The sequence below is a fragment of the Lactobacillus sp. UMNPBX6 genome, from assembly GCF_002553975.1.
Lineage (GTDB): Bacteria > Bacillota > Bacilli > Lactobacillales > Lactobacillaceae > Lactobacillus > Lactobacillus gallinarum.
This window is the reverse complement of record NZ_PCZD01000002.1, coordinates 1-57,671: the sequence shown is the minus strand read 5'-3', so window position 1 is coordinate 57,671 and position 57,671 is coordinate 1. Positions and strand designations below refer to the sequence as shown.

Below are 57,671 nucleotides of genomic sequence, written 5' to 3'. Positions count from 1 at the left end.
TGAATCTTATCTGCTCTGGAAAATCGTGCGTTGCGATATTGATGCCGACACCAATTATTAAGCCACTATTCTCATATTCCGTTAAAATACCTGCTACCTTTTTATTTTTTAAATAAATATCATTAACCCATTTCAAACGGAAGTCTTTTTGAGGATAAAATTTTCTGAGCACATCAACTACATTGGTGGCTATACATGGCGTTAATAAATTGATTTTTTCCCGTACAATTTCAAAATTAGGAAAAGCCATACTAAAATAAATTCCTGTTTGAGCGGGCGAATAGAAAAAGCGACCTCGTTTGCCATAAGCATTAGTTTGGCTTTGGGCAACAAAAGCCGCTTTTTTCTTGTTTTTATTTTTCAAATAATCTTTAGCCAAATCTTGTGTAGATTCAACCTGATCATATTGATAAACTTGCATTTTATCTTAAGTGAACACCCTTATCAACAAAAATCACGTCACCAGTTAAACCAGTTGCTAGATCACTCATTAGGAAAGCACAAGTATTTCCAACTTCTTCTTTAGTGACATTCACACCATCAACGGTTTCGCTTTGAGAGATTTTCAATAAATCAGCATGTCCTTTAATACCAGAAACTGCTAAGGTCTTCATTGCCCCTGCTGAAATAGCATTTACGCGAACACCTGCTTCACCTAAATCACGTGCCAAATAGCGGACACTAGATTCAAGAGCCGCCTTAGCAATACCCATAGTATTGTAATTAGGCAAGGCACGATCGCTACCCATATAAGTTAATGTAACAATGCTGGCAGGATTATTTAAAATAGCAGCTCCTTCTTTGGCAACAGCGAGTAATGAATATGCGGAAACATCTAGAGCTTGACTAAAACCTGCGCGAGTTGAATTAAGAATCGAGCCGCCAAGTTCTTCTTTTTTAGCAAAAGCAATGGCATGAACAATTCCATCGATTTTACCAAAACGACTCTTAATAAGATCAAAAGCGTTGGCAATACTTTCATCATTGGCAACATCACATTCAATTAAACGATTTTCATCCGCTACTAACTTGGAAATAAATTTCTTTAAGCGTTCGTTTTGATATGTATAAATCACTTCTGCGCCTTGCTGCTCCATTGCTTGTGCACATCCCCAAGCAATAGAACGATTATTAGCAACGCCCATTACCAAAATTTTCTTTCCTGTTAAGATACCACTCATTTTTTCACCTAAAACTTTCTAAAACGTTCATAGCGTCTTACTAATAGCTCTTCAGCAGATAAATTTTGCAGCTTATCTAATTCAGTTTGTAAAACTTGCTCAATATTTTGACATACTTGCAGATGGTCTGCTGGCTCGTCAATAATACCTTCAATTACCTTTTGCCGTAACAGATCCTTTGGTGTTAACCGCATCACTTCCGCAGCTTCTGCTGCTTTTTTAGCATCTTTCCATAAAATAGAAGCAAAACCTTCAGGAGACAAAACAGAATAAATACTATCTTCTAGCATCCACACTCCGTCACCACAGGCAAGAGCTAAAGCACCGCCTGATCCACCTTCACCATATATTATGGTAATAATTGGCGTTTTAGCTTGGCCAATACGCAAAAGATTTTGCGCAATTGCTTCACCTTGGCCATTTTCTTCTGCACTTTTACCTGGATAAGCACCCGCAGTATCTACAAATAAAAATACTGGTCGATGAAACTTAGCTGCATTTTCTACTAAGCGACAAGCTTTGCGATATCCGCTAGGCTCTGGTTGGCCAAAGTGCTTTTCTATTCGTTCATTTAGACTATGGCCGCGACTAGTAGTAATGACAGTTACCGGTTGACCATGAAACGTTGCTAATCCGCCAACAATTGCTGGATCATCACCACTTAAGCCATCACCATGCAATTCAAAGAAATCTGGAAAAAGGACTTTTCTTAATTCATGACCTGAGATATGTTTTTCATCCCTAGCTGCCTGAACAACTTCCATTGCTTTCTTAGTCATTTGCTTCACCACCAAACTTCAAAAGCCACTCGATTGTGCTTCTTTCATCTTGTCTTTTGACTATATGATCAATAAAGCCGTGTTTAAGCACATTCTCCGCATCCTGCAAATCAGGAGCAATCTCTTGGTGGATTGTTTGCTCAATTACACGTCGACCGGCAAAGCCAACCATTGCATGTGGTTCAGCTAGAGTTATGTCTGCTTCTGTCGCAAAACTGGCAGTTACTCCTCCAGTAGTTGGATCAGTTAAAACAGCAATATACAAAAGACCAGCTTGACTGTGCTTAGCAACGGCATTGGATACTTTAGCCATTTGCATTAATGATAAGATACCTTCTTGCATGCGGGCACCACCAGATGCAGTAAATAAAACAACAGGCAATCCTTTTTTTGTAGCTTTTTCAAATAAACGGGTAATTTTTTCACCAGTCATTTGACCTAATGAACCCATAATAAAGGTGGGATCCATGATGCCTAGTGCAAAGCTTTGACCGTCAATCTTAGCCTGTCCTGTCAAAACAGCTTCATTAAGGCCACTATTTTTCTTTGCTTTAGTTATCTTTTGATCATAATTGGGAAATTTGAGTGGATCTGAAGGCGAAATCTCGCTGTCCCATTCCTCAAAATCATCGACTAACCATTCAATTCGCTTTTTAGCGGGAATTCTAAAACCATAATCACAATTAGGGCAGGTCAAATATGAATCTAACTGATTAGCAAAAATTTCAGTATGACACTTCGGACATTTCTTAAGTATGCCATCAGGAACGCGATCATCGGCAACTTTATTCGCCTTCACATGCTTTTCAGTTAACGTATTTTTATGCGGAAACAGCTTGACCATGTGCACGCTCCTTCCATTTAGGTAAAAATTCCTTCTCTAAATAAGTATTAGTAAATTTGCTGCTCTTAAATCCGGGATCCTTTAAAATTGCTAAATGAAATTCTTGGTTTGTAGTAATTCCGCGAATAACCATTTCTTTTAACAACCGTTCCATTTTAGCAATTGCTTCTGTACGAGTTTGACAGAAAGCTACTACCTTGGCAATCATCGAATCATAGAATGGTGAAATCATGCCGCCTTGATAAAGTGCAGTATCGATTCGCATCCCTGGATTGCCAATTGGTAAATAAAGATAATCAATATTCCCTACTGAAGGCATAAAATTATTGGCCGGATCTTCCGCATTAATGCGGCATTCGATTGCATGTCCCTTTGCCTTTAAATCAGCTTGAGTAAAAGGCAAATCTTGACCTGCAGCAACCATAATCTGAGCTTTTACTAGATCAATACCCGTAACCATTTCAGTAACAGTGTGTTCAACCTGAATACGAGTATTCATTTCCATAAAATAAAAATGATGGTCTTGATCCATTAAAAACTCAATGGTACCAGTATTTACATAATCTACTGCTTCTGCTGCTTTGACTGCAATTTCACCCAAATGCTTTCGTTCAGCAGGAGTAATTAACTCACAAGGACTCTCTTCAAGCACCTTTTGCTTATTTCTCTGCAATGAACAGTCTCGCTCCGGGAAGTACACAGTATGACCAAAACTATCCCTAAAAATTTGGACCTCAATATGCTTTACATTTTGCATAACTTTTTCCAAATACATGCGATCATCACCAAAATCATTTTTAGCTTCGCTTTGAGCAGAGGCTAATGCGGCAGCCATTTCTTCGGGTTTTGTAACCTGGCGAATGCCTTTACCGCCACCGCCAGCTGCTGCCTTTAACAAAACTGGATAGCCTATTTTTTCCGCAATTTGCTTAGCTTCATCAGCTGAAGTAATAAAACCAGTACTACCTGGAGTAACTGGTACACGGTGAGCAACCATAGTTTGACGTGCATGTTCCTTATTTCCCATGCGATCAATTGTTTCAGCTTTTGGTCCAATAAAAATCAAGCCGCAATCAGTGCACATCTGGGCAAACTCAGCACTTTCTGACAAAAAACCATAACCTGGATGAATTGCTTCCGCACCTGTCCCTACAGCTGCTGCTAAAATATTTTTAATATTCAAATATGAATCAGTAGGCTGCGGTCCTCCTACACAGACTGCTTCATCAGCAAGCTGTACATGCAAACTATCACGATCAGCAGTTGAGTAAATTGCGACAGTCTTAATATTCATCTCTTTTAGCGAACGAATAATGCGAACTGCAATTTCGCCTCGATTTGCTACTAAAACTTTTTTAAACATCAATTTCACCTAGCCAATCATAAATGTTAATTCTGCTTCTGCAATTTTGTGTCCATCTATAGTAGCAATGCCTTTACCTACACCAATATTTTTGCGAATCTTGGTTAATTCAGTTTTTAACACTACTTGATCACCTGGACGAGCCTCTCTCATAAAATCAGCTTTTTGAATACCACCAAAATATGCAGTCTTGCCCTGAAAATCTGAAGTACTCAAAAGAGCTACCGCTCCAGTTTGAGCCATTGCTTCAACAATTAGCGGCGAGGGGAAAGCTGGATCACTTTTTGAAGAAGCTTGCACAAACTTTTCACTAAAACTCACATTATGAATCGCTGTAGCACTTTTTCCTTCTTCAAGATCAATTACACGATCTATCAAAAGCATCGGGTATCTGTGCGGAATAATTTTTTCTATAGCAGCAATGTCTAATTCTTTAGCCATTTTAATCTTCCTTTACTGAAATCAAGGGTTGATCGACTTCAACTAAATCTTCGTTCTCAACATTAATTGCTGTTACCGTTCCAGTTAAAGTACTCTTAATTTCTGTCATCATCTTCATGGCTTCAATGATGCAAACAGTTTGACCTTTTTCTACGTGATCACCCACCTTTACAAAGGCTGGTTGACCTGGTTTTGCTTGCAGATAAACAATACCCACAATTGGAGCCTTAACTGCCGCATCCTTAGCATCAGAAGTACTTTCCACTTCAGTATCTTCAGATTTAGCTAATGTTTTAGAAGCTGGTTCTTTATTTTCAACTACTGGAGCAGGTTTACTTTGCATCTTATTAATCTTGTTTTTACTCAAGTAAAGATGAAAATCATCCTCGTCAATTTTCAATTCTCTAATATCAGAATCTTCAAACTGATCCATTAAACTTGAAATTGCTTGCAAATCCATTAATTTTCACTCCATTTTCTAAATGCTAATACAGCATTATGTCCTCCAAAGCCAAAGGAATTAGAAATCGCATATTCAGTAGAAAAGCTTTGATTATCTTGATTAATTAAATTAATTGAACACTCAGGATCTTGATTAAAACATCCCACATTCATTGGAAACTTATCTTTCATCAAACCTGCTACAGTAATTACGGCTTCAATTGCGCCAGCTGCACCTAACAAGTGTCCTGTCATGCCCTTAGTTGAAGAAACGCGCACGCTGCTATCTGATCCAAATACCTGATTAATAGCCTTGCTTTCTCCGCTATCATTAGCATGAGTTGCTGTACCATGTGCATTAATATAACCTATCTCATCCGGCGTAATCCCAGCTTCATCAATTGCCATTTGCATTGCACGAGCTGCGCCTTTGCCATCTGGATCAGGTGACGTAATATGGTAGGCATCACTTGTTGTACCGTAGCCAACAATTTCTCCTAAAATCTTGGCACCACGCTTTTGTGCATGTTCCAAGCTTTCTAAAACCATTGCTCCACTGCCTTCGCCTAAGACAAAACCATTTCGATCTTGATCAAAAGGCAAAGAAGCACGGTCAGGATCTGTATTTTGTGATAAAGCAGTCAAAGCAGCAAAACCGGAGATTGCTGTTTCATTGACAGTCGCCTCACTACCACCAGTAATCATTGCTTGAGCTCGGCCTTCACGAATTTGACGATAAGCTTCACCGATCGAATTAGTACCCGAAGCACAAGCAGTCACAATTGAGGTAGAAATATTTTGTGCATTAAAACGAATTGAAATATTTCCGGCTGCCATATTAGCAATAGCCATAGGGATAAAAAATGGAGAAACTCGACGTGGACCTTTATCATGCATGCGAATAACTTGTTGTTCAATTGTAGTTAATCCACCGATACCTGAACCAAAAATCACACCTAAATCTTCAGGCTTAGTATTTTCTTCATTGATTCCGGCCATCTTCACTGCTTCTGATGCAGTTTGTACTGCATATTGAGAATACAGATCCATTCGGCGAGCCTCTTTTTTACCAACGTATTCCTTAGGATCAAAGTCATCTATTTCACCGGCAACCGTAATCCCAGTTTCACTCGCATCAAATTTACTAATCTTTTTAATGCCGATTTTACCTGCCAAACTATTGTTGACAAAGTTTTCATAGCCATTTCCATTAGGAGCGATGGCTCCCATTCCTGTAATTACGACTCTTTGCATTGAGATTTCTCCTACATTGTCATTCCACCATCAACCACGATAGTTTGACCCGTAATATAGTCATTTTGTGCCAAAAAAATAGCAGTCTCTGCCACTTCGTTAGCCTCACCTAGACGAGTTAATGGTATCTGCTCTAAAATATTCTTTTTTACTCTGTCTGATAATTTAGCGGTCATATCAGTATTAATCATTCCTGGTGCAATGGCATTCACACGAATATTACGCATAGCTGCTTCACGTGCTGCTGCTTTGGTAAAACCGACTAGACCTGCCTTAGCTGCAGCATAATTAGCTTGTCCTGCATTGCCATGTAAGCCGACTATACTGGACATGTTGATAACCACGCCGCTACGCTCTTTATTCATCTTTTTAATAATTGCCTTAGTTAAAAAGAAAGGAACTCGCAGATCAAGATTAATAACTTGATCGAAATCTGCTTCACGCATCCCGATCAACATTTTATCGCGATTAATACCAGCGTTATTGATTAACACGTCAATTTTCCCATATAGATCCCATGCTTTTTTAGCAAACTCTTTTAAATCTGTTTGTGCTAAATCAGCAGATAAATACTGATATTCCGCGTTTTCACTATCTAGAATAGCCTTAAATTCGTCGCTCAGTTGTTCATGTCGTCCATTAATAATGACCTTTGCACCCGCCTTAGCGAACGCTAAAGCCATCGCTTGACCAATGCCACGGGTTGAACCAGTAATCAAAACTACTTTATTTTTTAATTCCATGTTCTTCCTCAATAAATTTTTGATAATCTGTCAAATTACCAATATGATAGTGTTCAAGTTTGCGGTCAACTTGTCGTGCAAAGCTGGATAAAGTTTTTCCTGGACCGATTTCAAGAGTAGCGTCAATTCCTACTTGATCTATCAAATATTGCACACAAGAACCAAAATGAGTTGGCACAGCTAATTGTCTTTCCATAATTTCAGCCCAGTCATCAGTAAATGGTTTAACCGTAGTATTAGAAATTACTGGGATTTCAACTTGAGCAAAAGAAACGTTAGCAAGTCGTTGATGCATTTTTTTGCTTGCCTCGTTAAATAAAGGCGTATGAAAAGCACCATTTACTTTTAATTCGACAGCTCGCTTTGCTGCTTCCTGATCATTAATTTCTTGCACAGCCTTTTTAACTGCTGACTCTTCCCCACCAATTACAATTTGCTTAGGTGAATTAAAATTAGAAAAATATACTTGTTGGTCAGTATTTTGCAATGCCGTCAAAATTGCATTTACTTTATCAACATCTGGCTTGATTAACGCAGCCATGCTACTAGAAACTTGATCAGCATCTTCTTGCATATATTTTGCACGATCACTAACTAAACTAATTCCCTCTTTTAAAGAAATCGCTTTGCTGGCAATCATTGCCCCATATTCGCCTAAAGATAAGCCCACCATTCCAGCAGCATTAAAATCTGGCAAATCACGTTGTAACATCCGATAAATTCCGGCTTCAAAGGCAACTAAAGCTGGCTGAACATGAACTGTCTTTTTCAATTCATCATGCTCGCTCTTAAAATCAGCAACAATATCTTGACCGCTAGCTTCACTAGCAATTTCTACTGTTTCTTTAAAAAGCGGATCAGCTAAGAAATCAATTCCCATACCTGCCCTTTGAGCACCTTGACCGCTAAATAGTAAACCGAACTTCATTATTTTTGCTTGTCCATTTGATCCTTAACAAAATCAACTAATTGACTAATAGTTTGAATACTATCATCAGCGTCAAGTTCAATGTCATATTTATCTTCAAGTTCATTCAAGATTTCAAATAAATCTAAACTATCGGCATCTAAATCTTCTTTAATATTAGTGTCCATAGTGATCTTTTCAGGTTCAACATCTAATTCGTCTTGTGCAATTTCTTGAACATCTTTTAAAATTTCTTCTTTAGTCATTATTTTTACCTCTTATTTTCTAAAATTTAAATATTAGTGTGGCTACGGTTAATCCTCCGCCAAAACCACTCATGGCGACTAAATCGCCTTTCTTAATTACTTTATTAGCTACACATTCTGCTAAGAGAATTGCCTCACTGGCTGCAGCAGTATTGCCGTATTCAGCAATATTCATTGGGAACTTGCTTAGTGGTTGATCCAATTTTTTAGCGACTTGCTTAATTATTCGTTCATTAGCCTGATGCAATAAAAAATGATCTATTTCATCCAAATTAACATTAGCTTGTTGAGCGGCCAGTAAAATAGATTTAGGAACTTGATGCGTTGCGAAACGATATACTTCTCGACCGTCCATCTCAAAAGCAGACATTTTTCGATCATTTTCAAGCAAATCCTTTTTCGGCTTAGTATGACCAGCAGTTAACTTATTACCCATATTTCCAAAAGTTTTTAAATCCTGGCCTAATAAATGCTGATCATTGCTTACACTTAGTAATGCAGCTCCAGCACCATCGCCAAACAAAACGGCTGTCGAACGATCATGCCAATCAATCAACTTAGATAAAACTTCCGCACCGATTACAATCGCTTTGTGCCAGTGATTGCTAAGCAAAATGTTACGAGCTACAGAAATAGCATAAGAAAAGCCTGAACAAGCTGCAGACAAATCAAAGGCAACGGCATTCTTTGCTCCCAACATTCCTTGGACCATCGCCGCGGTACTCGGAGTCATATTATCAGGTGACATTGTCGCCACAATAATTAAGTCAATTTCGTCCGGAGAAAAGTTGCTTTTTTCTTGTAACTTCTCTACCGCACGAAATGCTAACGAAGAAGTATTTTCCTCTGTACTTATATGTCTTCGTCTGATTCCAGTCCGCTTACTAATCCATTCATCAGAAGTATCCATGAATGAAGCCAATTGATCATTTGTAACAACTCGTTCAGGCACTGCAAAACTAGTAGCTATAAACTCAACATCTTTCACGTTTTTCAATCCCATCTAGTGTGAATTGACGAATTTCTCCAAATTTTTAAAAGCGTGATAGATCGTTTGTAATTCATCATCATTTAAATTCTGCAAAAAGCTTTTAACCATCATGTTGTGATAAGCATGATAAGCACGGCATAATACTCGTCCTTTTTTGGTTAAAGCTAATCGAACTACTCTGCGATCTTTTTCATCACGAATTCTTTCTGCATATCCCTTACGGACAAGCCGATCGACTGTCGAAGTAACTGTAGCACGTGACAAATGCAACTTATCGGCCACTTGCGAAACGGTTAGATGATCATACATCGTAATCGCATCGATTGCATGTAACTCTTTAACAGTTAAATCTTTGAACTGACTCTTTTTAAGTTCTTCTTCTTCAATGCGATTAATACCGTAATAAGTGTTGTAAAGCGCATCATTTATCTCTTGATATAAGTGTTTCATAATCTAGTTCCTTTATCGTTTATATTCAACTTAAATTATAAAACAAAATCATTTAAATTATTTAAGAGAAAGAAAGTTCTGCACTACAAGCAAGCTTATCTTGGATATATGCTTCAGTTTTAAAAATAAATTCGTCTTTAAGCTTACGTTTAACTTTAATTGTTAACTGATCTCCTGGCTTAACCATTTCTCTAAAACGAGCTTTTTTAATTTGACTCAGTTTCAAAGCAGATCGATCATTATCAAGCAATACTTCACATCCCTGCGCTAACGCTTCAACGATCAATACTCCTGGCATCACCGGATTACCCGGAAAGTGCCCTTGAAAAAATTCTTCATTCATCGTTACATTCGTCAATGCAGTTAATTCATTCGAATTTTTTTCAAGAACACAATCTACTAAACTAAGCGGCTCACTACGTCCAGTTAGCCGTTCTATTTCTACGGCATTCAAGATCATTTAGTTCACCTCTTTATTTTGTTTATCAAATAGTTTGATATTCAAATTATTTGATAAACAAATCATATTACTTTCATTTAAAATGTCAATAGTTCAATTTCGTATAGAAAATCTTGAAATTGCTTTATTTAAACAATGAAAGCCGTTAAATTTATTTTTATTTTTTCTCAAAAAACAAAAAAGCCTTCCAATCGGAAAGCTTTTAAAGTCAAATATTCAAATTATTTTTATTCTTCAGGATCTGCATCTGAGTGGAACGTCATACTAAAACCGGCTTGAAATTCTTTATTAGGTTCCAAATGATTCATGCCATATTTATGTTCTAATTGACCATCTGCATCATCTCTGTCAGCAATTCCCCACCATGGCTCAATACATACATAATCCGCTGTCTTAGGATATTGTGACCAAATACCAACAAATGGTGCATTTCTGGTCCAAACATTAATATGGAATTTACTCTTGTCAGTTCTAAGTGATACTTTATTATCGTGTCCATGTAATTCATAAATTAAAGCATCATTCTTAAATAATTCATCACTCAAAGAAATAAAACTATCAGTTGAAGCTAATGAGCGGTTATTCCAATCAAGGAATGCGTTCTTTAAAGGAATTTTCACACGAGCTACAGATGGATGCATATCGAAGAAGTAATCTTCCTTCTTTTCATCATCTTTTATTGGCAAGTTAAATCCTGGATGTCCGCCAACACCAAAGATCATAGTGTCATCAGATTTATTTAAAACGCTAAAGTTTTCTTCAAGTAAATTATTCATCAAATTATAATTTACTCTAAATTCAAATTTGAAAGGATAAACCTTATGGGTTTCTTCGTTATCTTTTAACAAGAATGTGATACTTTCTTGAGTATGATTTTCAACCTCAAACTTAGAATCTCTTGCAAAACCATGTTGTCCTAAATGGTAAGTCTTACCCTTATAAGTATATTCGTCATTCTTCAGTCTACCTACAATTGGGAAAAGAACCGGTGCATGTCTTCCCCAAACTTTAGGATCAGCTTGCCACATAAATTCTTCACCAGTATGAACACTTTTAACACTTTGAATCTCAGCACCTTGATCTGAGATTACAACTTTAATCATATTATTTTCAATAGTATAATCCATAACTTAATTTGTCCTTACTTAGCTTATTTAATAATATCAAAAATATAATGTAATCGCTTTGATTACTTATATTTTAACATTAATCATTAAACAAAACAGATGCTTTTAACAAAAAACAGCTGGATAATCAGCTGTTACTTAATTTATAAATTATAAAATGAACTTAGTTAAGTCCTTGTTCATGATAATGTCATGTAATTTTTCTTCAACGTATGCTTCAGTAATGGTAATTTCGCCCATTTCCATATCAGGACCTTCATAGAGAACATCTTCAAGTAATTTTTCAAGAATAGTAGAAAGACGTCTGGCACCAATATTGTCTGTCCCTTGGTTAACATCAAAGGCAATTTGAGCAATCTTATCAACTGCTTCTTGAGTAAAGATTAACTTAATACCATCAGCCTTCATTAAAGCAATATATTGCTTAAGCAATGAATTTTGTGGATCCTTTAAAATCTTGACAAAGTCATCCTTAGTCAATGCATTAAGTTCTACTCTAATTGGAAAACGACCTTGCAATTCCGGAATCAAATCACTTGGCTTGCTTTCTGCAAAGGCACCAGCAGCAATAAATAAAATATGATCAGTTGAAACAGGACCATACTTAGTATTTACGGTTGAACCTTCAACGATTGGCAAAATATCTCTTTGTACACCTTCACGAGAAACTTCACCAGAATTACGCTTGTTACCAGCAATAATTTTGTCAATTTCATCGATAAAGATAATACCATTATTTTGGCTTCTCTCAATAGCGCGTTGATAAATAGTATCATAATCTACCATCTTGCGTGATTCTTCTTGAATCAAGACTTCACGTGCGTCACGAACAGATAAAGTACGCTTAACCTTCTTCTTTGGCATAATGTCATTAAGCATGGAGCCCATGTCCATTCCCATTTGTCCCATCATGTCACTCATTGGATTAGCTTTAGGAGCTTGTTCAACTTCAATGGTTACTTCACGATCTTCAAGCAAACCTTTATTTAGCTTTTCAGCAACATCCATCCGCTGATTTCTAACTTCATCAGTTACTTCTTCTTGATCGCCATTTTGATTATTTGGATTTGCACCGCCCATTAGCATAGACATCATGTCTTGCATTTGTTGCATTTGGTTTCCACGCTTTTCACGCTTAACACCAGGAGCAAGCAAACGAACCAATTGCTTGTTAGCTTCTTTAGTAGCTTGAGGCTTTACACGCGCAAATTGATCCTTTTCTTCCATACGTACGGCTTCGCCTACTAAATCACGGACCATTGATTCAACATCACGACCAACGTAACCTACTTCAGTAAATTTAGTAGCTTCTACCTTAACAAATGGTGCTTCTACAATTGAAGCTAAACGACGAGCAATTTCAGTTTTACCAACACCTGTAGGACCTGCCATTAGCAAGTTTTTAGGTGTAATTTCATGTTGCATTTGCTTAGACAATTGCATTCTACGATAACGGTTATAAAGAGCAATTGCAACTGACTTTTTAGCTTCATCTTGACCGATAATATATTCGTTTAAGATCTTAACTATTTCTTTTGGTGTTTTAATAGCCATACTTTACTCCTTAAATTTCATCGGTAACAATATGATCATCAGTAAAGACATCGATTCCTGAGGCAATTTTTACAGCTTCATGAGCGATTTCATCAGCTTGCATATCATTTGCATGACGTGTCATTGCAATAGCTGCTGCTTGTGCAAAGTTACCTCCTGAACCAATTGCCACAACGTTTTCATCTGGTTCAAGAACTTCACCATTACCTGAAATTAGTAACAAATCTTTATCATTAAATGCGATTAACATTGCGTTTAATTTTTGCAAAGTTGGATCCTTACGCCATGCTTGAGCCATTTCTACGGCTGCACGACGAAGATCACCACTATATGCTTCAAGCTTGCCTTCAAGCATATCTTGCAAGCTAACAGCGTCAGCAACACCACCGGCAAAACCAATAATTACACGATCATGGTAAATACGACGAATCTTACGTGCAGTTGCCTTAGCGATTACCTTTTCACCTAAAGTAACTTGTCCATCACCTGCAATTGCAGTTTTTCCATTAAATCTTACTGAACAAATTGTTGTCATATTAAACCTCAACTTTCTTTATTACGAGGGAAGTATTTTTCATAATCTGATTTTAAATGCGCCATTGTAACATGCGTATAAATCTGGGTAGCAGATAAACTACTGTGTCCTAATAGTTCTTGGACGCTGCGTAAATCCGCCCCATTATTAAGCATAGCGGTTGCAAAAGTATGACGCAACTCATGAGGGTGAACTTTTCCACTTATTCCAGCCTGATTAAAAGTTTTTTGCATCACATATTCAATTCCGCGTTTGCTCAAAGGCTTGCCTAAATTACTTAAAAAAACATGCTGTTCAGCATCATCTTTTAATAAATTAGGTCGTGCATCTTCAAGATACTTAACTAGCGATTTTTTTGTATGATCATCAAAAGCGACATAACGATCTTTATTTCCTTTACCATGGACCAAAATCGTTTGTAAATTAAGATCTATTTGATGCAAGGTTAAATTGCTAACTTCACTTACACGCATCCCCGTAGCGTAAAACAGTTCAAATAATGCCAAATTACGCACTGTCAAAGGCTGATTACCTTTCAGTGAGTCAAATACCTGCTTCAGCTCGTTCTCGTAAAAAAATTCTGGTAATTTTTTCTCCCCACGTCTTAGGACAATTCCCTGTGTGGGATCAATCTGGATAAATTTTCTTCGCGTTAAAAAGCGGAAAAATGAATGTAAACTCGACATTTGTCGCGCTTGACTGCTACGTGCTAATTTACGATCAGCTAAATTTTGTAAATAAATCTGAATATCACGTTCTTGCACATTCTTCCAGCCATCAAAGCCACCATTATTTTGCCAAAATTTTTTAGCTTCTAACAAGTCGGTTTGATAAGAAGAAATAGTTAAATCGCTATAATGTCGCTCATTTTGCAAATAAGAAATAAAATGAGTTAATTCATCTTGTTTTTCTGACATTAATCTAAAACTTCCGCTTTAAATTTATCTATGCTTTCGATACCACGTTCACTAATTTTTTCGTGACGTTCACGCTTTTTACGGATCTTCTTACCTTCCCAGGCAGGTAAAAGCGCAAAACTAGCATTCATTGGTTGAAAATGCTTGGCACTAGTAGTAGTAACATAATTTGCCATTGACCCTAATGCAGTGTCTTTAGGAAAGGCAATTGGCTCCTCACCTAAAGCTTCACGTGCAGCGTTAATTCCGGCTACTAAGCCACTTCCTGCACTTTCAACGTAGCCTTCAACACCTGTCATCTGTCCTGCAAAGAACAATCCAGGACGCTTCTTAGCTTCGTAACTAGCAGTCAACACGTCTGGAGAAGCCATATAAGTATTTCTGTGCATCTTGCCGTAACGAACAAAACGAGCATTTTCAAGTCCAGGAATCATAGAAAAGACCCTCTTTTGTTCACCATACTTCAAGTGAGTTTGGAAACCAACGATGTTATACATTGAAGCAGCAGCATTATCTTGACGAAGTTGGACTACTGCATATGGTGTTTCACCGGTATGAGGATTTTCCAGACCTACTGGTTTAAGCGGTCCGAACAACATCGTCTTAGCACCTCGAGCGGCCATAACTTCAATTGGCATACAACCTTCAAAAACATCATTCTTTTCAAAACCATGTAATTGAGCAGTTTCTGCTTTAATTAATTCACGAGTGAAGTTTTCATATTGTTCCTTGTTCATTGGACAATTTAAGTAAGCAGCTTCTCCGCGGTCGTAGCGTGATTTTTTATAAACAATATTCATATTAATTGAATCCGCAGCTACAATTGGAGCAGCGGCATCAAAGAAATGCAGACTATCTGTACCAGAAAACTTCTGAATTTGCTCAGCCAATGCGTCACTGGTTAAAGGACCAGTGGCAATAATAGTGATGCCTTCTGCCGGAATTTCAGTAATTTCTTCCTCATGAACTGTGACATTATCTAAGCCACGCAAAGTATCAGTTACGTATTTACTAAAACTGTCACGATCCACTGCTAATGCTCCACCAGCAGGAACTTGGGTCTTATCAGCGGCTTTCATAATCAATGAATCAAGATGACGCATTTCTTCTTTTAAAAGTCCTACTGCATTAGACAACTGATTAGAACGCATGGAGTTTGTGCAGACTAATTCCGCAAATTCGCCAGTTTCATGTGCAGGCGTCTCTTTTTGAGGACGCATTTCGTACAGGTCAACGTGAATTCCACGCTTAGCTAATTGCCAGGTTGCTTCACTTCCAGCAAGACCTGCTCCGATTACAGTTACATTTTTGGGCATTAAATCACCTTATTCTTAATCTTATTTATCTTCATTTTCTTGTGGTTCCTCACGGTAATCACCATTTGGACACAAGATAACTGGTCCCTTCTTCGAATGCTTTTCTACTAAGAAATGACCATCGTTAGGGCAGTTCCTGCCAATTGGTTTGTCCCATGATACAAAATCACATTCTGGATAACGTGAACAGCCATAGAATTTGCGATTTCTACGTGATTTCTTTTCTACCACTTCACCTTTACCACACTTAGGACAAACCACACCAATCTTCTTCACAATTGGTTTAGTATTACGACAATCTGGGAAACGTGAACATGCATAGAACTTGCCATAACGTCCCATCTTAATTACCATCGGTGCACCACAGATATCGCAGTTAAATCCAGCTGGTTCGTCTTTAATTTGTACCTTTTGAATTTCGCTATCTGCTTTGTTCAATTCCTTCTTAAATGGTTGGTAATATTCGTCAACTACACTTACCCATTGCTTTTTACCATCTTCGACTTCATCTAATTCATTCTCAAGATGAGCAGTATAGTCTACATTAGCAATGTCTGGGAAAAATTCTTCAACTAATGTATCAACAATTTCACCTAATTCAGTTGGAACAATTGAACGACCATCTAACTTGACGTAATAGCGACGTTGAATAGTATCAATTGTAGGTGCATAAGTTGATGGACGTCCAACACCATTTTCTTCTAGAGCGTGAACCAAGCTAGCTTCAGTATAACGAGCAGGGGGTAAAGTAAAGTGCTGCTTGTTATCTGACTTGGTCATTTTAACTTGATCGCCTTCTTGCAAGTCTGGCAATTCAACATTCTTTTCTTGCTGATTATCATAAACTTTAGTAAAACCAGCAAATTTCATTTTTGAACCAGTAGTTCTAAAAATTACGCCATTTTGCACAATATCTGCTCTAACAGTGTCATAAACAGCAGGAGTCATTTCACTAGCTAAGAAACGTGACCAGATTAGTTTATACAAACGGTATTGCTCTTTAGTTAAAACATCCTTTAATGATTCAGGAGTTCTATATACGCTAGTTGGACGAATTGCTTCGTGGGCATCTTGAGCATCTTCCTGATTCTTAAAATGTCTTTGACTCTTAGCAGCAAATTCTGCTCCATAATTTTCATGCAAGAACTTTGAAGCTTCTTGTTGAGCAACTGGAGAAGTTCGTTTAGAGTCAGTTCTCATATAGGTGATTAAACCAACAGTGCCCTGCTTGCCTAGACTAATTCCTTCATATAATTGCTGTGCAATGCTCATAGTTCTACGAGTTCTATAGCCTAAGCGTTTATTAGCTTCTTGTTGCATAGTTGAAGTAGTAAATGGTGCAGCAGGCTGTCTGCGACGTTGACGAGAAACAACTTTTTCAACAATAAAGTCTTTCTTCTTATCAATCTTTGCTAAAACTTCTTTAACTGCATCAATATTTGGCAATTCTGTCTTCTTGCCATCAACACCATAAAAAGCAGACTTAAACTTTTCTTTGTCTTTTGCAAACTCGGCATCAATTGTCCAGTATTCCTTAGGCTTGAAGTTCTTAATCTCTTTTTCACGATCAATAACTAGCTTCAAAGCAACAGATTGAACACGACCAGCACTCAAACCTTTTTTCACTTTAGCCCATAAAATTGGGGAAAGTGAGTAACCTACGATTCGGTCAAGAACACGACGAGCTTGTTGAGCATCAACAGTATCCATATCGATTGTTCGTGGATGCTTAAAACTTTCTTTAACCGCATCTTTGGTAACTTCGTTAAAAGTTACTCGATTTTTGGCATTCTCATCTAAATTAAGAGCATGCGCAACGTGCCAAGCAATAGCTTCCCCTTCACGATCGGGGTCGGATGCCAAGTAGACTTCTTTAGCTTTTTTAGCTTCGCTTTTAAGTTCTTTAATTGTGTCACCTTTGCCACGAATGGAAATATACTTTGGCTTATAGTTATCTTCAAAGTCAATCCCCATTTGAGACTTAGGTAAATCACGAATATGGCCTTTTGAGGCAATAACGTGATAATTTCTACCCAAATATTTTTCAATAGTTTTAGCCTTTGCAGGAGATTCCACAATGACTAAAGTTTTTTTACGTTTTTTAGTTTTTGATTTACTTTTTGCTTTAGTAGGCATTAAATGCCTCCTTATTTAAATATTATTTTTTACTTTATACAGTCCAAAGATAAATAATACTTTGTTAATTGTCAAATCTTTTCGTTTTTGAATTTAAAATCAACAATTGGTGTAGCGCCCGCTTCAATCAACTGATTAGGACCTGCCGACAACTTACTAGTAATTGGACCAGGGACTGCATAAATATCTCTATTTTCTTGTAATCCTAAGCTCGCAGTAATTAGTGAACCAGACTTTTCTTTGGCCTCTGTAACAATGATACTTTCACTCAAACCAGCAAGAATCCTGTTACGCTCGGGAAATCTATAGGGCCTCGGCGGCGTATCTGGCAGGTATTCACTAATAATTAAACCATTATTTTTTATTTGCTCTTGCAAGGAATAATTTTCTGTAGGATAAGAATGGTTCAAGCCATTGCCAACTACGGCAATAGTACGACCTTCATTTTTTAAAGTGGCTTCATGTGCCAAGGCATCTACTCCCCTAGCTAAACCGCTAGCAATTACTTTATTTTGATCAAGCAAATTTGGAACTAATCGATTAATTACATCCCTGCTGTAGCGTGTCGGATAACGCGAACCAACAATTGTTACGATATCCTTCTTTAATAAAGACAAATTTCCCTGTGCAAATAAAATTAAAGGCGGACGATAAATCTGCCGGAGTTTTTCAGGATACTCTTCATCAAAGAAACTAATTACAATACATTGCCGCTCAATTTGGCTAGTCAGTTTGGCTAATTTATCATCATTAAAAGCCAATTGACATGCATTTATCAATTTTTCTGATAAATCCATCTCGTTTAAATCATCAATTTCAATTTCTAATCCCGGCTTCATTTGATTGGCAATCGTTAATAATTTTACGTAGCCGACACCCTTTTGCAATTTTAGTCTTAATAAAAATTCTTTCTTTTTCATAAAAAGCCTCCACTATTTATTACGCAAAAAAAAAGACTTTTTTCTTTTAAAATCGAATTTTATTTAAAAAAATCACTTACAGGAGCAAAAGTCTTACGGTGAATCGGAGTTGGACCATATTTCTTTAACGCTTCAATATGTTCCTTAGTGCCATAACCCGCATTTCTAGGAAAACCATATTGTGGATAAATTTTATCATAATCATCCATCAATTTATCCCGAAATACCTTAGCAACAATAGACGCAGCTGCAATAGAATTGGATTTAGCATCCCCCTTGATCAACTCAATTTGGGGTATATCTATTGGTACATTCATAGCATCAACCAAGAGTGCATCAGGTTTTACATCAAGAGCTTTTACTGCTTGAGCCATCGCCTGACGGTCTGCTTCATAGATATTAATCTGATCAATTACAGCGGCACTTTTGACGCCAATTCCGACGCTGACAGCTTCTGACAAAATCTTAGGATAAAGTTGCAGTCTTTTTTCAGGGCTTAATTTTTTAGAATCATTCACTTCTAATAAATCAAAATTATGATCAATAATCACAGCAGCTGTGACTACTGGCCCAGCCAAAGGTCCACGACCAACTTCATCAACGCCAGCGACTAATTCTCCTTTTTGCCAAAATTGTTTTTCATATGAAAAGCGTTCTAAAAAAGCTTCTTTCTTTGCTAATAACTTAGCTTGCTTTTTTCGATAACTAACTATTAATTTCTGTACGCCCACCCGAGGATCTTTTTCTAATTCCGCTAATTGAGCCTCAGTTACATCATTTGATGATAATAATTCTTTTACTTCTTTAATCGTCATTGCTTGGCCTATCTAACGTAATTCTTCCAATTGCGCCCTTACGTAATCGCTGCAACATAAATAGTGAAAATCTATCATAATCATCACGCATACCATATTTTTCAGTCATTGCTAAAAGAATATCCGGATCTGACAAATTCTCAATATCTGCACTATTTAACTTAGAAAACTTAGTCAAATCTTTCAAATAGTGCTGGCGTAAATTCTCAAGTACATATAAAGCCACATCATCAGCATGAAATACGCTATCCTTAATTGCACCAAAGGCAGCCAACTTATAACCAACTTCTTGATCTGAAAACTTAGGCCATAAGATACCCGGTGTATCCAAAACTTGAATATTACTACTGGTCTTTAGCCATCTTTGGCCTTTCGTAACGCCCGGCTTATTACCTACTTCAGCCACATTGCGTCCTACTAAGCGATTAATGATGGTCGATTTGCCGCAGTTAGGAATACCTGCAAGAGCTATTCTAATCGTAGGATTTGAGGCACCTCTAGCTTCCAGTTTTTTAGTCTTTTCTGCAGCAGCTTTTTTAACCATTGAGATTAACTTTTGCATATTGGTATTATGCAGTGAATCAATAGCCAAGACATATTTACCTGGTCCACTTAATTTAGTGGCCCACTTTTTAGTTAAAGCAGGATCAGCTAAATCTGCTTTATTCAAAATAATAATATGAGGCTTATTGCCTACTAATTCTTCTATCATTGGATTTCTTGATGATTCGGGAATTCTAGCATCAAGAACTTCAACTAAAACATCGATCAAGCCTAATTTGTCTTCGAGCTGATTTCGAGCCTTATTCATGTGACCTGGATACCATTGAATTGTTGCCATATTATCTCTTCTTTCTTTAATATTATTCTTCTTCATCACCTAAGAAAATTACTTCCGCAATCAAAATTTCTCGATATAATACCAAAAAGCCATGCCGATACTCTTGTTCTTGCTGTGCAATTTTTCCTAAATAATTACGTTCTTGTCTAAAAGCATAGCGATAAACTTCCGCTCTAAATTCTTTTTGATCATCTGTTAATTCTTCTTGTTTAACAGTATATTTAACTTCTCTAATAAAATCCTTAATAGAAGTTTGATTCATTTGTGTTCGCAAATCGAACTCTAGCTGCTTGCGAATCTTTTTAGGCAAATAAACCTGATTCATCTGCTTTAGTGCATAATGAACCATCGCCTTGCGTACACGATTTACTTCTTTCCTTTGATCTAAATCAGGCTTGTCTTTTTCCAAAATAAATCTAAACACAACTGTAGGAACTATTAAACTTAATAAAATCAATACAATTTCACTAACTAAAATCAAATGAAAATCAGCAATATTAACGCTCATTTCACTTAAAGTATAAGCCAAGGCAAAAGTCACTGCACCATGAATTCCACCTAAACTAAAGATTAATGCGTCCTTTGAACTGACTTTTCCTTTAATTGATGGTGAAAATCGACAATAGAAAAAGCGCACTGCCAAATTCGCAACATATAAAATTATACCAATTAAAATTGCCTCAATCGTCTGTTGATTGAAAACATCATCGCGCATTGATCGAATAATAATAATTCCTAAAAGCAAAAAGACAGCACCATTTAAAATATCAATTATTAATTGTGAAAATTGGTGATTACTGTAAAAAATCGATGCATTCGTTAAACGACTACGCTCAGATTCTACGTTGTGAAGTAAACCCGCAGCTACCACAGCTATGATCCCTGAAACATGAATTTCTTCAGCTACAAAATAAATAATAAAAGGTGTCAAAAAGAATAAAACTTCCATGGGCATCTTTACATCAGATACCAAATGGTATTTTGATCTGAAGCTCTTTTGCCTCAAAAAGACTAGAATAGCCGCGATTAAAATTCCTAGCACAATTCCACCACCAGCAGAATAAAGGAGGTCAATAATCGCTTTACCAACATGAAGCTGCTTATGAATATACCAATCTACTGCCATATTGAGCAGTATAATACCGGACGCATCATTAAATAAAGATTCATCTTTAAGATATTTTTTTAGGCAGCTTTAGCCCGTGAATGACTGATTCAGTTGCCGTTGCATCTGTTGGTGTAGAAACAGATGCCAAAATAAATGATAGTGGCAGAGAAAGTCCTATAGCATAAACTCCCAATCCTGCTACAACTGTTGCTAACACGATCATTACTACCGTTAAGCCAAGGATTGCACGCCAGCTACGTAAAATACTATATAGCCGAGTTCTTTGGCCCTCAAAAAATAAGAGCGGTGCGACAATCAAGCCCAAAAAGACTTCTGAATTAAAATTTTCAATTAAAAGATTGGTCTGCGGCACTAACGCAATCGCCATCCCAATAACTAGGGCAATATAATTAACTGATATTTTTTGTAAAAATCGTTGCTGGATCATCGTTGCCATGGCAACAGCAAAGACGAGCACTCCAATAAAATTATTACTTCCATTTTATTTCTCATCCAATGAAAAAGCCCAGGCAACAGAGGCTTGGGCTTAATACATCATTTTGTCTTCATACATTCTATATGCACGATCAAAAATAGACATACTTGGTAAATAACTAGCATTAAGTTCTAAATAATCTGACAATTTTTCATAATCTTGTTCCTGCTTAGGAAAAGTCAGATCATGCTGTGCGTTATTCGCAAATTGTGCTATTTCATCTGAAGAATCCGCATCACGCTGCGTCATCAAATAACGATAAAAACTTTCTCGATAAGCCATTTTTACTCCGTATAAAACATAACTGCGTAGGCACCATGACCTGCATGAGTAATAATAATTGGACTAGTTTCTCGAATCAAAATATCTAAATTAGGATTTACTTCCTTAAAACGAGCAGCTAATTTTTCCATATCATCTAGTGTATCAACATATGAAATACCTACTTGCTTAACCTGATCGCCCAATTCCTTCAATTGGTCAACCAACATATCATTAAACTTTTCGGTGAATTTCTTGCCCCGTCCCTTTTTAGGTACTAAGACTTTCCCATTCTTCATTTGCAAGAAGATTCTAATATTTAACATGCTGACTACACGACTAGCCAATTTTCCAAGTCGGCCGCCTTTTACAATATTGGTTAAATCAGGAATCATCATTTCCAAATACATATTGTCTTCCATTTTCTTCAGATGATCCAAGATTTCATCAATAGACTTGCCTGCTTGAGCATCTTTAGCTGCAGCAAGGACTTCATAGCCTTCGCTTCGATCTGTATAACCAGAATCATGGCATACGACCTTAGCATCAGGAACCATTTGAGCTGCTTGCTTAGCGGCATCGATTGTTCCACTAAGAGACTTAGCCAAAAAGATTCCTAACACTTCACTGCCATCAGCAGTCAACTTTTTAATTGTTTCTACAAAGCGACCAATTGGAGGCTGACTGGTCTTAGGCACATCACTGCCTTCATCCATTCTTTCAATAAAGTCGCGTCTAGTAATATCTACACCGTCAACATATGTCTTACCATCAATAGTTACTGACAAAGGTACAACAGTAATATCATATTTTTTTATTTCTTCTTCAGTTAATTGAACTGAGGAATCTGTCATAATTTTAATTTTTGACAATGTATTCGACCCCTATTCTAAGATGCTCACTTTAATTTTTATGATAAAATATGAGCAAGTAACATATAGTTAGTATATCAAAAATTTTCCAGAAGAAAAAAGGAATGATTGGATTGTTGGATTGTTGCATCACAAAAATGAAAAAACTTTGGCAGGAGCCAAAATTAAGATCGGAAAGATACTATTTACTTGATAACATTTTTAGTGCTATTACACATGGCATCGGCTTTGGTCTAGCTGTTGCAGGCTTAGTAGTTTTAATTGTTAAAGCTGCACATACTGGCAGTCCCATGCGCATAGTAACTTTTACTATTTATGGTTCATGCCTAGTCTTGTTATATTTGTTTTCAACTTTATATCATAGTTTAGTTTTTACGCGAGCTAAAAATGTCTTCCAGATTTTCGACCATTCTTCAATTTTTCTCTTGATTGCAGGTTCATATACCCCATACTCTTTAGTTGCAATTGGCGGTGCATGGGGTTGGACATTATTTGGCTTGATCTGGGGATTAACGATCTTTGGAATCATCTATTATATTTTCAACCGAGGAAAGCATGTAATTCTCGACACCGTACTTTACGTTGCTATGGGCTGGTTAGTAATTTTATCCGGTTCATACTTGTATGTGCGTCTTAGCCCAACAGGCTTTTGGCTATTAGTCAGTGGTGGTATTGCTTATACGGTCGGAGCGATTTTATTCAGTATGCGTAATGTGCCATTTATCCATACGGTTTGGCATTTATTCGTCATGTTAGGTTCAATTTTAATGTATTTTTCCGTTTTACTTTACGTTTAAAAAGGATGTATCAATTCTGATACATCTTTTTTAGTTAATCTAAATTTTCTAAATACTTTTCTATTGCATCTGGACTATTCTCTAATCTGCTTGAAACTACTAATTCTCTAATTTGATTAAGAGTATGTCCTAATTGAGCACCAGGACGCATCCCATGCTTAATTAAAAAGCGTCCATCTATTGCAAGCTCAGCTGGCTTTTTAATCGGCAAAGCCATATAACGATCAACCAACGCTTCCGAAGCAACAGGCTGTCCCAAAATATGAGCCACATCGATAGTATTAATTATTGTCCTTTCACCTGCTTGGAATAATTCATAATCATTCGGAGTATAATCAGAAATAAGGTCAAAGAATTTAATAATACGTCCTACCTGTTCAGTCATAGCATTAGAATTTTTCCAATCTCGCATAAATCGACTGATTTCTTCATTAGGAAGCTTAAGTAGAATAATAATCAATGACCACAAACTTGTTTCAAGAGTTGGACTAAACTGCAAACGTGGATAAATTTGCAGTAATTCTTTTTTTCCTGCAAAGTCAGGAACATCTTCACTTAATTGCGTATCAAGGAAAATCTGAAAAGCTTGTCTTGAATGAGGACCCAATCCCATCTTTACAAATTCATCCCGAATTCGTTCTACCGAAATTTTCTTTAAAAGTTCATGATTATCCTTAATTGCTTGTCCAGTCTTTTCTTCCAAATTGAATTTTAATTGACTGGTAAAACGAACTGCCCGCATCATTCTTAATGCATCTTCATGAAATCTCTTTTCAGGATCACCAACCGCACGAATAATATGATTTTTTAAATCTTCTATACCATTAAACAGGTCAACAATTTGCCCATGAAGATCCATTGCTAGTGCATTAATTGTAAAATCTCTGCGCTTTAAATCTTCATCAAGGTTTTGTACAAATGTAACATGATCTGGTCTTCTAAAATCTTGATAACCAGATTCAGTTCTAAAAGTGGTAATTTCATAGCTTTCACCGCCATACAAAACGGTTACCGTACCATGCTTAATTCCTGTATCAATCGACTTTTCAAAAAGCTCTTTAACTTCTTCAGGATAGGCACTAGTAGTAATATCTACATCATGAACATGTCTATCAAGTAAAAGGTCTCTCACTGAACCACCGACAAAATATGCTTCAAAGCCGGCATCTTCTAAAATCTGTAAAACCGGCATTGCTTTAATAAATACTTCTGGTAATTTATCTACTTTAATCATTAGCAAAATCTCAATTCTTAATTTCTTTATTTATAACTTTTCACTTTTAGTTTGTTAAAATGAAGGGAAAGACATAAAGGAGGTAATCATTATGCTTAAAATCAATAAATCTACCGCGATTGATATCTTTATGATTGCATTAGGATGTGCCATCTATGGACTAAGCTTGGAAATCATTTCAGTTCCCAATGAATTAGCCGACGGTGGAATAAGTGGTATTTCACTTATCTTACGCCATTTTTGGAATATTAATATGGGACTTTCCACCCTAGTACTTAATATCCCATTAATCATATTAGGTTATCGTTTTATGGGCAAACGCTTATTAACCTATACAATCTGGGGAACGCTCTGCCTTTCCTTTTTTCTTTGGTTTTGGCGTTCAGTACCTATTATAAAACAATTAGATTTAGAACACGACCTCTTCCTTTCTGCAATTTCAGCAGGTGTACTCTCAGGTATAGGTTTAGGGCTGGTTTTCAGATATAACGGTACCTCTGGCGGGACTGATATTATTGCTCGAATTTGTCAAATCAAATTTAGCATTTCATCTGGCAAAATGCTGCTATTCTGTGATGCTGTAGTTTTATTTGCATCCCTGTCCTATCTAGATCTCAAGCATATGATGTATACTTTGCTTGCTTCTTTTGTCTTATCACGCGTAATGGATACTGTACAACAAGGTGCTTATAGTGCACGTGGTTTATTAATTATTTCTAATAAGTATGAACAAATTGGTAAAATGATTGATTTAAAACTTGATCGTGGTTTTACTTACTTTAAAGCTCTAGGTGGTTATAAACAAGATGATAAACGAGTAATCTACGTAGTCGTGTCTCCTAGAGAAATAGCGACTATTAAACAACTAATTAGGCAGGAAGATCCTAATGCATTTGTGTCAATTATTGAAGTTCACGAAGCGTTAGGTGAAGGATTTACATATAAGCAAAAACGGCATCACTTATTAATCCGTAAATAAAAAGCGTCCGAGAAAAGCAATTTTCTCAGACGTTTATTTTTTACAAATTATTGTACAAATCTTGCATTTCCATATCTTCGGGTACTAATTCAAGATATTTTTGCAATAACTGTTTAGTAATATCAGGATTGTTTTGAACACTAAAGAACATAATCATTTGATGCAAGAAATCTGGATTCTCTTTAAAATCTGGATAAGCCAATAAAAATTCACTTTGTGCTTTTTCTGTATCATCTAGACGTTCATATGACAAAGCCATATTCCAGTGAGCTTGAGCATCAATGTTCTCATTATCAAAGTCTTTGAATAAGGCAATATTTTGCTTATTCTGGTGTCGATGCAAATATAGGTTAGATAGTTGCATCCGTAATTCACTGTTGTCAGGCGCCTGTTTAAGCCCCTTCTCGAGCAAATCTGCCGCAGTGTCCAACTGATTCAAATTTGCGGCTGCACGCGCCCCCATTGAATAAAGAGTTTCATCTAATTCATTATAGGCTAATCCTGCTTGTACGCTGCGCAATACTTGCTCGTTATCATGCTTATGTTCATAAGCTTGAGCAAGTAAAGGATAAGCATTGACATAATCAGGACTTTGATCTATTACTTCGTCTAATAGCTTAATAGCCTGATCATCATCACCAACAGCTAGCATTACTAGCCCAGCTTCATACTTGCTATCAATATCTAGCAGGCTACTGCTGTGCTCTCTAATAATTTTTGCGGCTGCTTCGTAATTGCCTAATTTTGCGTTAGTAGCAATTAATCTTTGATTTAGGTTAACTTCACCAAAAGTTTTCTGGCGCTGAATTAAATCTTGGTATAAAGATAAGGCTTGTTCATAGTTTCCACTTAAATAGTCAAGTTCAGCTAATCCAAATTTAATTGCATCCTCTTCTGGAGCAAGTTTAAGAGCTTGAAGCAATTTATCTTTAGCTGTCTCAATTAAGCCGCTTGTTTGGTAGTAATCTGCTTGTACAAGTAAACTATCCAGATAGGCTGAAGACTCTTTAGAAACGCCATACAGAAGCGAGAGACCATCATCTTCATCTCCATCATTAAGCATAATTTCTGCCAAATAGACTTTAAATAAGTCTTCCTGAGGAAATTTTGCAATTAAAGCGCGATAAACTTCTTTAGCTAAATCTGTAAATCCTAAATCGGTCAGATTTTCCGCTAAAGAAGATAAAATTTCAGGGTCATCTTTATCTAATGCTTCTTTTAAAAGATGTTTGCTTTGTGAAAAATCATGGTTTTGAATTGAATCAAGTAATTGTTCTGAATAACTCATTATTTTGCCTCCAGTCAGACTTTAATTGTACTAAAAAAAGACGCTGGAACAAAGTCCAACGTCTTTTTAAACTAAGGTTAAGTATCTTACTTAACAGCTTCTTTAAGAGCCTTACCTGGCTTAAATGCAGGTACTTCACTAGCTGGGATTTCGATTTCATCACCAGTTTGTGGGTTACGACCCTTACGTGCTGCACGGTGACGTACTTCAAAAGTACCAAAACCGATTAATTGTACCTTTTCACCCTTAGCAAGGTTGTCTTGAATTGAGCCAAAGATAGCATCAACAGCAGCAGCAACTTCCTTCTTGGTTAACTTAGTCTTTGAAGCAACTTCAGAAACTAATTCAGCTTTATTTGCCATAAATATTTCACCTCCTGAATTTGAACCCGAAGTTCAAAGTTTTTTCTTTGTTTTGAAAAAACAAGGAATAATGATCTAGATCTAGACTAATCATTGTTTCCTAGAAACCAAAATATCACAAAACCCCTGTTACAACAAGGATTTTTACAAAATATTGGTGTTTTTTTCATTATTTTCTCTTACGTGGAAGAATTTTGATCGGAGTTCCAGCAAAATCAAAGTTTTGTCGCAATTGATTAATCAAAAATCGTTCGTAAGAAAAGTGCATTAATTCTGGATCATTGACAAAAACAACAAAAGTTGGTGGATTGGTACTTACCTGTGTCATATAGTAAACGCGCAATCTCTTTCCCTTAACCATTGGTGTTGGAACTAACTTACTTGCTTCAAGCAATAAATCATTCAACACGCTTGATTGAATACGTTGATTTTGATTGTCATAAACTTCTTTAACCATTGATGGAATTTGATCAAGACGTTGACCAGTTTTAGCTGAAACAAACAAAATTGGAGCATAATCCAAATATTGAAATTCAGCTCTAATCTCGCGTTCAAATTCTTTAGCACTAGTACTATTTTTCTTTGGTAAATCCCACTTGTTTACAACAATGATAATTCCGCGCCCTGCTTCATGGGCATATCCGGCCACGTGCTTGTCTTGTTCTCTAATGCCTGTACTTGCATCAAGAACAAGTAAAACCACGTCTGAGCGTTCAATAGCAGCCATAGCTCGCAAGACAGAGTACTTCTCGGTTTTTTCGTAGACTTTTCCACGTCTTCTAATACCAGCAGTATCTACAACTTTAAATTTAATTCCGTCTTTAGTAAATGGCGTATCAACTGCATCACGAGTAGTACCTTCTTCATTTGCAACAATTACTCGATCTTCACCCAATAATTTATTAACAATTGAAGATTTACCTACATTTGGTCGTCCAATTACGCTAAATGAAATGACGTCATCAGCTTCGCTATCTTTTTCTGCTGGAAAATCATTAACTATTTCATCTAGCAAATCACCGATTCCCGTACCATGACTACTAGAGACAGGAATTGGATCACCTAATCCTAAACTATAAAAATCATAAATATCATTTCTTTGCTCAGGATTATCTGCCTTATTAACCGCTAAAATTACCGGTTTTTTAGTGCGATAAAGAAGATGTGCAATTCTATCATCAAGATCAGTCACATGATTTACTACATTAGTTAACATCACGATGACATCTGCTTCTTCAATTGCAATCTCAGCCTGTGCACGGATCTCTTCTTCGATTTTTCCGCCTTCCCAGGTAATACCACCTGTATCGATCAAATCAAATTTATGGCCCATCCATTCAGCTTGAGCATAATTACGATCACGAGTAACACCGGGTTTATCTTCTACGATTGCTAAGCGTTGATTGATTATTCTATTAAAAAGTGTAGATTTACCTACATTTGGTTGTCCAACGATTGCAACAACTGGTAAAGCCATATGCCCCTCCTTTAAAAATATAAAAATAAAAAAGCCGACACAGAGTCGGCTTTTTTAACAGAAATGACTACTTACGGTCCTTTAATTGGTCACCAATGATGTCACCTAATGCAAAGCCGTTATCGTTGTCACCCATGTACTTCTTGTTAACTGAGTTTTCGTTACGTGAACGATGTGGACGAGAACTGTGGTTATCTGATGAAGAAGCGTTTGAGTCAGCAGCCTTGATTGAAAGTGAAATTCTTCTGTCACTTGGGTCAATGTTCAAAACCTTAACCTTAACAGTTTGACCAACCTTCAAAACATCGCTTGGCTTGTCAACGTGCTTGTTTGAAATTTCTGAAACGTGTACTAAACCTTGAATACCGTCAGTAACTTCAACAAATGCACCAAAGTTAGTTAATGACTTAACTTCGCCTTCAAAAATATCGCCTTCGTTTAAGTCAGCTGTAGCTTGTTCAAATGGTGAAGGTTCAGTTTGCTTAATAGACAGGGAAATACGATGTCTGTCATTGTCAATACCAATGACCTTAACCTTAACATCTTGACCAGCCTTCAAAACATCACTTGGCTTATCAACATGCTTGTAAGAAATTTCTGAAATGTGAACTAAACCGTCAACACCCCCGACATCGATAAATGCACCGAAGTTAGTTAAGCGTGAAACCTTACCTTCGATAACGTCACCAACAACTAATTGTGATGCAACCTTATCAAATGCTTCTTCACGTTCTTCTTCAACTAAATCCTTGTGTGAAAGAATCAAACGGTTCTTGTTAGGATCAATTTCAGTAATCTTAAGCTTCATAGTCTTACCAATGTATGGCTTAAGATCTGAAACGTAACGGTTTGAAATTAATGAAGCTGGCAAGAAACCACGTGTACCAACATCTACAAGTAAACCACCACGAACTGATGAAGTTACAGTACCTTCGATAGCATTTCCTTCTTCGAAGTCCTTTTGTAACTTGTCGTAAGCTTCTCTTTCCTTCAAGCGGGTAACTGAGAAGAAGAATTCACCATTTTCCTTATCGCCACCGGCTCTTCTTAATACTAAGGCCTTGAACTTGTCGCCAGGCTTAACTAAATCATGTAAGTCTGCGTTACGATCTGAAGTGTATTCACGACGAGTAATAACTCCTTCAACACCAGCGTTTACAACGCCAACATCGATTTGGCCGTCTTCAACGTCTAATACTTCGACATCGACAATATCTCCGACCTCAACTCCTTGCATTTGCTTTAATGCGTCTAAAAATTGATTACTGTTTTCTGACATATGTACCTCCCAATATCATGTCCCATTTTAAAGGAAAGTTTGATATTTTTCTACTATTTTGTGCTGTTTTTTTAAAAAATTTTTTGACTTTTTTCGATTTCGGCTAAAATTGCGTCTACAACCTGCTCAATTGACATATTTGTAGTATCAATTTCAATTGCATCATCTGCCTTTTTTAATGGTGAAATCTTGCGGTGTGAGTCTTTATAGTCCCTTGCTGCAATATCTTGTTCGATTTCATCCACTGTCTGATTAGATTCAATGCCGCGCTCTTTAAAATCTAAAAGTCGACGCTCAGCACGAGATCTAGCAGAAGCCACTAAGAAGATCTTTACTTCCGCATCTGGTAAAACGGTCGTACCAATATCACGACCATCCATGATTACATTAGTTTTACCTGCCATTTGACGTTGTAAACTAACCATTTTTTCTCGTACTTTAGGCAAAGCAGAAACTTGTGACACATTAGCAGAAATTTCTGGTGTTCTAATTTCTTTAGAAACATCTTTTCCTGCTACATACACCTTTTGCTCACCATGTTCAGATTTCAATTCAATTCCATCTTCATCAATAGCTTGCAAAATTCCTGCTTCATCCCCGTAATCTAGCTTATGATTACGAGCAATAACTGTACATGCACGATACATTGCACCAGTGTCTATATAAACGTAAGACAGCTTTTTAGCAATGATTTTAGCAACCGTGCTTTTACCTGCTGATGCAGGTCCATCTACTGCTACTTGCATTTTAATAAAAAAGAGATCTTACTGCTCGACCTCTTTTACCCTTTCTGAAAGATTATCTAAATTTAAGTGTTTGGCCAACATTGATGTTTGAAGAATCTTCAAGATTATTTAATCTGGCTAATTGATCAACAGTCATGCCATATTTTTCTGCAATATTAGTTAAAGTATCACCATCTTTAACTAAATAAGTCTTAGGTTCAGTCTTTTGAGATGAACTTGAACTAGTCTCAACAGAATTCTTCTTAGCTGAAGATGAAGTCTTTTTAGCTTTACTTGATGATTTAATTGCCTTAGATGACTTTTTAGAAGAAACCTTCTTAACTGTTTGAACTTCTTCAGCTTTTTCAGAATGGCCTGATGACAAACGATGAACAACTGGGATTAATGCAATTAATATAACAACTAAAATCACAATAACTGCAATCCATCTAGCAGATCCACTGGGCTGCTTATCTTGTGAACTTCGCTTTTCAGTTGGCCGTTCATAGTGTTGATATGGCCCTGTTGATTTTTTATCCATCTGTAAATTCCTCCATTCACTTAACGGATTAATTCTAGCATACTTTAATAGTCTTTGAATATGAAAAATCCCATCAACTTAAAAAGTTAATGGGATTTTACTTTAATTCAAATTAAATCTTTTTCGTACAAATGGCTTAATCGTCTTAATAGTTGCCTCAAAAAGCAAATATACAACGACACTGTTAATTACACCTTTTAATAAATTAAATGGCACTATAATCGTAAAAATATAAGCTTGCATAGATGGTAAATGTAATAACTGACCTAGATAAACCTTCTCAGTGAAGTGATACAAAGCACCATAACTATTAATCGCAGGTAAATTAGGAACCGCCGTTACTGCATATACTGGAGTCAAAATAAATGCGTTAGTTAAAGACATCACACAGGTCATTGCCAGAATACCAATAATTAATCCACACATTGGTTTAACTATTCCCATCTTAGTTTTTCTATTCTCAACCGTAACATTCTTACTAAAGAAATAAAATGGCAAAGAGAAAGACATCGAAGCAAGAAAAGCTGCAATTTCACCTACTACACTTGGTAAAGCAAAACCAGCAAAAATCAAGCTTAACACCATTCTAATTAATGCAATAATTACACCTGGAACAGCTCCAAAGATAAACATTCCAACTGTAATAATTACATCTGAAAAATCAAACTTTAAAAAACCTACGCCAGGGATAATTGGAAATTCAAATTTCATTACCACAAAGGCAATACACCCAATTAACGCATACGCAATAATATTAGCTAATCCTGTAGCATTTGCTCTAGATTTACTCATGACTTACTTTCCTTCCTACAAAAAAGGTCTATTGCTCCAGCAACAGACCTTTATAAAGTAAAGTAAGATTTACTTTATTGATCTGTCTTCTTCCATCTAGACTTTAACTATCGGTATCAAAAGATTCAGCCACTTGCGTGGGTCGCGGACTCTAACCGCCGGTCGGGATTTTCACCCTGCCCTGAAGACAATGACCTATATATTTAATTTCTAAGTATAAGTTAATCTAATCTCATTAATTTGTCAACTTCGCGCTTTGACAATTCGCGATATTGTCCAGAAGTAAGAGAATCTAAGGTTAAAAATGCATATTTTTCACGGGATAATTTTTCAACTAAATGTCCTACAGCCTTAAACATACGCTTAACTTGATGATAATGTCCCTCGTGGATAGTCAATTGGACAATTTGAGTATCTTTACGCTTATCTGTTTTAAGAATCTTTACCTTTGCTGGAGCAGCCTTAAAACGATCCAATTTAACCCCTGTAGTTAATGTTTTAATCTCATCAGGAGTTAAAATCCCCTTGATTTTAGCAACATAAACTTTAGATACTTCATTTCTAGGGTGCATTAATAAATTAGCTAACTTACCATCGTTAGTCATTAAAAGCAAACCTGAAGTATCATAATCAAGACGGCCAACTGGATATAAACGATATGGCACATCTTCAAAATAATCAACAACCGTTTTTCTACCCTTATCATCATCTGCAGTAGAAACAACACCACGTGGCTTATAGAAAAGATATGTATGCAAGCTTTCTCTTTCAATTGGTTCATCATCAACCGTAATATTACTGAAAGTTTCAACCTTGGTTCCTAGCTTAGTAACTACCTTACCATCCACTTTCACGCGGCCAGCTACAATCATTTTTTCTGCTTTTCTTCTGGAAGCAATTCCTGCTTCTGCTATTACTTTTTGCAGTCTCTCTACCATTATCTTTCCTCTTTCTGCATTTGCTTATCTGCGGTTCCTTTTGCCTCAAACAAATCTATTCCACCATTACTATCATTATCCGCAAAATCTTCTATTAAAGGCAAATCTGCTAAACTATGATAATTAAAATACTGTAAGAAATAATCCGTAGTTACATACAATTTAGGATGTCCAGGAGCATCTTTTTTGCCATCGGCTTTAATCAAACCGCGCCAAACTAATGTCTGCAATGCTCCAGATGAATTAACCCCACGAATATCGTCAATTTCTACCCTAGTAATAGGCTGACGATATGCAACAATTGCCAAAATTTCTAGAGCTGATTGACTTAAGTTTTTTGTTAAATCTTTTTGAAAATATTTTTCAATAATCTTGGCTGTTTGCGGACTAGTAGTCAACTTGTATGTATGAGCAATATGAATTAATTGCAAGCCAGAATCTGAATTCTTCGTTAGCTTTCGTTGCAAATTCTCGGCAACCTTATCTAAAGTTTCACCATCAATCTCTAGCATTTCAATTAAATTTTGCTCTTCTAATCCATTATCACCAGCCGCATATAAAAGTGCTTCTAAATTTGCCTCTTTACTTGCCATTTACATCAATTCTTTCTAAATTTAAATCACCAAATTCTCTTGCTTGTAAAATTCGAATTTCGTGTTTTTTGCTCAATTCAAGCATTGCTAAAAACAAACCAATCACATCAGAAATACTATGCATTTGATCAGTACAACTAAAAAAGCTGACTTGTCGTTTTTTTGCCAAACGCTGATGCAAATAATCAATCATTTCGTTAATTGGAGTCTCAGCCACTTTAATTGAAGCAGTATCCGGTTGACGCATCTTTAATCTGCGGAGAACCATGGAAAAAGTTGTTGCCAGTTCATTTGAAGTAATTTGTCCTTTAGGCAATGGTTGAACCTTAACAGAAGTTGAAACACTTGCTTCCTTTGACACAACAATTGGTACTTCTTCATTTCTTTCTTTAAAATATGCAGAAATCTTTTTAAAAATTGAATATTGTACTAATTGCTGTACTAATTCATCCCGAGGATCATCTTCAGCTTCCACTTCATCTACAAAATCATTTTGTGGCAATAAATATTGTGACTTTATTCTAAGCAAAGTTGAAGACATCACAAAATATTCCCCAGCAATTTGTAAATTCAGACTTTGCATTTGCCTCAAGTACTCTAAATATTGACTAGTAATTTGAGCAATGGGAATATCATAAATATCTATTTTTTGCGATTGAATTAAATGGAGCAATAAATCTAATGGCCCCTCAAAATTAGGTAACTCTAACGTTAAATTACTTTTATTCATTATCTTCTTCGACAGTTTTTAATAAATTGGTATATTCAGGTACAGCGGTAACTCTTTTATCAGGGTATTCATTTTTTAACTCACTGACAATTTCTTTTTCATAACTAATTTCACGAAAACCGGGAGCTAAAGAAAGATATCTGATCACAACAAACTGCTTAGTTACTTGTGTACCCAACACTCCTACAATATTATTCTGTTTATTACGGTACAAATAAAGCAGAAAATCATTATCTTCTTGATTAAGTCCTACTTCTTCTTTTAGATTTTCAATATTTTTAAAATCAGGCAAATATGAGAGTAATCCCATTGCCGTTTTTTCATAGTCTTTTTTATATTGTATTAGCATTATTAATCACCTAAAGACGAGGATGTGTCTTTTGATATACTTGTAAAATATGTTTTTGAGATAGATTAGTGTAAATTTGGGTAGTACTAATATCTGAGTGTCCCAAAATCTCTTGCACTACCCGTAAATCTGCCCCATTTTCAAGTAAGTGCGTTGCAAACGTATGGCGCAATGTATGGGGAGTAACATCTTTAGTAATTCCAGCAGATTGACAATATTTTTTAATCATTTGCCAAATTGCCTGCCGTGTAAGTTGCTTGCCTCGACTATTCAAGAAAATATGCTCATCATTTTGACCAGCTTTTAAAATTAATGGATCTCGCACATCTTGTTGATATTGCTTTATCCAATGCAAAGCAACTGAACTAATCGGTATCAAGCGCTCCTTAGAGCCTTTACCCAATACTCTAACTAAACCCAAATCTTCATGTAAGTCTTGTAATTCCAAATTAATCAATTCACTTACACGCATACCAGTCGCATATAAAGTTTCCAATATTGCTCGATCTCTTAAACCCAATTTTCGTTTAATATCAGGTTGTGCAAGCAAATCATTAATTTCTTTCTGATTTAGAGCTACAGGAAGACGTCGCTCTTTTTTAGGTAAATCAATTTCAAGCATTGGATTTAACTTCTGAATGTTTTGACGCGCAAGCCATTGATAAAATTTACGCATACTAGAAATGAGCCGACTAATTGAACTAGTAGCTTTATTTAAATCGTATTGTCTTGCTAAAAAGGCATCTACATCGCTAGCCTCTGTTGGCCAAGAATTCATACCCTCTTTTTTTACAAAAGCCAGGTACTCTTCCAAATCTTGACGGTAAGCAGTAATCGTATTATTGCTTAGGCCACGTTCAATTTGACTATAGCGTAAATAATCATCAATCTGGTCTTGTAGTTTATTCTTCTCCATCAGTATTCTCTTCTGGATCTTTAATTAAAGTGATAGCACCGGCAGTTTTATCTTCTTCGATTAAGCCTGCTTTGAGCAAATGACCTAATGCGCGCTTAAATGCGGATTTAGAAATACCGAAGTAACGCTTTATATCTTGCGCATCAGATTTATCGTAAAATGGTAAAGTTTTAGTCTCTCTTCGGCGCAAACTCATCAAAATCATCTGAGCATCATCGTCAATTTCTTCAAAAGCACGTGGCAAAGTACTTAAATTTAATCGACCATATTGACTGATACCAATAACCCTGCCCTTAAACTGTTCACCTAAGCGCATTGGACGAGGCATTTGTGATTCGTGTACAAAACCTAAATAATAATCATTAGTTAAAACAAAGGCACCAATTTCACGACTAGCATAAACAGTTCCGAAAACATTTTCATTATTCATTCCATTCGGAAAGTTTGCTGCTAACTGATCAAAAATATTTTCATCTGCTAACTTAGCCCAAATTCGATCCTTATAGTCGGTTTCTAATCGCACCAAAAGACGATCATCACGACGAGGCCATCTTTCCTTTTCTCGTGGCAAGTCATCCATAGATACTACCACATCTTTATCGGGTAATCCGACATCAACAAATACACCTAAACCCGGTCGAACTTCTGTTACCTTGCCCCAGCCATATTGATCAGGCTGAGCAAAAGGTAAAAACTGGGTCATTTCTCGATCATGAGACTTGTTATCATAAATAAAGCCTTCTATTTCATCACCGATCTTAGGAATTTCGTCTTGGGTAAGCTCTTGCTTTTTTAGTTCATAAGTAGTGCCATCAATTTGTACATAATAGGCATTATCATTTTCATCAATTATTTTTCCTTTTGCAACAGTTCCAAGCATGTTTATAATCTCCTACTTTACATATTCTTTCATATACAAGTATAAAAGATATTTGCGCAAAATAAAATAGCCAGCTCGAAAGCTGACTATTTTTTTGATTAGCTAATCTATTTTTATTTTATCTTTTAATTAAAGGTTTGAGATTTCGCCTTGGTAGATAGCACCACGACGAGCATCAACAGTAATAGTTGAACCATCAGAAATCTTTTCAGTAGCGTTAGTTGCACCAACAACAACTGGGATACCTAATGATAAACCGATAACTGCTGCGTGTGAAGTCAAACCTGAAGCTTCAACAACTAAACCTGAAGCCTTCTTGATAGCTGGGTTGTAGTCTGGGTTAGTAGTCTTAGCAACTAAGATGTCGCCTTCCTTAACCTTGCTGTTAGCTTCTTCAGCTGAGTTTGCTACAACAGTCTTGCCGATAACTGAACCGTTACCAACACCTAAACCTTGAACAAGCTTGTTACCGATGATTTGTAACTTCATCAAGTTAGTTGTACCTGAGTCACCAACTGGAACACCAGCAACGATGATTACAAGGTCGCCATCCTTAACAAAGCCCTTTTCCTTAGCTACCTTAGCAGCTACTTCAAACATATCATCAGTTGACTTAGGCTTTTCAGTCAATAATGGTTGTACACCCCAAACGATACCCAATGAGTGTTGGATCTTTTCATCGAAAGTCAAAGCAATGATGTCTGCGTTTGGACGGTACTTAGAAATCATACGTGCAGTGTAACCTGAGTTAGTTGCAGTAATGATAGTCTTAACACCTAATTCTTGAGCAGTACGTACAACTGATTCACCGATAGCTTCAGTTACATTTGAACCCTTGTAAGCTTCGAATCTTTGAAGTGCTAAAGTGTTACGCTTAAGCATTTGCTTTTCAGTACGTTCGTCAATTTCAGCCATTGCCTTAACAGCCTTAACTGGGTAAAGACCGTTTGCTGATTCACCTGAAAGCATAGTTGCGTCAGTACCATCAAGAACAGCGTTAGCAACGTCAGAAACTTCGGCACGAGTTGGACGTGGGTTTTCTTGCATTGAGTCAAGCATTTGAGTAGCAGTAATAACTGGCTTACCAAGTGCGTTAGCCTTGCGGATTAAGCTCTTTTGTACAAATGGAACTTCCATGAATGGAATTTCAACACCCATGTCACCACGAGCAACCATCAAACCATCTGAAACTTGTAAGATTTCGTCAGCGTTGTCAATACCTTCTTGTGATTCAATCTTAGGGAAGATCTTAACGTAATCTGCACCAGCTTCTTCACAAAGCTTACGGATGTCTAAGATGTCTTGAGCCTTACGTGCAAATGAAGCAGTAATGAAGTTAATACCGTATTGTAAACCGAACTTAATGTCGTCAGTATCTTTTTCAGTGATACCTGGAAGGCGAATTTCAACACCAGGAGCGTTAACACCCTTCTTTGAGCCGATAACACCAGTGTTTTGAGCTTCACAGACTAATTCTCTCTTTGAGTCGTCCTTTTCCTTGATCAAAAGGTCAACCAAACCATCATCGATTAATACGTGACCACCAACGTGAGTATCATCGTACAAACCTTCGTAGGTAACGTGGATCATGTCCTTGTTACCCTTCTTAGTGTCGTCCATTGATACACGGATCATGTCACCGGTATTAATAGTAAACTTACCACCTTCTTGTTCAGTGGTTCTGATTTCAGCACCCTTAGTGTCAAGGTCGATACCAAGAAGCAAACCAGTATCCTTTTCCACTTGACGAACCATCTTCATACGAGCAAGGTGTTCTGGGTGGTCACCGTGTGAGAAGTTGAAACGGAATACGTTTGCACCAGCTTTAGCTAAAGCAGTAATAGTTTCAATATCGTTTGAAGCTGGTCCTAAAGTACTAACAATCTTAGTTTTCTTCATTATTAAAAAAATCCTCTCCAAAAATCAACTAAATTAATATTTAGTCATTTCTTCATTTACATCCAACAACGCATAATCGCCATGGTGCTTTCCGTCAAACAGATCAAGAATGTCGTGGGTACCAAGTTGACCATTCTCCATGCCGACAGCTAAACCGCCCTTCCCATCGAGAAGCAACTTAACAGCATAGTTACCCATCTTAGTAGCATTTACTCTATCTGTGACAGTTGGTGAGCCACCACGTTGCATATGCGCAAGGACATTAGCACGAGCATCAAAATCGCCGTATTTAAGTAATTCATCCTTAAACTTATCAGCGGTCATGACACCTTCTGCTAAAACAATGATACCATGATCTTTGCCATCTGCAAAACCACGAGTGATAGTTTCTGCAATTTCTTTTACGTCGTATGGACGTTCAGGAATAACAATTGCATCTGCACCACTAGCTACACCAACACGCATAGCGATGTCACCACATTCACGTCCCATTACGTTAACAACGAAGACGCGGTGGTGACTACTTGCTGTGTCGCGAATCTTATCGATTGCGTCCATAGCAGTACGACAAGCAGAATCAAAGCCAATCGTGTAGTCAGTATAAGGAATATCATTATCGATAGTTCCTGGTAAACCAACTGAGTTTACGCCGTGGCGAGTCAAGGCTAAAGCACCATGGTATGATCCATCACCGCCAATAACGATAACAGCATCAATACCATGCTTCTTTAATTGCTCAACACCCTTTTGTTGCACTTCTTCTTGTGCAAATTCAGGGAAGCGAGCACTGTACAAGAATGTACCGCCTTCACTTATCTTGTGGTCAACATTTTCCGTAGTAAGCGGAACAAAGTCACCTGCAACCAAACCAGCGAAACCATAACGAATTCCAAAGACTTCAAGTCCATGATGGATAGCAGTCTTGGTGACAGCTCTAATTGCTGCATTCATACCAGGGGCGTCTCCACCACTAGTTAAAATACCAATCCGTTTCATGAATTCACCTCATCATGATTATTTTGTGTAATTTCTCACATCAAATAAATATTAACATTTTTTCACCCAAAAATCTCACAAAAATTGGGCTAAATTACGGTTTATTTTTATTTAAAAAATGTTAGCACTTACATGTATGGCAAGAAATAAATTCCTCTTGTCTAAAATTATTCTTTAAAATTTACTTTTCGCAAATTGGTAAGTAAATATTGCTTTTTATTTTGATCAAAACGGTCTCCTTGTACACGTAATCCCAATAAATAAATATCTCCTACCTTTAACTCTGTGCCAAATTTTTCATAAATGCGGGGGAAAATCACAACCTCTTGCTCTCCAGAAGTATCAGCAAAGCTAGCAAAAGCCATATTCTTACCGTTTTTAGTTCTAATTTGTTTAAATCGGATCAATTTACCAACTCCAACTCCCGATTCATTTAATTGGAATTGATTGAGCGGCCTACTATTGAATTTTTGAGCAAATTTTTGAACAGCAATTAATGGTGACGTAGTTGTGGCAAAACCTAAAACTTTTTCTTCCATTTCAACTTTTTCTGCACTCGTTGGCTCTTCTGCTGGCTTAAGCGGAGCATCCCCCAATATCTCAGATAAAGAAATATTTTGGCCTGTCAATTGCACATTAGCAATTATTTCATCGCAATTAATCAGCAATTCGTTACGATTCTTTTCAAGCTGATCAAAGGCTCCGGCCATGATCAAAGCTTTAATAGCATCAACCTGCAAAAACTTAGGATCTATTCGGCGAAGAAAATCATTTAATGATTTATACGGCGTGGTGTTATCGGCAATCTCTTTAGCAAAATCAACCCGCAAGCCTTTAATAGCCTTTAACCCTACTAAAATCTTTTTGTCTTTCAAGGTATATTCAAGGCTGCTGTAATTAATGTCAGGGGGCAGAATTTTAATATTAGCTTCCTGTGCATGCATAATATAATCCTGAGCTTTAGCTCCAGCTGCTGAATTTAGCATTGCCGTATAAAACGCAACAGGATAATGGACTTTTAAGTAAGCTAGCCAGTAAGCAATCTTAGTATAAGCAACAGCATGTGAACGATTAAAACCATAATTGGCAAATTGCTCTATATATTGATATACCCGTTCAGCTACGGCCTTGGTATGACCTTGTTTAATTGTTCCAGCAATAAACTTACCTTTTTCCTGTTCAATTACATCTTGCTTTTTCTTAGACATGGCCCGCCGCAAAATATCAGCCTCGCCTAAAGAAAAGCCAGCTAAAATTTGCGCTGTTTGCATTACCTGTTCTTGATAAACCAAGATGCCATATGTTGGCTGCAATATTTTTTTTAAACTAGGATCAGGATATCTAACTGCTTCTTGCCCATTTTTTCTTCTGACAAAGGCATCAATATTTTGCATAGGACCCGGACGATATAAAGCATTCACCGCTACTAAGTCTTCAAAATTATCGGGATGCAATTTGCGCAAAACCTGGCGAATTCCTCCAGATTCAAATTGAAAGACTGCATCCGTTTTTCCTTGTTGAAATAGCTGCAAAGTTTGCGCATCATTTAAAGGAATTTGATTAGGATCGATCTTTATTCCTTGCTGGCGAATCAAATTCAAAATATTGCCTAGCACAGTTAGATTACGCAACCCTAAGAAATCGATCTTAAGGAGACCCAAAGATTCAACGTATTTTTTAGTCTGTTGCGTAACCGGTATCCCTAACGGACCCGCTTGCAATCCTGAAATTCCTGCGATTGAATTATCGCTAATCACTAATCCTGCAGCATGAATAGAGTAATGGCGCGGCAATCCTTCTAGACCTAAAGCTGTTTTAAAGAGCAATTTGTTTTCGGGTGTAGCATCGACTAATAAACGCAACTCCCTTGACTGTTGATATGCATCTTTTAACGTAATCTTGCCCTTTGAATATGGAATCGCATCTGCCCATTTCTTAATTTCGACCATTGTTAAGCCAAATGCTCGGCCTACATCACGCAATGCTTGCTTTGCTGCTAGCGTACCAAATGTCAAAATCTGTGCCGCATGATCCATGCCATATTTTTGATACATATACTTAATTACAGTATCTCTTTGAACATCAGGAATATCCAAATCAATATCCGGCATTTCATGACGAGCTGGATTCAAAAAACGTTCAAACAGCAAGTTGTATTCAATTGGATCAACTTCGGTAATTCGTAATGAATAAGAAACTAACGAACCACATGCTGAGCCCCGTCCTGGTCCAGTCGTAATTTGAACACGATGACAATAATTAATCACGTCCCATACAATCAAAAAGTAGTCATCAAACCCCATTTGATTAATGACGCGCAGTTCATAATTCAACCGTTTTTGATATTCTGCTGGAATTTTATTTTGACCAAAGCGTTGCTGTAAGCCAGTTTGAGCCAAGTAATGCAAATATTCTTCTGAAGTTGCAAACCTTTTTTGGTGATATTTAGGCAAAACAGGCTTCTGAAAAACAACTTCTGCATTGCATTTTTCAGAAACTTGCCATGTATTATTCACTGCATCATCCAGATCAAATTCATGGTATCGCTGAAGCAATTGCTCTGCTTCAACTAAGTAATGTGATCCTTCTTGCTTAGCTAAAGGCAGCACATCCTGAATTTTATTTCCTGTAGCAATAGCACGCAAAGTTTTTTGTAAAAATTGATCATGTGGATTTAAGTATTCGCTATCTTCAGTTGCAAGTAAGGGTAAATCAAATTGCTTGCTTAAACTGCGCACATAATCAATATAATTCTGCATACTTTGATTAGCATACACGCCTAAATAAAGATCAGGCGTTAATTCTTTCAAATCTCGAATTAAATCACTACCTAATTGCTTATTTGTCTCAAATAAGTACAATAATTCGCTTTTAGTATTTGCAGGCACAACGAGCAATAAATCAGTCAAATACTTGCTTAAATCTTTTAGAGTTAAGACATTATTATTTTGTCCATTTTCAGTTAGTAGATTAATCGCACTCGATAAACGCAATAAGTTATGGTACCCCGCATTTGTTTTAGCAAACGCAAGCAAGTCATATTTCTGCGTACTATCAACTAAACCATTTAAACGCAGCTGCATCCCTAAAAGTGGCTTAATTCCCGCTTTTTTAGCCAATTCATAAAAATTAACCAAGCCATATGTTACGTTTACATCAGCTAATCCTACTGCCTGATAGCCTCGTTTCTTGGCCGTTTCGATTAAATCTGGAACTTTTGTAGGACTATCTAGCAAAGTAAACGAACTTAGGTTTTGAAGTGTTGCTACTTGCATAAAATAACCACCTTTCACTGCAGAAATTTATCAAATTAAGTATAACAAATTGCATTAATCTCGTTTGAAATTGCGCCTTATTTTTGATAAAATTCTATCCGAAAGAAGGAATCAATATGGGTCGATATCTAGTCACAATTGTATGGAGCATAATCTACATGTTTGTTGTAGGCTTTATTGCTGGTCCTTTAACTCAAAGTGCCTCATTCAACACTAACGATGTCAAAACTTGCTTGGTCGTTGGCCTTATCTTCGGCATTCTTTTCTCAGCAATTATTGCAACTATTACTGCTCATTCACACAAAGACAACAGTAAATACAGTAAGTTAAAATAATTATTTTAAAATTAAAACACGTGAGAATTTCAAAGTTCTCACGTGTTTTTTGTCTTCTTAATAGAATTTATAGTTTTTCTTGGTGTCTACTTGTACATCGCCATGAGTTAAGTATTCGCTAAACATTTGAACATAATCTTTATCAAGTGTCATTTCGATTTTGTCCATACTGTATTCAGGATAGAATCCACCACCCATTGCACGATAATTATTGACAGCTAAATGATAAATCTTATCGTCTTCAATTGGCTTGTCATGCAAAGTAAGCTTAGTCAGACGTTCACCCTCTGGCTTAGATAAATCAGCTTCATATTCAACTGGATAAAAGACATCAAAATGATAAAGCATTGGCTTAGGTTTAATCCAGCGATCGATGAAGCCAATCTTGCCATCTTTGTCTTTCTTCAAAAAGCCAGCGCTATGTTCAATAATATGACGCAATTCTTTACCAGTCAGTTTAACGCGACAAAGTTGGTTAGCATATGGATAGTTTAACAAAACATCACGCATAGTAACTGTCTCATTAAAACCTTTAGCATTTTCACTCATAACAGCAGTGGCAGAGACATCGGCTTTTGTAAACCATAATTGCATTTGTTGAATCAAGTTGATGAATGGTGCCCCCTCAATGCGGCCTTTCATGGCATTTTCAATCCGTGCAGGCTTATTTAAGTGGGCTATAGGCTTGTCTAACCATTCTTGAGTTCTCTTGTCTAAATCGGCAATTTTCTCGACTACAGCAGGATCTGGATCATAGTCCTTAGTATCAATCAACTTAGTAGTCATATTGGTAATTTTCTTAGTGTTATCATCAACATCTACAATTACTTCCGCAACTGCTTCTCCGCGATAACCTGGTTGAACAATTGCAGTATTTTTAGTAACTACATTCAAACGACGGTGTTGGTGACCAGTTAAAAAGACATCTACTTCAGGAATTTCAGTTAAAATCTTATAGCCTTCATTTTCACCACGATGTGGCTCAGTAGCTTCGCCAGTTTCTGGATCACTTTCAAATCCACCGTGGTACATTACAGCTAAAATATCTACTTGTGGCCGTAAAATTTTGGCATAATGCTTAATCTTTTCATATGCGGATGCAAATTCTAGACCAGCCACATTTTCTTTAGGTTCCCAATGAGGAATATATTGAGTGGTAATACCTAAAATACCAATCTTTAAGCCGTTTCTCTTAATGATGATATATTCACGACCAAAAAACGGCACCTTAGTTTCAGCATCTAAAACATTGTCATTAATAATTGGAGCCTTATTATTATCAACGTAATAGCTTAAATAATCTAATCCAAAATTAAAATCATGATTACCCAAACAACGTGCATCATACCCTACTGCATTATATGCTTCAGTAAATTTGCGTAAATCACTATAATCACCAGTAGAATGAGCATATGAAGCAAGTGGAGAACCTTGAAGGCAATCACCAGCATCAGTGACAACAACATTATTATCACCATACTTTTTCTTTTCAGCTTTAATCACTGAACTAACTCTGCTTAAACTAAAAGGTGCATTATAATCAGTCTTATTTTGATAATCTGTTGGCAGTAAAAAGCCATGAGTATCACTAGAGTGTAAAAATACTAATTTCATCTTTCTGTTTCCTTTTCTTAGGCATAAAAAAAGACACCATCATTCCAGGTGCCTTTTAATTAGTTATTGCCGTTATCGTTGTTATTTACAACTTGACGACCCTTGTAATAACCCTTTGGTGAAACACGGTGGCTTAAGCGGTATTCACCAGTAGTTGCATCATAGTGCATTGCTGGAACACTCAACTTAATATGACCACGACGTGAACGTTTCTTTTGTTTAGAAGTATGTCTTGCAGGAACTGCCATTTAATTGATCTCCTTTATTGTAGTCTTAAGCTTCAGGATTAATTAACCCTGAATTACTCACGTGATTCAATCATACTATTCAATTAAGAATAAATCAAGATCTATTCTTGGTTCTTCTTGTTTTTATTTAAAATTGAACCGAAATATTGCTTATCTTTCTCTTTTTTATCACGGCCGAAAAACCAAGCAATAATCATCCCAATAATTACCATCACTACCAAAATAACGATTAATGGCAATCTAACTTTAAAAAAGCCAAAATTAATTGCTACTGGTGCGGTATTTAGAACGACGAAAATTACCGCAATTAAAGCGATAATTGAGCCTATAATTAGATTCTTCTCTTTTTCCATTTCCAATTACTTTCTAGAAGCAAATTTTAAAGAAAGCTTATCACCAAGTGCTGGGAATAAGTTGTAAAGTTTTGCCAATACAGCCAAGCTTAATGGCAAATTAAGTTCACGCTTATCGCTGCCAAAGAAATGGACAACTTGCCAAGCTACATCATCTGGATCAAGCATAAACTCTTGTACATTTTCCACATAGTTGCCTGTCTTATCAGCAATGTTAAAGAAGTTAGTGTAAACAGGACCTGGGTTAACTGTCATCACTTTAACACCGAATGGCTTAAGTTCTAGACGCAGTACATTTGAGAATTGAATAACTGCAGCCTTAGAAGCGCTGTAAGCAGCTGACTTAGTAGTTGGAACTTTACCAGTAATTGAACCGAAGTTAATGATTTGACCGGTCTCTTGTTCCATCATGACGCGACCGACCAATCTAGTGAAGTACATCAAACCTAAAACATTTACTTGGAATATGTTGGTTACATCTTGCATCTTTTGTTCCATAAATTCTTCGAACTTACCAAAGCCTGCACAGTTAACTAAGAAATCAATATGCTTAACTTGCTTGGTGATTTCATCAAAAGCCTTTTCAATATCATCAGGCTTGCCCATATCTGTTGGGAAAACGTAAGCTTCTGCACCAGATAATTCTCTAGCTTCTGCCGCAATTTCGTCCAGACGTTCTTTTCTTCTAGCAATCAAAATGACGGTAGCACCGCGGCCAGCACTTTCAAGAACAATTGAACGACCAATACCGCTTGAAGCACCAGTAACAATAACAACTTTATTTCTTAATGAATCTTTCATTCTTCTGAACCTTTCATTGGAATATTAACTTGATCAAAATCATTAACTAATATTGTATTCGGGAAAACCTTCTTAGCTTGACTCTCAAGTTTTTTGGCCTTGCTACCCATATAACGAGCAGAAATATGACTCAAGCATAGCTTCTTAACATTTTCCTCTTTAGCAATTTTAGCTGCTTGAACAGAAGTTGAATGGTAATAACTATGAGCCAGCTTAGCTTCATTCCCGGCAAAAGTTGACTCATGAACTAAAACATCAGCATCCTTTGCCAAACGAGCAATACTTGGTGTAGACCGAGTATCGTAAATAATGGTGACAATTCTACCTGGCTTTTCAGCACCTAAAAAGTCCTTGCCATTTAGCACCGTTCCATCAGCTAAAGTAACTTGCTCACCTCGTTTTAATTTACCCAGAAGTGGGCCGTTAGGAATATTATACTTTGCTAGTTTATCAATTAAAAGTTCACCAGGGTGAGAATCTTCCACTACTCTAAATCCAAAACTAGGTATTCTGTGATCTAATCGATCAGTATAAACACGAAATCCCTTATCCTGACAAATTAAACCTGGTTTAGATAATTCCACAAATTTAATTGGATACGATACTTTAGTTCTTGATACTTTCAATGAAATTTTAACAAATTGTTCAATACCAGCAGGACCATAAATAGTTAATGGACCTACATCCCCTTGAAACGATCGAGTTGAAAGAAGTCCTGGTAAGCCAAAAATATGATCACCATGATTATGCGAAATAAAAATTTTCGTAACTTTTCTTAATCTAATATTTGTTCTCAAAATTTGATGTTGAGTAGCCTCCCCAACATCAAATAGCCAAATTTCATTTAATTCATCTAATAACTTAAGCGCGACACTTGAAACATTACGCTGTTTAGACGGCTGTCCTGCTCCAGTGCCCAAAAATTGTAATTCCATGAAAATCCTATTCTAAACTTAAAACTTTGAATGCTTAATAATTGTCTTAGTGATAAAGGTACTGTAATATTTAGAACCCTTAATATTCGGATGAGTATGGTCATCATAAAACCATTTAGGATGATTCTTTGAATATGAATACCAGTCAATGACTATAAGATTATGATATCGTTTTGCACCTTGTTTTAGCAAATCATTTACTGGTCTTTGCCAATCACGAGTTGGTACATGAACATTGATCCAAAATACTTTTCGTTTAGGTCCAACTTCCTGCATAATCCTATTTAAATCATCCATTGAAAATGGGCCATTCGTACCTAAGCCAATCAGCACGTTGTCGGCTAAGACACCCTGTCTCTTATAACTATCTAACAAACCAAAGGCCACATTTAATTGACGAGATACTGCGGCGTCAATCAAAGCTTTAGGCATTAGCTGCTTAAGATCATTGCTTGATCCTGCCATGACGGAATCCCCGATCGCAGTTACCTGAATTTTTTGTGCTAATTCCAAATCAAGTTGAGAAATATCATATTTAACATATGATTGATTAACTGGATTACTTTTTGCTTTCTCAGCCGCTTCTTTTATAATTTTTGATTCATTTTCTTTTTGTTTTTTCTGCTTTTTCTGCTTTTTTAACTTTTCAATTAATTTAGCATTATCTGACTTTTGTTTTTTAGCGTTACGATTTATTCTTTGCGCTAACTGACTTTTGTTAAAATCTTCTGCTTTAACATGAAGAGAAATCGCAATAGCAATGCTGCCAAATATTATCACAAATGCGGCCAATACGGCTTGACCTTTCTTCACATAATTTCTAGCTTGCATATCGAAAACATGAGCAAAATATTGTTTGGTCTTCTTCCAAGTAATCTTACTCATTGGCCGCTCGATTAAACGGTATGTTATTTCACTAATAGTTAAAATTAAAATCAATTCAATGATTCGATACATGACGGGATGATCGCCCAGGTTATTAATTTTAGATTCAAAGAAAATCATTACTGGGAATTGATAAAGATAAATGCCATAACTTCTTGAACCGATCCAATCAAAAAGCTTATTAGTCATAATTTGATTCCAATGACTACTTGGATGTGCAATTACTCCAGCAAAAATGCACACAATCAATGAAAATAGCAGCATCCCACCACAATATGCAAATGCTTGTTGTGGATTCATCGCCTTAGCAAAATACATTACCAAAAGCAAAATAAAGGAAACAAGACCTACTAAGTCTAATATGATTCTATCTTGCTTTGGCACTTCTGGATTTAACACCTCTACCGGCCAAATAACAGCTAAAGCGGCTCCCAATCCTAATGAGAAAAATCGAGTATCTGTTCCGTAATAAATTCGATTAATGTCAGTTTTAGTTAAATATAATATTGCCATTTCTAATGCTGACAAAAAAGATAGCGCTAATAAGAAGTAAAAAATTCGTTTCTTCTTTTTAACTAATTTGACTAACAAAAAGATGACTAACGGCCATATTATATAAAATTGTCCTTCGATGGACATCGTCCACAAGTTCGTAAACGGCGATTCATTATTGGCAAAACGTTCAAAATAGCTTTGACCATTATTTATTTGCCAAAAATTAAAGACATTTAGCAAATTAGCAAAAACAATTTGATTTAGTTTAGCTAATAAATTCCTTTGAAAAAGAAAAATATATGTTGCGCTTATCCATAATACTGCAATTAATTGCGGATAAAGTCTCTTAATTCTATTCAAATAAAAATGGCGATTGTTATAAGAACCAGTTTGATCATATGAATTAAGCATATGATCGGTCACTAAATAGCCTGACAAAACGAAAAAAATCGGCACTCCTAGATACCCGCCGATAAAAGAATTAGGATCAAAGTGATAAAGTATTACCCCTATAACTGCTAATGTTCTAAGTCCAGAATATCCTGTAATAAACCGATTTCTTCTCATATTCATTTCTACCCTTATTGCACGAATTCAAAGACAAATTTGCCGATAGCGACATCGTCACCATTAACTGCTCCCTTTTCACGCAATGCATCATCAACGCCTAATCTCTTAAGACGTCTTGCTAAGCGCATAATTCCGTCTTGGTGATCCAAGTTAGTCATTTGAACTAATCTTTCTAACTGTTCGCCCTTAACAACAAATTCGTGTTCTCCAACTTTTTCAATAGTAAATTCATTCTTTTGTGGTGCCTGATACTTGTATTCCTTGGTCTTTTGTACAACCTTAGGCTCTTCTTCTGCACGCTCTTTTTCTACTTCTTCAACAAGCGTTGCAGTATCATTCATAAGCTTATTGACACCTTTATGAGTTACACTGGAAATTTCATAAACAGGTTCATTGTTTTCCTCTTCTTTTAACGCCTTCTTAAATGCGGCAAGCTTTTCTTCCGCACCAGGAATATCCATTTGAGAGGCAACAATTAGTTCTCGTTTTTTGGATAAATCTGTTTCGTAATTTTTCAGCTCGTTTTTGATGGTGTGATAGTCTTCAATTGCTTCACGACCATTATTAGGGTCCATTGACACTAAGTGCAAAATTACCTTAGTTCTTTCAACGTGACGCAAAAATTGAATACCAAGTCCTACGCCTTGGCTAGCTCCTTCAATTAAACCTGGCAAATCGGCCATTGAAAAGTCACGACCATCTGGTAGAATTACCATTCCCAAGTTAGGAGTTAAAGTAGTAAATTGGTAGGCTGCAATCTTTGGCTTAGCCTTAGTGGTTACTGACAATAAAGTAGATTTACCCACTGATGGGAATCCTACTAAACCAACATCAGCCAAGAGCTTTAACTCAAGACGTAAAACTCTGTCTTCACCAGGTTCACCATTTTCTGCAATTTCAGGAGCGGTATTTACACTCGTAGCAAAGTGAATATTACCACGGCCACCGCGGCCGCCTTTTGCTACTACTAACTCTTGGCCCTTTTCAACTAGGTCGCCAATTAATTCACCAGTATTAAAATCATAAACGGTTGTCCCCACAGGTACCTTCAAGTAGAGGTCCTTAGCTGCACGACCATATTGGGATTTTATTCGACCATTTTCACCACTATCGGCTTTAAACTTGCGTCGGTAACGGAAATCCATTAAAGTACGCAAACCACTATCTGCAACAAAAATAATGCTGCCGCCGCGGCCGCCATCACCGCCTGCTGGTCCGCCATTTGGAACATATTTTTCATGGCGGAAAGCCACCATGCCATCGCCGCCTTTTCCGGCTTGGACTTCAATTTTAGTCTGATCAACAAATGTAGGCATGTTTATCTCTTCCTTCCGTCTCAATCTAACTTTTATACTATACCACACAAATACGCTCAACAGCGCGAATTCTGGGTTTTACAACATTAATTTTACAGTTTGTGCTTGGGGTAATGTCAACCCTGCTGCACGCAAATCATCCACTGATGCTTCTTTAATTTTCTTCAAGGAACCAAACTTGCGCAATAACTTATTCCGGCTCTTGGGTCCAATTCCCTTAATTGAATCTAACCGGCTAGATAAAGCATTTTTAGCATGTCTTCTACGGTGAAAAGTGATGGCAAAACGGTGAACTTCATCCTGAATTCGAGTCATTAAATAAAAGCCTTCAGATTTTGGATTCAACGGTATTAGTTTTAATGGCACGCCGTTAATCGGATCACCAAACAGCAAATGGTTAGTCCGGTGTTTGTCATCCTTTACCATACCCGCTACCGGAATATTTAAATTAAGCTCATTACGCAAAACATCCTCACAAGCATCAACCTGAATTTGACCACCGTCCATCAAAATCAAATCTGGCATCTTCTTATGTTCGCGCAATAAACGACCATATCGACGGCGAACAACTTCACGGGTATTGCGAACTTCATCGCCTCCGTTTTGATGTTCAACTTCGCCTTTTAACTTATATTTACGGTAAGCCGTTTTATCAGGTTCTCCATCTTTGAATACTACTAAAGCAGAAACTGGATCTGCTCCTTGAATGTGCGAGTGGTCAAAACTTTCAATAATGTGGCCATATGGCAAGCCTAGTGCATCGAAGATTTCTTTTTGGGCACCTTTGGTCTTACGGTTGCCTAGTTCTAATAATCTAAACTTATCGTCTAACTTCAACTTAGCATTGTCTTTAGCCATATCAAGCAAGGACTTCTTTTGACCACGCTGAGGAGTTCTAACCGGTACTGTTAAAACCTCTGCTAAAGTAGCATTATCAAATCCTGCTGGAATCAATACTTCTTTAGGAAGAACACGGTTTTTTTGACCATAAAATTGCACAATAAAAGAAGTAAAGGCGTCTTCTGGATCAGTGGTGTCAGTCAATGGAAACATGCGCGTCTCACGCCGCAATAATTTGGCCTGACGCAAGAAGAAAATCTGAATAGAAATCCATGATTTATCAACATAATAGTTAAAAATATCACGTTGAGTATTATCATTAGAAATAATTTTCTGCTTTTCAACAGTTTCTTCAATATATTTTAACTGATCACGTATCTCCGCAGCTCTTTCAAATTCAAGCTGTTCAGAAGCCTGCTCCATTTTTTGAGTTAAATCTTGCTTAACTGCACCGATATCTCCATTCAAAAAACGTTTGATCTTTTTAATCTGCTCATCGTACTCCTTTTGAGGAACCTTTTTAAAGCAAGCACCTAAGCATTGCCCCATATGATAATAAAGACATGGGCGTCCTTGATAACCATGACAGCGTCTTAATGGAAAAACTTTTTGAATAAACTTCAAGGTAGCCTGTGCAGCATAGACATTGGGATAAGGCCCAAAATAGTAGCCACCATCTTTACGTACAATACTTGTTAAACGTGTCTGAGGATCATGTTCCCGTGTAATTTCAATATACGGATAGCCTGTCCCTTGCTTTAATTGCACATTGTAATATGGTTGGTATTTCTTGATTAAAGTAATTTCTAATAAAAAGGCTTCTTTGTCTGTAGAAACAGTAATGATGTCATAATCTCTAATTTCACGAACAAGTTCTGCCCTTCGTCCTACTTGTTTGCTTTTAAAATAAGAACGTACTCTATTTTTTAGATTTTTAGATTTGCCAACATAAATAACCGTACCATTAATATCTTTCATCAAATAACAGCCCGGTTTCTCTGGCAAAAGTTTTAATTTATTTTCAATTAATTGTGTTGCCATTATTCTCATCCTAACAAAAATTCGTATGTAATAGTGTACCACAGCTTTTTTAAGAAGATATTAACTTTGCTCACAAGCCATAGCTATTTATATCAAAATTTGCTAAATTAAATGTACATTGATATAGAAATATAAAGGATACATGATGACTAATTTTGTTTTTGACTTAATCAACCAATTTGGCTACATGGCCATCAGTTTTCTAATTGCTATCGAAAACGTTTTTCCGCCAATTCCTTCCGAAGTAATTCTTTCTTTCGCTGGCTTTGCTACACACCACTCACAAATGACAGTTGTGGGAACAATTATTGCCTCTACTATTGGTGCAGTACTTGGAGCCTTAATTTTATACGGTGTTGGTTGGTTCCTAAATGAAGAACGTTTAGAACGCATCATAGATCACAAAGCGTTCAAAATGCTTGGCTTTAAAAGAGGAGATGTACAAAAGGCCATTAATTGGTTTGATAAGTATGGCACAGGCGCTATTTTCTACGGACGCTGCATCCCTGTCGTACGAAGCTTAATCTCTATTCCAGCAGGAACCGCAAAAGTAAAAATGTCTAAGTTCTTAATTTACACTACCTTAGGAAGCTTAGTCTGGAATACAATTTTAGTAGCTTTAGGTTCATACATGGGAGAAAAATGGCAAGTTATTGTTACTATCTTTGAAGAATACTCTTTAATCATTGCCGGCTTAAGTGTGGTCACAATGATCTGCTTTTCATTCAAGTGGTACAAACAAAAAATTAAGAATTAACACAAAAAGTCCTATTTATTGCAAAATAGGGCTTTTTATTCTTCAAAAAATTAAAAATATAATGTAAAATTAATCTAACTTTATTTTAAGGGATGATGTAATGAGATTTAATATTTTAAGAAAACAAAGCATTCAAAATTATCTGGGTAAAGATATTAAATTTGCCAAGACAATGAATGCAGTAGACTTAATGTCCCTCGGGGTAGGTGCTGTAATTGGTACTGGGATTTTCATCTTACCAGGAACAGTAGCCGCTACCCTAGCCGGGCCAGGTGTAAGTTTATCATTCGTAGTAGCTGCTATAGTTTGTGCGCTTGCAGGGATGTGTTACGCCGAATTTGCTTCAGCTATTCCAGTTGCTGGTAGTGCCTATTCATACGGGAATATTGTGTACGGTGAATTTGCCGGCTGGATTATCGGTTGGGCTTTAATTCTTGAATACATGCTCTCTGTAGCTACAGTAGCCGCTGGTTGGTCCTCTTATTTCAGCTCTTTTATTAGTCCATTCGGCCTCAAAATTCCCCATGCCGTTTCAGGGCCAATGGATCTAAGTCATGGTGTTTATTTTGACCTAGTGTCCGTTTTAATCATTCTCTTGATCAGTATTTTGCTTTCTCGAGGAATGAAAAATTCAATTAAGATCAATATCGTAGCAGTATTTATCAAAATTGCTATTATCTTAATTTTCATCTTTGCCGGCTTACACTTTATTAAACCAGCAAATTATCATCCATTTTTGCCATATCATTTTTCAGGCGTAATCAAGGGAGCAACCACGGTTTTCTTTGCCTTTCTTGGATTCGATGTAGTTTCTTCTTCCGCTGCCGAAGTTAAAAATCCTAAGAAAAACATGCCACTAGGAATTATTGGTACTTTAGCAATTGCAGCTCTGCTATACTTTGGCGTATCAATTGTCTTAACAGGAATGGTTAACTATACCAAATTAAACGTTTCTAACCCTGTTGCTTTTGCTTTACAATACGTTCACCAAAATTGGGTGGCAGAATTGCTGTCATTTGGGGCAATGCTCGGAATGGCTACTATGATGTTGACTATGATTTATTCAAGTTCTCGTTTAATTTATGCCATGGCTAGAGATGGCCTGCTTCCAACTACTTTCAGCAAGTTAGACAAAAAACACAATTCTCCTCAAAACGCATTAGTAGTAGTAACTATTATTATTGCTCTTGGTGCAGCATTCTTCTCAGTAGATCAATTAGCTAACTTGGTTAACTTCGGTACTCTTTTTGCCTTTACGTTAGTATCTTTCGGTATTTTAAAACTAAGAAAAAGAACAGATATTACCAACGATGGCTTCAAAGTTCCAGGTTATCCATACTTACCTATTATTTCTGGTTTAATCTGTATCTTTATGATTTGTCATTTAAGTTCTGAAGTATATCTAATGGCTGTCATTTGGCTAGTAACTGGAACTGTTATTTACTTTGTCTACGGCTACCATCACAGCCAACTCGATCATGACTAACATACCCAAAATTATGTAAAATAAAAACAGCAATTTCAAAATTGCTGTTTTTTTATATTGTCTCTAATTAATTTGATTGATGGCTTTGCCATCCTTAAAGAAGGATAAAACATTATTGGCTGCTTCTTTAGATAAATTAAATCTAGCAACATGAGTAGCTGAACCAACATGTGGAGTCATAATTACATTGTCCATCTCCACTAATTCTTGTCTAGGATGTGGCTCATTTTCAAAGACATCTAATGCTGCACCAGCAATTTCATCATTCTTTAAAGCAGAAATCAAAGCGTCACTATCAACTAAAGAACCGCGAGCTACATTGATTAAAAATGCAGTGTCCTTCATTTGTTTAAACACATCGGCATTAATAATGTGGTAAGTTTCATCGGTTGCAGGAGCATGTAAACTTAAGAAATCAGCATTCTTAATTAATTCATCAAAGTCAACATACTTAGCATCAAGTTCCGCTTCAATTTTTTCATCAAGTTGATGACGATTATGATAGATAACCTTCATCCCCAATGCCTTAGCAAAACGAGCAACTTGCTGACCGATTCTACCCATGCCTAAAATTCCCAAGGTTTTGCCTTCGATTGAATAGCCTTGATTATCATATTCATCAGCATTTAAAAATACGCCTTCACATAAAGTATGATCATAGTAACGAATTCGACGTGCAGAAGCTAAAATCATTGTTAGAGCTAATTCAGCAGTTGGACGCAGAACACTTTCAGGACAATTTGAAACTACAATTTCCTTTTCCTTTGCATATTCCGTATCTACATGATCAAAGCCAACACCATATGTTGAAATTATTTTTAAATTCTTGGCTGCGTCGATCATTTGCTTATCAAAAATCATCTTAGCAACAATTACACCATCATATTCGGCGATATGATCTAAAACCCATTGGCGATCATCATCTGGACGATGACATACAGGTCCAATAGTTATATCACATACTTCTTTTAAGTATTCTTTTCTTAAGTCAAGATACTACTAATTTGTTTAAATTAACATCTATTTTGCAAATTTATTAATTGCAAGAGCTACGCCATCATGATCACAATCAGCGGTTACGGCATCGGCATGCTCTTTAGTATAATCAACTGCATTGCCCATTGCCACTCCGACACCAGCATATTCTAGCATGGGTGCATCATTTGCCTGATCACCTAAAGCCATAACATTTTTGGGAGCGATTTTCAAATAATCGCACAGTCTTCTTAGTCCAGTCCCCTTATCAACTCCGGCTGCAGTCGCTTCATAATAAAATGGCTCAGTTTTAGAAAAAACTACCCGATCCTTCATCTTTTGAAATAATGGACTCGTAATTTTACTATCTAAGTAATCTGGATCATCAATATACATACATTTAATAATTGGAATGTGGCGCATCTCTTCTTGAGTTCGATAAGACACTTCTAATTTAACTACACGCGAATTATAAATTGTATAATGTCCTAAATCTCGATTAGCTGTGTAAATTCGATCTAGGCTTACGCTGTGAAAATGCAAGTTCAATTTACGTGCAATTGCTTCAAGATCAATATAATCATCATATTTCAAGCCTTGTTTGAAAATAACCTGACCATTGGTTGATTCAACTACTGCCCCATTAAAACTGACCACATACTCATTATCTTGCTTATTTAAGCCTAGTTCATCTAAATACCGCTGTGCACCAGATAGAGGACGACCTGTACAAATAACTATTTGTTTACCTTTATCTCTAGCAACCAAAACGGCTTCTTTAACTGCTGGCGTTATTTCTTTTTTAGAATTAACTAAGGTCCCATCAATATCGATTGCTATTAATTTTATTTCGCTCATTTTTCTTTCTTAAAATAAATAAGTATCGTTTATCGCGATACTTATTAAACAGCTACATTTTGGTCATTCTCCTTGAACTTGACCAATTTTTTCATATCCTCATCACTAATTTGAAAATTGATATTCAAATTTTCTTTCATTTCCGCAACATTATCGCTCTTTGGCAATACAATGCATCCAAGCTGTAAATCAAAGGCTAACATTAATTGAGCCGGACTTACATTATATTTCTTTGCATATTTATTTATTTTCGGATCTTTAAGTAATCGTCCATGTGCTAATGGTGAATAAGCTTCAATTTTAATATCCAAATCATTGCAATATTTCATCAAATCCATTGGTACCTTATTAATATGGACCTCAATTTGATTAACTACAGGCTTTATCGTGCCATTATTGACAATGTTTGCCACGTCTTCTTGCAAAAAATTAGATATGCCAATTGATCTAACCTTACCTGCTTTTACAGCTTCCTCCATTGCACGCCAATTTTCTAGATTTCCTTCAAAATGGCGGTCGTTGGTTCGATTTACTTCAATCCAAGGTTTTGCGGTGAATGAATAAGCAATAAATCAATATACTTCAAGCCAAAACGGTCTAAGGCTTCGTCTATCGCTTCCTTAGTACCTTCATAGTCTTTAACCGCAGTTGGCAACTTAGTTGTTAAAAATATATCACTACGTTCAATATCGGAGTTCCAAATACCTTTACCGACTCCCCTTTCATTGCCGTAGTCCTTGGCAGTATCAAAGGCACGGTAGCCAACATCAATTGCCTGGCGTACTGTTTTTCTAACATCATCATTATTGATTAACCAAGTTCCCAATTGAATTTGAGAAATTTCTACTCCGTTATTAAGCGTCAAAGTCTTTCCAAATTTCACACTTTCACACCTCTATACCTTTGTTTTAGATGTCTCTACTTTTCAAAAATCAATCCATGAATAGCTTTTTACTTCCATGCTATATTTAGCATACATCAAAGTATAATCAAATCCTATACATATATTTATTTTTTCGTATGGGTTTCAACATCTTTTGAAACTGTCAAATCTTTTGTGTAAATAGATCTTTCTCGTAAATTGATTTTTTAAT

56 protein-coding genes, 3 pseudogenes and 1 riboswitch (1 of these 60 running past the window's edge) are annotated in these 57,671 nt (G+C 36.6%); of the genes and pseudogenes, 5 read left to right on the top strand and 54 right to left on the bottom strand.

The annotated features are described in order from the left end of the window. From CP357_RS00660 to CP357_RS00535, 26 genes and pseudogenes are all read right to left on the bottom strand, one after another. Positions 1-421, bottom strand: the 5' portion of a protein-coding gene (locus CP357_RS00660) for a biotin--[acetyl-CoA-carboxylase] ligase (RefSeq protein WP_098036291.1). It extends 284 nt beyond the left edge of the window; the window shows 421 of its 705 coding nt (coding positions 1-421); it begins with the start codon at positions 419-421; its stop codon lies off the left edge, out of view. A 1-nt stretch (position 422) separates the two neighbouring features. After that, positions 423-1,181 carry an enoyl-ACP reductase FabI gene (fabI, locus tag CP357_RS00655; RefSeq protein WP_098036290.1) on the bottom strand — a complete coding sequence of 253 codons (759 nt, stop codon included), beginning with the start codon at positions 1,179-1,181 and terminating at the stop codon, positions 423-425. Between the two features lie 8 nt (positions 1,182-1,189). Next, complete coding sequence (accA, locus tag CP357_RS00650) at positions 1,190-1,960, bottom strand: carboxyltransferase subunit alpha (RefSeq protein ID WP_098036289.1); 771 nt, start codon at positions 1,958-1,960, stop codon at positions 1,190-1,192. After that, on the bottom strand, positions 1,953-2,804 hold the full coding sequence (locus CP357_RS00645) for an acetyl-CoA carboxylase carboxyltransferase subunit beta (RefSeq protein WP_098036288.1): 852 nt from the start codon (positions 2,802-2,804) through the stop codon (positions 1,953-1,955). Before CP357_RS00645 ends, accA begins: the two co-directional genes overlap by 8 nt. Beyond that, positions 2,782-4,167 carry an acetyl-CoA carboxylase biotin carboxylase subunit gene (accC, locus tag CP357_RS00640; protein ID WP_098036287.1) on the bottom strand — a complete coding sequence of 462 codons (1,386 nt, stop codon included), beginning with the start codon at positions 4,165-4,167 and terminating at the stop codon, positions 2,782-2,784. The genes CP357_RS00645 and accC overlap by 23 nt, the downstream gene beginning before the upstream one ends. Before the next feature lie 9 nt (positions 4,168-4,176). Beyond that, entirely contained in the window at positions 4,177-4,608 is a 432-nt protein-coding gene (fabZ, locus tag CP357_RS00635) for a 3-hydroxyacyl-ACP dehydratase FabZ (RefSeq protein WP_087235565.1), read from the bottom strand. A 1-nt stretch (position 4,609) separates the two neighbouring features. Beyond that, positions 4,610-5,068 carry an acetyl-CoA carboxylase biotin carboxyl carrier protein gene (accB, locus tag CP357_RS00630; RefSeq protein WP_098036286.1) on the bottom strand — a complete coding sequence of 153 codons (459 nt, stop codon included), beginning with the start codon at positions 5,066-5,068 and terminating at the stop codon, positions 4,610-4,612. Beyond that, positions 5,068-6,303: a beta-ketoacyl-ACP synthase II gene (gene fabF, locus CP357_RS00625; protein WP_098036285.1), complete on the bottom strand. Its 1,236-nt coding sequence runs from the start codon at positions 6,301-6,303 to the stop codon at positions 5,068-5,070. Before fabF ends, accB begins: the two co-directional genes overlap by 1 nt. Positions 6,304-6,314: 11 nt before the next feature. Continuing rightward, on the bottom strand, positions 6,315-7,046 hold the full coding sequence (locus CP357_RS00620; RefSeq protein ID WP_098036284.1) for a 3-oxoacyl-ACP reductase family protein: 732 nt from the start codon (positions 7,044-7,046) through the stop codon (positions 6,315-6,317). Next, positions 7,030-7,974, bottom strand: coding sequence for an ACP S-malonyltransferase (locus CP357_RS00615; RefSeq protein WP_098036283.1), 945 nt, complete (start codon positions 7,972-7,974; stop codon positions 7,030-7,032). The genes CP357_RS00620 and CP357_RS00615 overlap by 17 nt, the downstream gene beginning before the upstream one ends. Then, positions 7,974-8,219 (bottom strand): acyl carrier protein, encoded by a 246-nt coding sequence (locus tag CP357_RS00610; protein ID WP_087176170.1) that lies wholly within the window; start codon positions 8,217-8,219, stop codon positions 7,974-7,976. Before CP357_RS00610 ends, CP357_RS00615 begins: the two co-directional genes overlap by 1 nt. Before the next feature lie 19 nt (positions 8,220-8,238). Further along, positions 8,239-9,207 carry a beta-ketoacyl-ACP synthase III gene (locus CP357_RS00605; RefSeq protein WP_233187179.1) on the bottom strand — a complete coding sequence of 323 codons (969 nt, stop codon included), beginning with the start codon at positions 9,205-9,207 and terminating at the stop codon, positions 8,239-8,241. Between the two features lie 15 nt (positions 9,208-9,222). Continuing rightward, positions 9,223-9,660, bottom strand: coding sequence for a MarR family winged helix-turn-helix transcriptional regulator (locus tag CP357_RS00600; RefSeq protein WP_087176172.1), 438 nt, complete (start codon positions 9,658-9,660; stop codon positions 9,223-9,225). A gap of 61 nt (positions 9,661-9,721) precedes the next feature. Beyond that, positions 9,722-10,120 carry a 3-hydroxyacyl-ACP dehydratase FabZ gene (fabZ, locus tag CP357_RS00595; protein ID WP_098036281.1) on the bottom strand — a complete coding sequence of 133 codons (399 nt, stop codon included), beginning with the start codon at positions 10,118-10,120 and terminating at the stop codon, positions 9,722-9,724. Positions 10,121-10,347: 227 nt separating this feature from the next. After that, complete coding sequence (locus CP357_RS00590) at positions 10,348-11,247, bottom strand: aldose 1-epimerase family protein (RefSeq protein WP_087235571.1); 900 nt, start codon at positions 11,245-11,247, stop codon at positions 10,348-10,350. A gap of 150 nt (positions 11,248-11,397) precedes the next feature. Further along, complete coding sequence (gene hslU, locus CP357_RS00585; RefSeq protein ID WP_025005760.1) at positions 11,398-12,801, bottom strand: ATP-dependent protease ATPase subunit HslU; 1,404 nt, start codon at positions 12,799-12,801, stop codon at positions 11,398-11,400. Positions 12,802-12,811: 10 nt separating this feature from the next. After that, complete coding sequence (gene hslV / locus CP357_RS00580) at positions 12,812-13,336, bottom strand: HslVU peptidase proteolytic subunit (RefSeq protein ID WP_014918884.1); 525 nt, start codon at positions 13,334-13,336, stop codon at positions 12,812-12,814. Between the two features lie 8 nt (positions 13,337-13,344). Beyond that, positions 13,345-14,253: a site-specific tyrosine recombinase/integron integrase gene (gene xerA / locus CP357_RS00575; RefSeq protein WP_098036280.1), complete on the bottom strand. Its 909-nt coding sequence runs from the start codon at positions 14,251-14,253 to the stop codon at positions 13,345-13,347. After that, positions 14,253-15,569, bottom strand: coding sequence for a methylenetetrahydrofolate--tRNA-(uracil(54)-C(5))-methyltransferase (FADH(2)-oxidizing) TrmFO (gene trmFO, locus CP357_RS00570; protein WP_098036279.1), 1,317 nt, complete (start codon positions 15,567-15,569; stop codon positions 14,253-14,255). Before trmFO ends, xerA begins: the two co-directional genes overlap by 1 nt. Before the next feature lie 21 nt (positions 15,570-15,590). Continuing rightward, positions 15,591-17,705 carry a type I DNA topoisomerase gene (topA, locus tag CP357_RS00565; protein ID WP_025005757.1) on the bottom strand — a complete coding sequence of 705 codons (2,115 nt, stop codon included), beginning with the start codon at positions 17,703-17,705 and terminating at the stop codon, positions 15,591-15,593. 71 nt (positions 17,706-17,776) lie between these two features. Further along, a complete protein-coding gene (dprA, locus tag CP357_RS00560; RefSeq protein ID WP_087176178.1) occupies positions 17,777-18,625 on the bottom strand; it encodes a DNA-processing protein DprA in 849 nt (282 codons plus the stop codon). A 59-nt stretch (positions 18,626-18,684) separates the two neighbouring features. Continuing rightward, a complete protein-coding gene (locus CP357_RS00555) occupies positions 18,685-19,440 on the bottom strand; it encodes a ribonuclease HII (RefSeq protein WP_098036278.1) in 756 nt (251 codons plus the stop codon). Further along, positions 19,430-20,281, bottom strand: coding sequence for a ribosome biogenesis GTPase YlqF (gene ylqF, locus CP357_RS00550; RefSeq protein WP_056945444.1), 852 nt, complete (start codon positions 20,279-20,281; stop codon positions 19,430-19,432). Before ylqF ends, CP357_RS00555 begins: the two co-directional genes overlap by 11 nt. A 22-nt stretch (positions 20,282-20,303) precedes the next feature. Continuing rightward, a pseudogene (locus CP357_RS00545) lies at positions 20,304-21,846 on the bottom strand (cation:proton antiporter). Between the two features lie 90 nt (positions 21,847-21,936). After that, on the bottom strand, positions 21,937-22,167 hold the full coding sequence (locus CP357_RS00540) for a YozE family protein (RefSeq protein WP_025005752.1): 231 nt from the start codon (positions 22,165-22,167) through the stop codon (positions 21,937-21,939). Between the two features lie 2 nt (positions 22,168-22,169). Further along, positions 22,170-23,018 carry a DegV family protein gene (locus CP357_RS00535; RefSeq protein ID WP_087235574.1) on the bottom strand — a complete coding sequence of 283 codons (849 nt, stop codon included), beginning with the start codon at positions 23,016-23,018 and terminating at the stop codon, positions 22,170-22,172. 104 nt (positions 23,019-23,122) lie between these two features. Between CP357_RS00535 and CP357_RS00530 the strand changes: the two genes are divergently transcribed. Continuing rightward, positions 23,123-23,815: a hemolysin III family protein gene (locus CP357_RS00530; RefSeq protein WP_025005750.1), complete on the top strand. Its 693-nt coding sequence runs from the start codon at positions 23,123-23,125 to the stop codon at positions 23,813-23,815. A gap of 34 nt (positions 23,816-23,849) precedes the next feature. Here the strand turns inward: CP357_RS00530 and CP357_RS00525 are convergent, their stop codons facing one another. Next, complete coding sequence (locus CP357_RS00525; RefSeq protein ID WP_025005749.1) at positions 23,850-25,049, bottom strand: CCA tRNA nucleotidyltransferase; 1,200 nt, start codon at positions 25,047-25,049, stop codon at positions 23,850-23,852. A 91-nt stretch (positions 25,050-25,140) separates the two neighbouring features. Between CP357_RS00525 and CP357_RS00520 the strand changes: the two genes are divergently transcribed. After that, positions 25,141-26,028, top strand: a complete 888-nt coding sequence (locus tag CP357_RS00520; RefSeq protein WP_098036277.1) for a YitT family protein — start codon at positions 25,141-25,143, stop codon at positions 26,026-26,028. Positions 26,029-26,068: 40 nt separating this feature from the next. On the opposite strand, the gene CP357_RS00515 is transcribed toward CP357_RS00520, so the two are convergent. From CP357_RS00515 to CP357_RS00440, 16 genes are all read right to left on the bottom strand, one after another. Then, positions 26,069-27,316: a tetratricopeptide repeat protein gene (locus tag CP357_RS00515; RefSeq protein WP_025005747.1), complete on the bottom strand. Its 1,248-nt coding sequence runs from the start codon at positions 27,314-27,316 to the stop codon at positions 26,069-26,071. Positions 27,317-27,402: 86 nt separating this feature from the next. Further along, positions 27,403-27,678 (bottom strand): HU family DNA-binding protein, encoded by a 276-nt coding sequence (locus CP357_RS00510; protein WP_003547110.1) that lies wholly within the window; start codon positions 27,676-27,678, stop codon positions 27,403-27,405. Positions 27,679-27,847: 169 nt separating this feature from the next. Continuing rightward, entirely contained in the window at positions 27,848-29,155 is a 1,308-nt protein-coding gene (der, locus tag CP357_RS00505; RefSeq protein ID WP_098036276.1) for a ribosome biogenesis GTPase Der, read from the bottom strand. Positions 29,156-29,222: 67 nt separating this feature from the next. After that, positions 29,223-30,434: a 30S ribosomal protein S1 gene (gene rpsA, locus CP357_RS00500; RefSeq protein WP_098036275.1), complete on the bottom strand. Its 1,212-nt coding sequence runs from the start codon at positions 30,432-30,434 to the stop codon at positions 29,223-29,225. 71 nt (positions 30,435-30,505) lie between these two features. After that, positions 30,506-31,180 (bottom strand): (d)CMP kinase, encoded by a 675-nt coding sequence (gene cmk / locus CP357_RS00495; protein ID WP_098036274.1) that lies wholly within the window; start codon positions 31,178-31,180, stop codon positions 30,506-30,508. A 52-nt stretch (positions 31,181-31,232) separates the two neighbouring features. Next, a complete protein-coding gene (locus tag CP357_RS00490; RefSeq protein ID WP_098036273.1) occupies positions 31,233-31,700 on the bottom strand; it encodes an SAG1386/EF1546 family surface-associated protein in 468 nt (155 codons plus the stop codon). Positions 31,701-31,802: 102 nt separating this feature from the next. Then, positions 31,803-32,492, bottom strand: a complete 690-nt coding sequence (locus tag CP357_RS00485; protein WP_025005743.1) for an ECF transporter S component — start codon at positions 32,490-32,492, stop codon at positions 31,803-31,805. Between the two features lie 80 nt (positions 32,493-32,572). Then, positions 32,573-32,685: riboswitch (FMN riboswitch) on the bottom strand. A gap of 28 nt (positions 32,686-32,713) precedes the next feature. Then, positions 32,714-33,430 carry a pseudouridine synthase gene (locus CP357_RS00480; RefSeq protein WP_025005742.1) on the bottom strand — a complete coding sequence of 239 codons (717 nt, stop codon included), beginning with the start codon at positions 33,428-33,430 and terminating at the stop codon, positions 32,714-32,716. Next, complete coding sequence (scpB, locus tag CP357_RS00475) at positions 33,430-34,023, bottom strand: SMC-Scp complex subunit ScpB (protein ID WP_098036272.1); 594 nt, start codon at positions 34,021-34,023, stop codon at positions 33,430-33,432. Before scpB ends, CP357_RS00480 begins: the two co-directional genes overlap by 1 nt. Next, on the bottom strand, positions 34,013-34,753 hold the full coding sequence (locus CP357_RS00470) for a ScpA family protein (RefSeq protein WP_098036271.1): 741 nt from the start codon (positions 34,751-34,753) through the stop codon (positions 34,013-34,015). Before CP357_RS00470 ends, scpB begins: the two co-directional genes overlap by 11 nt. After that, positions 34,746-35,102 (bottom strand): reductase, encoded by a 357-nt coding sequence (locus CP357_RS00465; protein ID WP_025005739.1) that lies wholly within the window; start codon positions 35,100-35,102, stop codon positions 34,746-34,748. The genes CP357_RS00470 and CP357_RS00465 overlap by 8 nt, the downstream gene beginning before the upstream one ends. Positions 35,103-35,112: 10 nt before the next feature. Continuing rightward, positions 35,113-36,018: a site-specific tyrosine recombinase XerD gene (gene xerD / locus CP357_RS00460; RefSeq protein ID WP_025005738.1), complete on the bottom strand. Its 906-nt coding sequence runs from the start codon at positions 36,016-36,018 to the stop codon at positions 35,113-35,115. After that, a complete protein-coding gene (locus CP357_RS00455; RefSeq protein ID WP_025005737.1) occupies positions 36,005-36,898 on the bottom strand; it encodes a S1 RNA-binding domain-containing protein in 894 nt (297 codons plus the stop codon). Before CP357_RS00455 ends, xerD begins: the two co-directional genes overlap by 14 nt. Before the next feature lie 129 nt (positions 36,899-37,027). Continuing rightward, positions 37,028-38,797 carry a pyruvate kinase gene (pyk, locus tag CP357_RS00450; protein ID WP_025005736.1) on the bottom strand — a complete coding sequence of 590 codons (1,770 nt, stop codon included), beginning with the start codon at positions 38,795-38,797 and terminating at the stop codon, positions 37,028-37,030. Between the two features lie 33 nt (positions 38,798-38,830). Then, complete coding sequence (pfkA, locus tag CP357_RS00445; protein ID WP_025005735.1) at positions 38,831-39,793, bottom strand: 6-phosphofructokinase; 963 nt, start codon at positions 39,791-39,793, stop codon at positions 38,831-38,833. 167 nt (positions 39,794-39,960) lie between these two features. Further along, entirely contained in the window at positions 39,961-43,068 is a 3,108-nt protein-coding gene (locus CP357_RS00440) for a DNA polymerase III subunit alpha (protein WP_098036270.1), read from the bottom strand. 116 nt (positions 43,069-43,184) lie between these two features. On the opposite strand from CP357_RS00440, the gene CP357_RS00435 reads away from it, so the two are divergent. Continuing rightward, positions 43,185-43,403: a YjzD family protein gene (locus tag CP357_RS00435; RefSeq protein ID WP_025005734.1), complete on the top strand. Its 219-nt coding sequence runs from the start codon at positions 43,185-43,187 to the stop codon at positions 43,401-43,403. A 57-nt stretch (positions 43,404-43,460) separates the two neighbouring features. Here CP357_RS00435 and CP357_RS00430 read toward each other — a convergent pair whose 3' ends face one another. The 8 genes from CP357_RS00430 to uvrC form a co-directional block, all read right to left on the bottom strand. Next, entirely contained in the window at positions 43,461-45,017 is a 1,557-nt protein-coding gene (locus CP357_RS00430) for a bifunctional UDP-sugar hydrolase/5'-nucleotidase (protein ID WP_087176187.1), read from the bottom strand. 59 nt (positions 45,018-45,076) lie between these two features. Beyond that, positions 45,077-45,265: a 50S ribosomal protein L32 gene (rpmF, locus tag CP357_RS00425; protein ID WP_003547064.1), complete on the bottom strand. Its 189-nt coding sequence runs from the start codon at positions 45,263-45,265 to the stop codon at positions 45,077-45,079. Positions 45,266-45,366: 101 nt separating this feature from the next. Next, the gene (locus CP357_RS00420; RefSeq protein ID WP_025005826.1) at positions 45,367-45,618 is read right to left on the bottom strand and encodes a lipopolysaccharide assembly protein LapA domain-containing protein; all 252 of its coding nucleotides are present in this window, start codon (positions 45,616-45,618) and stop codon (positions 45,367-45,369) included. A 6-nt stretch (positions 45,619-45,624) separates the two neighbouring features. Beyond that, entirely contained in the window at positions 45,625-46,419 is a 795-nt protein-coding gene (locus CP357_RS00415; protein ID WP_025005825.1) for an SDR family oxidoreductase, read from the bottom strand. After that, positions 46,416-47,354: a ribonuclease Z gene (rnz, locus tag CP357_RS00410; RefSeq protein ID WP_025005824.1), complete on the bottom strand. Its 939-nt coding sequence runs from the start codon at positions 47,352-47,354 to the stop codon at positions 46,416-46,418. Before rnz ends, CP357_RS00415 begins: the two co-directional genes overlap by 4 nt. 18 nt (positions 47,355-47,372) lie before the next feature. Continuing rightward, on the bottom strand, positions 47,373-49,301 hold the full coding sequence (locus tag CP357_RS00405) for an acyltransferase family protein (protein WP_098036304.1): 1,929 nt from the start codon (positions 49,299-49,301) through the stop codon (positions 47,373-47,375). Between the two features lie 14 nt (positions 49,302-49,315). Further along, positions 49,316-50,620, bottom strand: coding sequence for a GTPase ObgE (obgE, locus tag CP357_RS00400; RefSeq protein WP_025005822.1), 1,305 nt, complete (start codon positions 50,618-50,620; stop codon positions 49,316-49,318). A gap of 78 nt (positions 50,621-50,698) precedes the next feature. Next, positions 50,699-52,501, bottom strand: coding sequence for an excinuclease ABC subunit UvrC (uvrC, locus tag CP357_RS00395; RefSeq protein ID WP_025005821.1), 1,803 nt, complete (start codon positions 52,499-52,501; stop codon positions 50,699-50,701). A 145-nt stretch (positions 52,502-52,646) separates the two neighbouring features. Here uvrC and CP357_RS00390 point away from each other — a divergent pair, with 145 nt between their 5' ends. Beyond that, positions 52,647-53,258, top strand: a complete 612-nt coding sequence (locus CP357_RS00390) for a DedA family protein (RefSeq protein ID WP_025005820.1) — start codon at positions 52,647-52,649, stop codon at positions 53,256-53,258. Positions 53,259-53,358: 100 nt separating this feature from the next. Further along, complete coding sequence (locus CP357_RS00385) at positions 53,359-54,744, top strand: APC family permease (RefSeq protein WP_098036269.1); 1,386 nt, start codon at positions 53,359-53,361, stop codon at positions 54,742-54,744. Between the two features lie 63 nt (positions 54,745-54,807). Here CP357_RS00385 and CP357_RS00380 read toward each other — a convergent pair. The 3 genes and pseudogenes from CP357_RS00380 to CP357_RS00370 form a co-directional block, all read right to left on the bottom strand. Continuing rightward, a pseudogene (locus CP357_RS00380) lies at positions 54,808-55,698 on the bottom strand (NAD(P)-dependent oxidoreductase); the annotation flags it as partial. A gap of 66 nt (positions 55,699-55,764) precedes the next feature. Then, the gene (yidA, locus tag CP357_RS00375; RefSeq protein WP_098036267.1) at positions 55,765-56,577 is read right to left on the bottom strand and encodes a sugar-phosphatase; all 813 of its coding nucleotides are present in this window, start codon (positions 56,575-56,577) and stop codon (positions 55,765-55,767) included. A gap of 44 nt (positions 56,578-56,621) precedes the next feature. Further along, a pseudogene (locus tag CP357_RS00370) lies at positions 56,622-57,460 on the bottom strand (aldo/keto reductase family protein). Positions 57,461-57,671: the final 211 nt, after the last annotated feature.

What these genes read in the sequence shown, in the direction of transcription:
- fabI (WP_098036290.1), bottom strand. Translation starts at nt 1,181, where the DNA reads ATGAGTGGTATCTTAACAGGAAAGAAAATTTTGGTAATGGGCGTTGCT.
- accA (WP_098036289.1), bottom strand. Translation starts at nt 1,960, where the DNA reads ATGACTAAGAAAGCAATGGAAGTTGTTCAGGCAGCTAGGGATGAAAAA.
- CP357_RS00645 (WP_098036288.1), bottom strand. Translation starts at nt 2,804, where the DNA reads ATGGTCAAGCTGTTTCCGCATAAAAATACGTTAACTGAAAAGCATGTG.
- accC (WP_098036287.1), bottom strand. Translation starts at nt 4,167, where the DNA reads ATGTTTAAAAAAGTTTTAGTAGCAAATCGAGGCGAAATTGCAGTTCGC.
- fabZ (WP_087235565.1), bottom strand. Translation starts at nt 4,608, where the DNA reads ATGGCTAAAGAATTAGACATTGCTGCTATAGAAAAAATTATTCCGCAC.
- accB (WP_098036286.1), bottom strand. Translation starts at nt 5,068, where the DNA reads ATGGATTTGCAAGCAATTTCAAGTTTAATGGATCAGTTTGAAGATTCT.
- fabF (WP_098036285.1), bottom strand. Translation starts at nt 6,303, where the DNA reads ATGCAAAGAGTCGTAATTACAGGAATGGGAGCCATCGCTCCTAATGGA.
- CP357_RS00620 (WP_098036284.1), bottom strand. Translation starts at nt 7,046, where the DNA reads ATGGAATTAAAAAATAAAGTAGTTTTGATTACTGGTTCAACCCGTGGC.
- CP357_RS00615 (WP_098036283.1), bottom strand. Translation starts at nt 7,974, where the DNA reads ATGAAGTTCGGTTTACTATTTAGCGGTCAAGGTGCTCAAAGGGCAGGT.
- CP357_RS00610 (WP_087176170.1), bottom strand. Translation starts at nt 8,219, where the DNA reads ATGACTAAAGAAGAAATTTTAAAAGATGTTCAAGAAATTGCACAAGAC.
- CP357_RS00600 (WP_087176172.1), bottom strand. Translation starts at nt 9,660, where the DNA reads ATGAAACACTTATATCAAGAGATAAATGATGCGCTTTACAACACTTAT.
- fabZ (WP_098036281.1), bottom strand. Translation starts at nt 10,120, where the DNA reads ATGATCTTGAATGCCGTAGAAATAGAACGGCTAACTGGACGTAGTGAG.
- CP357_RS00590 (WP_087235571.1), bottom strand. Translation starts at nt 11,247, where the DNA reads ATGGATTATACTATTGAAAATAATATGATTAAAGTTGTAATCTCAGAT.
- hslU (WP_025005760.1), bottom strand. Translation starts at nt 12,801, where the DNA reads ATGGCTATTAAAACACCAAAAGAAATAGTTAAGATCTTAAACGAATAT.
- hslV (WP_014918884.1), bottom strand. Translation starts at nt 13,336, where the DNA reads ATGACAACAATTTGTTCAGTAAGATTTAATGGAAAAACTGCAATTGCA.
- xerA (WP_098036280.1), bottom strand. Translation starts at nt 14,253, where the DNA reads ATGTCAGAAAAACAAGATGAATTAACTCATTTTATTTCTTATTTGCAA.
- trmFO (WP_098036279.1), bottom strand. Translation starts at nt 15,569, where the DNA reads ATGCCCAAAAATGTAACTGTAATCGGAGCAGGTCTTGCTGGAAGTGAA.
- topA (WP_025005757.1), bottom strand. Translation starts at nt 17,705, where the DNA reads ATGCCTACTAAAGCAAAAAGTAAATCAAAAACTAAAAAACGTAAAAAA.
- dprA (WP_087176178.1), bottom strand. Translation starts at nt 18,625, where the DNA reads ATGAAAAAGAAAGAATTTTTATTAAGACTAAAATTGCAAAAGGGTGTC.
- CP357_RS00555 (WP_098036278.1), bottom strand. Translation starts at nt 19,440, where the DNA reads ATGACGATTAAAGAAGTAAAAGAATTATTATCATCAAATGATGTAACT.
- ylqF (WP_056945444.1), bottom strand. Translation starts at nt 20,281, where the DNA reads ATGGCAACAATTCAATGGTATCCAGGTCACATGAATAAGGCTCGAAAT.
- CP357_RS00540 (WP_025005752.1), bottom strand. Translation starts at nt 22,167, where the DNA reads ATGGCTTATCGAGAAAGTTTTTATCGTTATTTGATGACGCAGCGTGAT.
- CP357_RS00530 (WP_025005750.1), top strand. Translation starts at nt 23,123, where the DNA reads ATGATTGGATTGTTGGATTGTTGCATCACAAAAATGAAAAAACTTTGG.
- CP357_RS00525 (WP_025005749.1), bottom strand. Translation starts at nt 25,049, where the DNA reads ATGATTAAAGTAGATAAATTACCAGAAGTATTTATTAAAGCAATGCCG.
- CP357_RS00520 (WP_098036277.1), top strand. Translation starts at nt 25,141, where the DNA reads ATGCTTAAAATCAATAAATCTACCGCGATTGATATCTTTATGATTGCA.
- CP357_RS00515 (WP_025005747.1), bottom strand. Translation starts at nt 27,316, where the DNA reads ATGAGTTATTCAGAACAATTACTTGATTCAATTCAAAACCATGATTTT.
- CP357_RS00510 (WP_003547110.1), bottom strand. Translation starts at nt 27,678, where the DNA reads ATGGCAAATAAAGCTGAATTAGTTTCTGAAGTTGCTTCAAAGACTAAG.
- der (WP_098036276.1), bottom strand. Translation starts at nt 29,155, where the DNA reads ATGGCTTTACCAGTTGTTGCAATCGTTGGACAACCAAATGTAGGTAAA.
- rpsA (WP_098036275.1), bottom strand. Translation starts at nt 30,434, where the DNA reads ATGTCAGAAAACAGTAATCAATTTTTAGACGCATTAAAGCAAATGCAA.
- cmk (WP_098036274.1), bottom strand. Translation starts at nt 31,180, where the DNA reads ATGCAAGTAGCAGTAGATGGACCTGCATCAGCAGGTAAAAGCACGGTT.
- CP357_RS00490 (WP_098036273.1), bottom strand. Translation starts at nt 31,700, where the DNA reads ATGGATAAAAAATCAACAGGGCCATATCAACACTATGAACGGCCAACT.
- CP357_RS00485 (WP_025005743.1), bottom strand. Translation starts at nt 32,492, where the DNA reads ATGAGTAAATCTAGAGCAAATGCTACAGGATTAGCTAATATTATTGCG.
- CP357_RS00480 (WP_025005742.1), bottom strand. Translation starts at nt 33,430, where the DNA reads ATGGTAGAGAGACTGCAAAAAGTAATAGCAGAAGCAGGAATTGCTTCC.
- scpB (WP_098036272.1), bottom strand. Translation starts at nt 34,023, where the DNA reads ATGGCAAGTAAAGAGGCAAATTTAGAAGCACTTTTATATGCGGCTGGT.
- CP357_RS00470 (WP_098036271.1), bottom strand. Translation starts at nt 34,753, where the DNA reads ATGAATAAAAGTAATTTAACGTTAGAGTTACCTAATTTTGAGGGGCCA.
- CP357_RS00465 (WP_025005739.1), bottom strand. Translation starts at nt 35,102, where the DNA reads ATGCTAATACAATATAAAAAAGACTATGAAAAAACGGCAATGGGATTA.
- xerD (WP_025005738.1), bottom strand. Translation starts at nt 36,018, where the DNA reads ATGGAGAAGAATAAACTACAAGACCAGATTGATGATTATTTACGCTAT.
- CP357_RS00455 (WP_025005737.1), bottom strand. Translation starts at nt 36,898, where the DNA reads ATGCTTGGAACTGTTGCAAAAGGAAAAATAATTGATGAAAATGATAAT.
- pyk (WP_025005736.1), bottom strand. Translation starts at nt 38,797, where the DNA reads ATGAAGAAAACTAAGATTGTTAGTACTTTAGGACCAGCTTCAAACGAT.
- pfkA (WP_025005735.1), bottom strand. Translation starts at nt 39,793, where the DNA reads ATGAAACGGATTGGTATTTTAACTAGTGGTGGAGACGCCCCTGGTATG.
- CP357_RS00440 (WP_098036270.1), bottom strand. Translation starts at nt 43,068, where the DNA reads ATGCAAGTAGCAACACTTCAAAACCTAAGTTCGTTTACTTTGCTAGAT.
- CP357_RS00435 (WP_025005734.1), top strand. Translation starts at nt 43,185, where the DNA reads ATGGGTCGATATCTAGTCACAATTGTATGGAGCATAATCTACATGTTT.
- CP357_RS00430 (WP_087176187.1), bottom strand. Translation starts at nt 45,017, where the DNA reads ATGAAATTAGTATTTTTACACTCTAGTGATACTCATGGCTTTTTACTG.
- rpmF (WP_003547064.1), bottom strand. Translation starts at nt 45,265, where the DNA reads ATGGCAGTTCCTGCAAGACATACTTCTAAACAAAAGAAACGTTCACGT.
- CP357_RS00420 (WP_025005826.1), bottom strand. Translation starts at nt 45,618, where the DNA reads ATGGAAAAAGAGAAGAATCTAATTATAGGCTCAATTATCGCTTTAATT.
- CP357_RS00415 (WP_025005825.1), bottom strand. Translation starts at nt 46,419, where the DNA reads ATGAAAGATTCATTAAGAAATAAAGTTGTTATTGTTACTGGTGCTTCA.
- rnz (WP_025005824.1), bottom strand. Translation starts at nt 47,354, where the DNA reads ATGGAATTACAATTTTTGGGCACTGGAGCAGGACAGCCGTCTAAACAG.
- CP357_RS00405 (WP_098036304.1), bottom strand. Translation starts at nt 49,301, where the DNA reads ATGAGAAGAAATCGGTTTATTACAGGATATTCTGGACTTAGAACATTA.
- obgE (WP_025005822.1), bottom strand. Translation starts at nt 50,620, where the DNA reads ATGCCTACATTTGTTGATCAGACTAAAATTGAAGTCCAAGCCGGAAAA.
- uvrC (WP_025005821.1), bottom strand. Translation starts at nt 52,501, where the DNA reads ATGGCAACACAATTAATTGAAAATAAATTAAAACTTTTGCCAGAGAAA.
- CP357_RS00390 (WP_025005820.1), top strand. Translation starts at nt 52,647, where the DNA reads ATGACTAATTTTGTTTTTGACTTAATCAACCAATTTGGCTACATGGCC.
- CP357_RS00385 (WP_098036269.1), top strand. Translation starts at nt 53,359, where the DNA reads ATGAGATTTAATATTTTAAGAAAACAAAGCATTCAAAATTATCTGGGT.
- yidA (WP_098036267.1), bottom strand. Translation starts at nt 56,577, where the DNA reads ATGAGCGAAATAAAATTAATAGCAATCGATATTGATGGGACCTTAGTT.